Genomic DNA, 57,671 nt, shown 5'->3' on the forward strand with positions numbered 1-57,671 from the left:
AAATGCCCGGAGCATCTCCAACGTCAGGCAGGGTTCGATCAAGCCTGAGGCCGTATTTTGGGTAAACCTGACATCATTGCGTCCACTCAGGACCCGGTTGACGTACACATCCACCCGGTAGACGCCTGGCAAAACACTGTTGCCCCGCAAAAATTCCTTGAGGTCGGCGGGTTCATCGGTGCCCTGGATAAAGGCCGTATTGAATTCCACTGGGGAACCCTTTGCGGCGTCGCCGGATTGATCTGGCGCCGCCATGGCCTGCATCGACAACGCCATACCAACACCCATGGCGAGCGTACTGAGCCTGAACGATGCGCGCACATAAAACCTCGGGAGGCTTTTATTGGTGCGCAGGAGATCACCTGAAAAAAATCCCTGGGTACTTCGGTTGAGCCGTTCCATTTGCTGTTATCACTCAATCCTTGGAGTACAGTCGCACCGGAGAATCCTTTCGCGCAGGCGCAAAACTGCCGAGTCAACGCAGAGGCCGTCACTCGGATTGCTCGATGAATAAAAAATTCTGGAGGAGTCGTTACCTGACGCCGGTATCGGTCTTGGCGACCTTGACCGCGTTGATCGACTCGCGCGCGGTCAGCGTGGCCCTATAGGGCACCTGCCCACCGAAGTCATTGATGCTGATAAAACTCAGGCTCAAGGGACGACCGCTTGCCCGCCTGACAAGCGGCACGTTCAAGGATTGATTCGGCGCCAGCATCTGGCTGTCCTTTTTCATCACGTGAGTTGTACCGTCCCGAACCTCAATCCTGACCATGGACACGTAATAGGGTCCAGGATTGCTCACCTGCAACACGTCATCCTCCAGCAGACGCCATTGAAGTTTTTCCGGCGCCTGGGCTGGCTCCACCTCCAACCCCTGAGGCCGAAAAAACACCTTGATGCGCTGGCGGATCGCGATCTGCAAAGCATTCTTTGCCGCGGCCTGAGGAATTTCCTGCACGTTGAGCCAAAACACCGACTCGCGGTCCATCGGCATGTCCACGCCGGCATACATGATGCGCAGCAGTTGCTTGCCGTCGCCCGGCATGCGAGCCAGGGCCGGGATAATCACAAACGGCAAATCGACAGTGCCCCCGGCGTCAGACTCAAGCCAGGACTGCAGGAGAATTTCTCCGCCGCCGCTGTTGTGTACGCCGAAACTGACCTCTTTGTCTTTTGCCGGATAAATAACACGAGTGGTATTGAGCACGATGCCTGCCTGGGCACCTGCGCTCAGGATCATTACCAGCGAAAGGCAGGCATAACGAATGGCGATAGAAAACATGATGGCATTCACCTTGAGCTGAGGTGCGACGGGGCGACTGCAGCTCACCCCGTCAGCGGTTTTACTCGTAGTCCAGCACGAAAGGCATGAATCCATCGGCGTTGCCCGGGTTGGTCGGCGTGCCGTTAAGCACGTAGACCGCGCCAAAATTCAACTCGGCTGTCGCGCCACCCGCGCCATCCTTGATCAGCGGTTTGTCGATCGTCTCGGTGCCACTCAAGTCCATGATCTGGGATTGGGCGTTGAGCAGGCCGATACCGACACCGTCTGCGGCACCCGTAGTACGCAACAGCTTGGGGTCATTGTTATCCAGGCCGCTGCCGGAGCGTGCGACGAAGCGCATTTTCACGGTGTTGTATTGATCGACGCCAGCGCTGCAATTGACCAGCAGCTGGACAGGTGTAGCGGTTTCCAGCTTGCTCGCGCTCGATGAGCCTATATCAGAGAATGAAACGTTGCCCAAATCGACGTTGATATCTCCATTAGGGCCGGCACCGACCCCGGCGCCCGGCCCGACGTTACAAGAAATGTTGGTCAGCGTGCCGTTGAACACCAACTTCCCGTTATTTGCAGCATTGGCGGTACCGACCGCACCTAAACCCATTGCACCCAGTACAGCCAATGTGAGAGAGATTTTTTTCATGCTAACGACATTCCTTGCGTTCGTTCGTATATGCCCATCATTGGACGAAAAGAACTATAACGATACGAAGCATTGTTGAATGTCAGGATAAACATATTACGCATATGGATTTGGCAACAGGACAAGTAGGTACTTTCTGCGGGAATATTCCTTATTAGTGATCGGCACCCGGAAACAGGGGCTTTCATCGAAAACAGCAAAAGCAAAGTGTCAGCACAGTTAGGGTTTACACAGTATCGATACAGTGACTGTATTGACACTACTGATAGGTCAACGTAACCACCCCCGCCCTGGACTTCTTGTCCGGAGCCCCTCCTGTACCACTCGCCGCTTCCGAGGAAGAAAGTACCGTAAACACGGCACTGAAAGGAATGACATCAGCGCTGCAGGCATTCCGATACGTGTCCACGGCAAGGGTGATTTCCGATGAGACCTGAATCTGCTGCGAGGCTTTAAAATAGGAGCTGTCAGACCGTGTCTGAACGGCACATCCCGTATTGACCACCTGCCCGTTGAAATGAATAACGCCACCGTTGGCTGATGCCACGACGCTGAAGGTGAACACCACGATCGAAAACAATACACCACTGACCGAGTTGCCGTTCATTGCAGTACTCCGTGCGGCGTCTCACCTCAACAAACAACGCTGAAAAAAGGGGTTCACCCGAAAATTCAAAACGACAAGTAAGAACTTTCCCTGGCTATCTTTCACCAACCTTTCAGCCGATCATATCAAACATGCACCTGATGCCTTTTCTTTATTATCGTCAACCTTCGTTTTTTCTTTAATAGACCGCCCGCACGCGCCGAACTGAGAGGCTAAGCCGGCCTACGGCGCTAGCTGTCCATTCTGTCAGTTAGCCGTCATTTTGCTGACCGGGTTGGCAGGCTATAAAGAAGGGGCTGACACTGAAGATGACGAAAGCCCTCACGAGGTACCTCCTCTCATCCCTGTCCTTCCCTTTGACTTGCCCGGCGCCTTCCCTGCATGCGTAAACAGACCCGAACCGCAATCGCCGCCAGCGCCATCGTTGTGCTCATCGCGCTCACCAGTTGGAGCCTGACCCGTCCTGCCCCCGCAAAAGTGTCGGCGCCGACTGCGATTCCAGTCCGGGTCATCAGCGTGATCAAGGAGGATGTACCGCGCTATGTCACCGGCATCGGTTCCGTGCTTTCGCTGCACAGTGTCATCGTTCGTCCCCAAGTCGATGGCATCCTGACCAGGCTGCTGGTCAAGGAAGGCCAGCAAGTCAAAGCCGGCGACCTGCTGGCGACCATCGATGACCGTTCGATTCGTGCGACGCTGGCTCAGGCCCAGGCTCAGCTGGGACAAAGCCAGGCGCAACTGGACGTCGCCCAAATCGATCTGAAACGCTATCGCTTGCTGACGACGGACAACGGTATTTCCAAGCAGACGTTCGACCAGCAACAAGCACTGGTCCATCAGCTTCAGGCCACTGCGTTGGGCAATCAGGCGTCTATCGAGGCCGCCCAAGTGCAGTTGTCCTACACGCAGATACGCTCACCGGTGACCGGCCGCGTCGGTATCCGCAACGTCGATGAAGGCAACTTCCTGCGCGTCAGCGACGCTCAAGGTCTGTTCTCCGTGACCCAGATCGACCCGATTGCCGTCGAGTTTTCTTTGCCGCAACAGATGCTCTCAACCTTGCAGGCGCTGGTCCACGGGAGCACGCCAGCAGCCGTTCAAGCCTACATCGGCAATACCGATAACGGCACGTTGTTGGGCGAGGGTAAATTGACCCTGATCGATAATCAGGTGGCCGCCAACACCGGCACCATTCGCGCCAAAGCCGAATTCAGCAACCCCACGGAGAAACTCTGGCCCGGCCAGCTGGTGACCATAAAAATCCAGACGGCCATTGACCGGGATGCCTTGAAAGTGCCGCCACAAGTGGTCCAACGCGGCGTCGATCAGCACTTCGCCTACCGCGTCAAGGGCAATAAGGTGGAAGTGGTGCCGGTGCAAGTGGTGTATCAAGACAGCGATCTGACCCTGATCAAAGGCCCTGACGTCGGTGATGTACTGGTCAGCGACGGCCAGTCCCGGCTTAAACCCGGGGCGCACGTCGACGTAATCACCGCACCGTCCATCGTCGGACAGGACACTGCGATGGAGACCGCACGATGAAAGGCCGGGGGTCGGTATCGGCGTGGTGCATTGATCATCCGGTCGCCACCTTGCTGCTGACGTTTGCAGCGGTGTTGCTGGGCCTGATCGCCTTCCCACGCCTGCCTGTCGCGCCGTTGCCAGAGGCTGAGTTCCCGACTATCCAAGTCACCGCCTCCCTGCCAGGCGCCAGCCCGGAAACCATGGCCTCCTCGGTCGCGACCCCGCTGGAGGTGCAGTTCAGCGCAATCCCCGGCATGACACAAATGACCTCCAGCAGCGCATTGGGTTCGACCAATCTGACGCTGCAATTCACTCTCAGCAAAAGCATCGACACCGCCGCTCAGGAAGTCCAGGCGGCCATCAACACCGCTGCGGGCAGGCTGCCCGCTGACATGCCCAACTTGCCGACCTGGCGCAAGGTCAACCCGGCTGACAGCCCGGTGCTGATCCTCAGCGTCAGCTCAAACCTGATGCCCGGCACCGAACTCAGTGACATCACCGAATCCCTGCTCGCGCGCCAGCTCAGCCAGATCGACGGTGTCGGTCTGGTCAACATCACCGGGCAACAACGCCCAGCAATCCGGGTTCAGGCCGCACCGGAGAAACTCGCGGCCTTGAAGCTGACCCTGGCCGACGTGCGCGTGGCACTGCAACAAACCAGCTTGAACCTGGCCAAAGGCGCGCTGTATGGCAAGAACAATGTCTCGACACTCTCCGCTAACGATCAACTGTTCCAACCCGAGGATTACGCGCAGCTCATTGTGTCCTACAAAGACGGCGCGCCGGTTCATCTCAAAGATGTCGCAACGGTGATCAACGGTGCGGAGAACGCTTACGTCAAAGCCTGGTCCGGCGATCAACAAGGGGTCAACCTGGTGGTCTTCCGTCAGCCGGGGGCGAACATCGTCGAGACCGTGGATCGCATCCAGCGCGAGTTACCTCGCCTGCAGGAAATGCTGCCGGCGTCGGTGGAGGTGTCAGTGCTCAACGACCGGACCAAAACCATTCGTGCGTCATTACATGAAGTGGAAATGACTCTACTGATCGCCGTGCTGTTGGTCGTCGCGGTCATGGCCCTGTTCCTGCGCCAGTTATCGGCAACCCTGATCGTCAGCAGTGTGCTGGGCGTGTCGTTGGTCGCCAATTTCGCGATGATGTACCTGTTCGGTTTCAGCCTGAACAACCTGACACTGGTGGCGATTGTCGTGGCCGTGGGGTTCGTGGTCGACGATGCGATTGTGGTGGTCGAGAATATTCACCGCCACCTCGAAGCAGGCGACGGCATGCGCGAAGCCGCGATCAAGGGCGCCGGGGAAATCGGCTTCACCGTGGTTTCGATCAGTTTCTCGCTGGTGGCCGCGTTCATCCCGCTGCTGTTCATGGGCGGCGTGGTCGGGCGGCTGTTCAAGGAGTTCGCCCTCACCGCCACCGCGACCATTCTGATTTCGGTAGTGGTCTCCCTGACCCTGGCACCCACCCTCGCCGCCCTGTTCATGCGCGCACCCAAGCATGATCCCGACGCCAAGCCGGGCTTCGGCGAGCGCTTATTGGCGTTGTACGAACGAGGCCTGCGCAAGGCACTGGCTCACCAGCGCGTGATGATGGGGATTTTCGGCATGACCCTGGTTCTGGCAGTCGCCGGTTATATCGTCATCCCCAAAGGCTTTTTCCCGGTGCAGGACACCGCTTTCGTGCTGGGTACCAGCGAAGCCGCCGCCGACATTTCCTACCCTGACATGGTCGAGAAACACTTGGCGATGGCCAAAATCGTCAGTGAAGACCCGGCGGTCCAGGCGTTTTCCCATTCAGTGGGGGTGACCGGCAGCAACCAGACCATCGCCAACGGACGTTTCTGGATTGCCCTCAAAGACCGCAGTGATCGCGATGTATCGGTCAGCGAATTCATCGACCGCATACGACCAAAACTGGCAACAGTGCCGGGCATCGTCTTGTACCTGCGCGCCGGGCAAGACATCAACCTCAGCTCCGGCCCGAGTCGAAGCCAATACCAGTACGTGCTCAAGAGCAATGACGGCCAACTCCTCAATACCTGGACCCAGCGCCTGACCGAAAAGCTCCGGGAAAACCCAGCCTTCCGCGACCTGTCCAACGACCTGCAACTGGGTGGCAGCATCACCCACATCAGCATCGACCGCAGCGCTGCGGCGCGCTTTGGCCTGACCACCAGTGACGTCGATCAGGCACTTTACGATGCATTCGGCCAACGGCAGATCAGCGAATACCAGACCGACATCAACCAGTACAAGGTCATCCTGGAACTCGACACCGAGCAACGCGGCAAGGCCGAGAGCCTGAATTATTTCTATCTGCGCTCACCGCTCAGTGGCGAAATGGTCCCGCTGTCGGCCCTGGCCAAAGTCGATCCACCGAGCGTTGGCCCCCTGTCTATCAGCCATGACGGCATGTTCCCGGCCGCCAACCTGTCCTTCAACCTCGCGCCCGGCGTGGCGTTGGGCGATGCAGTGCTGATGCTCGACAAGGCCAAGAGCGACATCGCCATGCCGGCAGCAATCGTCGGCTCGTTCCAGGGGGCGGCGCAGGCGTTTCAGAGTTCGTTGGCCAACCAGCCGTGGCTAGTCCTGGCAGCGCTGGTGGCGGTGTACATCATCCTTGGTGTGCTGTATGAAAGCTTCGTCCATCCCCTGACCATCATCTCGACCCTGCCATCTGCGGGGATCGGCGCACTGCTGCTGCTCTGGCTGCTGGGCCAGGACTTCTCGATCATGGCGCTGATCGGCATCGTGCTGCTGATCGGTATCGTCAAGAAAAACGGTATCCTGTTGGTCGATTTCGCCCTGGATGCCCAGCGCAATCGAGGGCTCAGCCCACAAGATGCTATTTATGAAGCCTGCCTGACGCGCTTCCGACCGATTATCATGACCACGATCGCGGCCCTGCTCGGCGCTTTGCCGCTGATGCTCGGTTACGGGGTCGGCGCGGAGTTGCGCCAGCCTTTGGGGATTGCGGTGGTCGGTGGGTTAGTCGTCAGCCAAGCGTTGACCCTGTTCACCACGCCGGTGATCTACCTGCAGCTAGAACGGCTGTTCCATCGGCGCCCGCCACACTCTGCGCCTGACCCCGCAGCAGTTCTGGTCATAGACAAGTGAGTGTCGCCCCATGCGCGTGCTGATTATCGAAGATGAAGAGAAAACCGCCGACTACCTGCACCGGGGCTTGACCGAACAGGGCTACACCGTGGACCTGGCCCGCGATGGTATCGAAGGCCTGCACCTGGGGTTGGAAAGTGACTACGCGGTAATCATTCTCGACGTCATGCTGCCGGGCCTGGACGGCTTCGGGGTATTACGCGCCCTGCGTGCCAGAAAGCAGACACCGGTGATCATGCTCACCGCTCGCGAAAACGTCGACGACCGCATTCGCGGCTTACGCGAAGGCGCGGACGATTACCTGGGCAAACCCTTCTCTTTTCTCGAACTGGTCGCGCGCCTGCAAGCCTTGACCCGACGCAGTAGCGGCCATGAGCCGGTGCAGATCAGCATCGCCGACCTCTGGATCGACCTCATCAGCCGCAAGGCCACACGCGCCGGGATGCGCCTGGACCTGACCGCCAAGGAGTTTTCCCTGCTCAGCGTACTGGCTCGCCGCCAGGGTCAGATCCTCTCGAAAACCTCGATTGCCGAGATGGTCTGGGATATCAATTTCGACAGCGATACGAACGTCGTCGAAGTCGCGATCAAACGCCTGCGCGCCAAACTGGATGGGCCGTTCGAGCAGAAGCTGCTGCATACCATTCGCGGCATGGGTTATGTGCTGGAGAACCGCAGTGGCAACTAATTCCATCGCCCTGCGCCTGAGCAGCTTGTTTGCGCTGGTCGCGATGCTGGTGTTTCTACTGATCGGCTGGGCCCTTTACCTGCAAGTCGAAAAAGGCCTCGGCCAGTTGCCCGCCGCCGAGGTGGAAGCGCGCTACAGCGTGCTCGAATCCGCCGTTACCCGATTTGGCACACCCGAGCATTGGGCGAAGATCAGCGCCAAACTCAAACTACTCAGCGAAGAAGACAAGCGCATCCGATTCTGGGTCGTCAGCGACAACCCGGCCTACGAGTTTGGTAGCCCGGATGCGGCGATACGCCAGTTCGCCAAGGGCCCGCCGGGCATGCGCGACATGGCACTGGCCGGCCATGAGTTCCCGTTCAAAGTACTGGTCAGCCAGTTCCCGGCACAGGATCAACGCCCACCGCTACGGTTTTTGATTGCAATCGATACCGAAACCTTCTGGCAGACCCAGCACTCGCTGCTGATCGCCTTGATCGGTCTCGCGGCCGCCGGCATCGTGCTCGCGTCAGTGCTGGGTTACTGGGTCGCACGCATCGGTTTGAAACCCTTGGTCAGCCTATCGCTGGAAGCCCGGAAACTGGCGCCCCCACGTTTGTCTGGCCGCCTGCAACTGTCCTCCCTACCGCCTGAACTGGACCAATTCGTCAGCTCATTCAACTCGACGCTGGAGCGAGTCGAGCAAGCCTACTCAAGGCTCGAATCATTCAACGCCGATGTCGCCCATGAACTGCGCTCGCCGCTGACCAACCTGATCGGTCAAACTCAAGTGGCGCTGACCCGTGGACGCTCAGCCGAGCATTACTTCGAAGTGTTGCAATCCAACCTGGAAGAGCTTGAGCGATTGAGGTCGATCATCAACGACATGCTGTTTCTGGCCAGCGCCGACCAAGGCAGCAAGGCCACCGAATTGACGTCCACCTCGCTGGCCAAAGAAGTCGCCACAGCCCTGGATTACCTGGACTTCATCCTCGAAGACGCTCACGTGCGGGTCGAGGTTCAGGGTGACGCCAGCGTTCGTATCGAAAAAGCCCACCTGCGACGGGCGCTGATTAACCTGTTGCACAACGCTGTGCAGCATACCGAGCCAGGGCAAGTGATCCGGGTCGAGATCCGGGCCCAAGACGAGCATGTCAGCATCGGAGTGGCCAATCCCGGCGCCGAAATAGCCAGCGAACACTTGCCCATGCTCTTTGAGCGCTTCTATCGCGTCGACGCCTCACGCAGCAACAGCGGCGCCAACCACGGGCTGGGTCTGGCCATCGTCAAAGCCATCGCCCTGATGCATGGCGGGACCGTTTTCGTCCACAGCCAGCAAGGCGTCAACACTTTCGGCATCAACCTTCCGCGCTGAACCATTCCCCTCTTCATTGCAGGCGTGCCTGCCCCCGCAAACGTGCTATCCCCGCTGAGACGTTAAAATTCGTGCCGCACTTTGTTACCAGAATGACAAAAGTCCTTTGAGTACATGCCTCTTTTTCGAACTTGGTCCGACCTATATTTTTGTCGCACTTAATTAGCACTTGCCTAGCAAGAAGGTCTCAAAAATGTCCACCAGTATGGGTATTGCCAGCGTTTTCGTATTGTCTTCGTTCCTGTTATCCGGTCAGGCGTCTGCAGAAGAATCGCAGTCCTTTGTTGCACAGAAAGCCGCACGTCAGGCGTCTGTCGAACAAGCCCAAACCCGAGCAGAAATAACCGCAAAGACACCGAACAACGAGCAATCTCTGGAAAAGTCGGTAGATAGCGGTACTTCCGATAACGCTCAAAAGGGCTAATCGACTGTAATAACGTTTCCCTCGACAGTCGATCAAATGCCCCATTTGATCGACCGTTCTTTAAAAGCCACTGCTACTCAGTGGCTTTTTTTTTGCGTACAATTTTGCGCCGTAGCGGCTGTACGTCGGGCACCTTAGGGCCCACCGATTGCTTTTCCCCCGTTCGCTAACCCACCTGAATCCCGACCCGCCCCCTGCACAAGATGTGCGTTCAGCTTGAAGTCTGATCGTACCCGCTATCAAGACATGTCAGACGTGTAACAATTATTAGAGAGCACGCTGATACCGCCGCTAAGATATAAGGTGTTAAATACGTTCTACTCAGGTGTTAAAAAATCCTTACCTAACTAGTTATTGTCTTTTAAATCAGTACGTTAAATTATTCTCCGTATTTTATTTCCATAGAATTCCGGTCATGAACCCAACCTTTACATTGCACGCAACGCCAGGAAAGTGGTCCAGACCCGAAGTCATCCTGATTTTCGGCAGCAGCTTTGCGGTGGTCGCTATTCTTGTGATCGTCACGTCACTGCTGTTTCGCGAGCGCGACAGCGCGACAGAATTTGCCGCCCGCACGGCGTCCAACATCGTGCAGTTGATCGATGCCGACGTGCAGCGCAATGCCGAGCTGTACGACACATCTATCCAGGGCATGATTGCCGCATGGCAGCTTCCGGGGATCATGGCCATCCCGTCACAGATGCGTCATTTGATGCTGTTCGACCGTTCCACCGCTGCGCCCTATAAAGGTGATTTGCTGCTATTGGACAAGAATGGAAGCATTCTTGCTGACTCTACTTCGCTCGTCCCCAGAGCCGGCAACTTTGCTGACCGCACTCATTTCACGGCGCACCGGGATAACCCATCGCTGGGCCTGCTGGTCAGCGATCCGTTCAAGATGCGCCTGGGTGACCCGGACTGGTGCATCAGCTTCAGTCGCCGCGTGTCTTCACCTGAAGGCGAATTTCTTGGCATCGCCTCGGGGGCGATGCGGCTGCTGTATTTCAATGAGCTGTTCAAAGACCTGAGTATCGGCAAGGACAGCAACGTGAACCTGATCAATACCCACGGCATTCTGCTCGCTCGACAGCCAGTGCTGGATGGCAACGATATGACGGGCGCGGACTTCAGCCAGAAAGCTAACTTCCAACGCTTCCTGAAAGAAGGCAGTGGTCACTTCACCAGTGTGTCCTCGCTGGACAACAAAGAGCGTCTTTACACCTTTTCGCGAGTCGGCGATTTGCCGCTGATCGTGGTCGTTGGCCAATCAGTGGAAGAGGTGTATGCCGTCTGGAGGCGCACTACCTTATTGGTGGGCAGCGCTACCAGCATCTTATGTTTCGGCATTTTGTGGCTGACGTTTCTGTTGCGCCGCGAACTGCGTCTGCGCCAGCGTGCCGAAAATGGCTTGGCCCACCTGGCTGCGACCGACGGCTTGACCGGCCTGGCCAATCGTCGCAGGCTCGATCAGGTACTGAAAACCGAATGGGCGCGAGGGTTACGTTCAGGGCAGCCACTGTCGCTGCTGATGATTGATGTCGACAACTTCAAGACGTTCAACGACCGCCATGGTCATCATGGTGGAGACGAGGCCCTGCGCACTGTGGCGGCGACTATTCTTAGCCGTATTCGCCGCCCTGGAGACCTTGCGGCGCGTTATGGCGGCGAAGAGTTTTCCGTGGTGCTGGCCGACACACCGCTCGAAGGCGCTCAGGTCATCGCCGAAGCCATCAGGGCTGCAATCGAGGCCCTGCCGCGCTTTGCCAATGACGAACACGCCATCACCGTCAGCATCGGGGTCGTCTCTCATGTGATGCGCCCCGGCGACACGCTGAGCACCTTGACCCGCATTGCCGATCAGGCGCTGTATCAAGCCAAACGCAAAGGTCGCAATCGTGTGGAGTGCGGATCATGGACCTCCCACCGCGACCCTCTTATCACTTGAGTTGCAGGTTGCGCATGCAGAGAAAACGCCAGACGAGCTGGCGTTTTCTCTAAAGCGTTCAATCAGTTTTTTTGTACGTGAGCGGTATCACGCATGGCTTTGACCTGATCATGGTTACGTTGCGCTCCGTCAAGCTGCTTCTGAATCAATGCGATAACGTTCGTTGGCAGATTCTCTTCACGGGCTTTTTCAAGTGCTTTTCTGTAGGCCTTGAGTGCAGTGTCTTCACCTCGCTCTACCTCACTCAGAATCGCCTCATCGCTTTTACCAGTAACCACCGACTTCAGATCGATCCAGGCACGGTGCAGCGAACCAACGATGCTTGAAGACGTTTCAGGATCCCCGCCCAGAACACGAACTTCAGCCTGGAGCTCCCGAACGGCTGTGGCGCACTCTTGCGACCGGCTGATAAAAAAGCTCTTTACCGTCGGATTTTTGATGTCTTCAGCGCTGGTATGAAAGCCTTTTTCGCCATCCTTACTGGTTTCAATCAAATCATTGAGCAATGAAATGGCTTCTTTATTGATATCTGTCATTTTCAAACTCCTTATCGGTTAGTGGATGACAGTTGAAAAAGCAGCCTTCATGCCACGTTCTATTTTCTTTAAATACCTTACATTTCAATAAGTTGATTTACACAAGAGACAGATCAATCGTTCTTTCTGCAAGAACTGTCGTTTGGCCTGCATGCAGAATGCACGTATCTTGAGGGCTGTAGTTTCGTGCACATCCGACGTGCGCACCCCATTGAATGGCCTGGACATGAATCCCGAAAAACTTGAACTGCTGGTCACACGCGAAATGCCGTATGGCAAATACAAGGGCCGGCTCATCGCCGATTTACCGGGGCAGTACCTGAACTGGTTCGCTCGGGAAGGTTTCCCCTCGGGTGAGTTGGGCAGCCTGTTGGCGTTAATGCACGAGATCGACCATAACGGTTTGTCCGAACTGCTTGACCCGCTACGCAAGCGCCAACGCCCGTTCCGCCCCTAACGATTCATACGCCAAGCGAGTTCGTGATGCCGATTGATCAACATGCCGCCACCGCCCTGGACTGCGCCCGAGACGAAGCCTTCTGGCAGCGCATCGCTTCACGCTATGAGGTCGAGCCAGGCCCGATCAACCTGGAAAACGGTTATTTTGGCCGCATGACCCGGACGGTGGTCGAGGACTATCAACACCAGATCGCCGCCATCAACCGCAGCAACTCAGTGTATGTGCGCCATCAGTTCGATCAGGTCGACAGCGTGCTGATTCGCGATCAACTGGCGGCAATGGTCCAAGTGCCAGCCCACGAGATCGCCATCACGCGCTGTGCCTCCGAATCCCTGCAATCATTGATTCGCAACTACAACGCCCTGCAACCCGGCGATCAGGTGTTGATCAGCGATCTGGATTACATCAGCGTGCAAAGCGCCATGCGCTGGCTGGCAAAGAGCCGTGATGTGGAGGTGATCGAAATCCAGCACCCGCACCCTGCCACCTATGAGAGCCTGCTGGACAGTTACCGCTCAGCCTTCGAGAGCCACCCCCGTTTGAAGTTGATGGCGTTGACCCACGTCACCCACCGCACCGGTCTGGTGATGCCGGTGCAAGCGATTGCCGCGTGGGCCAAGACCCATCGCATTGACGTGATCCTCGACGGCGCGCACGCCCTTGGCCAACTCGACTTCAAACTGGACGAGTTGGGCGTGGCGTTTGCCGGATTCAATCTGCAGAAATGGATCGGAGCGCCGCTGAGCCTGGGCTTTATCTACATTGCCCAGGAGCGCCTGACAGACATCGACCCGGACATGGGCGACAGTCGATTTGCAATCGACGATATCCGGTCGCGCGCGCCCTATGGCACGCCCAATATCCCGGCCCTGATGACCCTGCCGCGAGTGTTCGAAGAGCATCTGGCGATGGGCGGTGCCGCCGTGAAGGGCGCACGCCTGAACTACCTGCGCGACCTGTGGGTCAAGCCTGCAAGGGAATTGTCGGGAATTGAGATTTTGACCCCGGACGACGCGCGCCTGTATTGCGGGATCACGGCATTGCGCTTTACCCGCCAAGTGGATCAGCAGCGGATGGTCGAGCGTTTACTGGAGGAGTACAACCTGTTCACGGTGGCGCGCGACGGCGCTGCGTGCGGGCCGTGCATCCGTATCACTCCGGGCTTTACCACGTCGGTGGCGGAGATCGAAACACTGGTACGAGCACTGCGTGAACTGAGCCGGTAACCGCCCTAAAAAACACGGTGCACCCGACCAAGGCGCACCGTGAAAAGCCAAGCAACAACAACCAACAACCTATCCGTTAGTCAAACAACGCCAGCGCTTCAACGCTGGCAGCTTCAATCCGTGCCCACTCGCCATTCTTGATCCAGGCGTTGTCGAGCATCCACGAGCCGCCCACACACATCACGTTCGGCTGCGCCATGTAGCTCTTCAGGTTGTCTGGATTAACGCCACCGGTAGGACAGAAACGAACTTCGCCGAACGGGCCGCCAAGGGCTTTGATTGCCGCAACGCCGCCGCTGATCTCAGCCGGGAACAATTTGAAACGACGGTAACCCAAGGCGTAGCCCATCATGATCTCCGAGGCGCTACTGATCCCCGGCAGCATCGGCAGCGGACTGTCGACGCCAGCTTGAAGCAGCTCGGGCGTGCAACCGGGGGTAACGATGAATTGCGCCCCAGCCGCTTCAGCGTCCGCCAGCATCTGTCGGTCAAGGATGGTGCCGGCACCGACGCACAGTTCGGGGCGTTGCTCACGCAAGACCCGAATCGCGGTCAGGCCGAATGCCGAGCGCAGGGTCACTTCCAGCGTGGTCAATCCGCCAGCGGCCAGCGCATCGGCCAGTGGCAGAATGTCTTGTTCGCGGGCAATGGTTATCACCGGCAAAATCTTCGCCTTGGCGCAGAGTTCGTCGATTTGGACAATCTTGTTCGCCATGCTGTTCAGCGGCAGGTTTTTTTCGATTGTTTTCATGGCGGCTGATCCTTTGCTCATGGGCACCAGTAAATCTCTAAGGAGGAGTTCAGAAAGGCACGGATGGGCATTTGGGCGAGATCATCACCCGCCACTGCCGTGCGTAATGTATCGAGTTTGGCCTGCCCGGAAATGGACAGGATCTGCAGACGTGCAGACGCGAGCAACTGACGCGTCAGGGTCAAGCGCTGGCGTGGCACCGTCGGCGCCAGCATAGGCAAGCAACGACGCGGTCCATCGAGGCGCAATGCTTCGCTGAGGTTCGGACTCTTGGGAAACAGCGACGCAGTGTGGCCGTCATCCCCCATGCCCAGCACCAATACATCGATTGGTGGCAATTCAGCCAAGGCTTGATCGGCCTCTTGTGCCGCCTCATCCAGGGTTGGCGTTGCGCGGTACAGCCCAATGAAACGGGCTTTAGCCGCTGGTCCCTGAAGCAAGTAGCGCTTCAACAGGCCGGCATTGCTGTCGGCATGTTCCACCGGCACCCAGCGTTCGTCCGCCAGGCTGACCACCACCCTGGACCAGTCCAGCGACTGCTGCGCCAGGCTTTGGAAAAATGCCACCGGACTGCGCCCGCCGGACACCACCAGAGTCGCCACGCCATGCGCACTGATTGCGCTGCGCAGTTGCTCAGCCACCGCCGTCGCCAGCTCACTGGCCAACAGCGCCGGATTGGCAAACGTGTGAGCGACTATGCCCGCAGGCAGTTCAACTTTAGATATCCCCATACCAGGACCTCCCGTCACGAGTAATCAGTGCAATGGAGCTCATCGGCCCCCACGACCCAGCCGCGTAAGGCTTGGGTGCATCGCCGGCCTTCTTCCAGCCCGCGATCAGTTGGTCGCACCATTGCCATGCGTACTCAATTTCATCTTTACGGACAAACAGGTTCTGATTGCCACGCATGACTTCCAGCAACAACCGCTCGTAGGCATCGGGGATCCGCGCGCTTTGATAGGTGTCTGAAAAATTCAACTGCAAAGGGCCGCTGCGCAGCTGCATGCCTTTATCCAGGCCTTGATCCTTGGTCATCACCTGCAAGGAAATGCCTTCATCGGGCTGCAGGCGAATGATCAACCGGTTGCTGATCTGCAAGCGCTGCTCGGGGGCGAAAATGTAGTGCGGCGGCTCTTTGAAATGGATCACGATCTGCGACAGTTTTTGCGGCATGCGCTTGCCGGTACGCAGGTAGAACGGCACGCCCGACCAGCGCCAGTTGCGAATGTCAGCACGCAACGCAACAAAGGTTTCGGTATCGCTCTGAGTATTGGAGTTTTCTTCCTCCAGATAGCCCGGCACCGGTTTGCCTTCGCTGTAACCGGCAATGTACTGGCCCCGCACCACCTGAGTGGCAAGGCGTTCAGGGGTGAACGGCGCCAGGGCTTTAAGCACCTTGACCTTCTCGTCGCGAATGCTGTCGGCGGACAGGTCGCTCGGCGGGTCCATGGCGATCAGGCAAAGCAGTTGCAGCAAGTGATTCTGGATCATGTCGCGCAGTTGCCCGGCCTGATCGAAGTAACCCCAACGGCCTTCGATGCCGACCTGTTCGGCGACCGTGATTTCAACGTGGGAAATGTGGTTCTGATTCCACTGGGTCTCGAACAGGCTGTTGGCAAACCGCAGGGCGATCAAGTTCTGTACGGTTTCCTTGCCCAGATAGTGGTCGATTCGATAGACGCGGTTTTCCGGAAAGAACTGCGCGACCGCATCGTTGACCCGACGCGAGGAGGCCAGGTCGTGGCCGATGGGTTTTTCCAGTACGGCACGGGTGCGCTCGGTCAGATTGACCGACGCGAGGTTCTCGCAGATCGCGCCATACACCGAAGCCGGGGTAGCAAAATAGGCGATCAAACGCTCGGCGTCGCCCACCCGATCAGCCAGTGCGACATAATCCTCGGCCTTGAGAAAGTCCACATGCAGGTAACTCAGGCGCGCCTGAAAACGCTGCACATGTTCATCTTCAAGCTCGGCCTCGGGTACGAATCGGCGCAAACTGCTGTCTATGTAAGCCAAATGCTGCTGTTCACTGCCGGACTCACGCGCCAAGGCAAAAATACGGGTATCGGCATGCAACAACCCAGCGCGGTCAAGCTGGTACAAGGCCGGAAACAGCTTGCGCACTGCCAGGTCGCCTAACGCGCCAAACAAGGCAAAGGTGCACGATTCAACCGTTATCAGGGGCATAATGTTTGTTCTTTTATCAAGTTAGGCTACAAATACCTTTTTTAAAGGCAGTATTCAAGATCAAATGTAGTAATAACCACAACATTTCGTCTAAAACCAGATTCCGATGGTGATCGACGAGGGCCATCAGTACGATAGGCCACCTTTACCAGCGTCTGTAAGACTCTCGATGACAGGCATTGCCAGGGTGTGTACAAATCAGTCTGTTGCCTGCTCGACAAGGATATAAAATGGACCGCATGCGCAACCTCCTGGAGCATATCCAGGGCCGTCTCGATGAATTGAACAAGGCTGAGCGCAAGGTCGCCGAGGTGATCCTGCTCAACCCACAGCAAGCGACGCGCTTGAGTATCGCCGCGCTCGCTCAGGCCGCCAAGGTCAGCGAGCCCACGGTCAACCGCTTTTGCCGCTCGTTCGGTGTCAGCGGTTATCCCGAGCTCAAGTTGCAGCTGGCGCAAAGTCTGGCCAGTGGCGCGGCGTATGTAAGCCGCGCAGTGGAGGCCGACGACAACCCCGAGGACTACACCCGGAAAATTTTCGGCAGCGCCATTGCCTCGCTGGACAGCGCCCTTCAGCAACTCGATTCGAACCTGATCAGCAAAGCCGTGGATCTATTGATTCAGGCGCGGCAGATCCATTTTTTTGGCCTCGGCGCTTCGGCCCCGGTGGCGATGGATGCGCAGCATAAATTCTTTCGTTTCAACCTTGCGGTGACCGCGCACGTTGATGTGCTGATGCAGCGCATGATCGCTTCCGTCGCACATACCGGCGAGTTATTTGTGATCATTTCCTACACCGGCCGCACCCGCGAACTGGTGGAAGTGGCCCGCATTGCCCGCGAAAACGGCGCCTCGGTTCTGGGCCTGACCGCCGAGGGGTCGCCACTGGCCAAGGCCAGCACCCTGAGCTTGAATATCCCGCTCCCAGAAGACACCGACATCTATATGCCGATGACCTCACGGATCATCCAGCTCACCGTGCTCGACGTATTGGCCACCGGCATGACCCTGCGCCGGGGCGTGGATTTCCAGCCGCATTTGCGCAAAATCAAGGAAAGCCTCAACGCCAGCCGGTATCCGATTGACGATGAGTTGATTTAAGGCCCGGTCACCATCGGACACACCGCATCGAGCCAGCGCTTCTGCGCCAAACGACTCAAAAAAAACGGGCAGCCAGGCTGCCCGCAAAGCACACACATACCTTGATCACTGACAGCGCGTCTTCAAACCTTGATTAGCGCTAAAACCCGCTTAGAACTTCGACTGAATCTTCAAACCTGCAACCAGCGCATCGTCAACCTGATCGACGCCACCTGGCTGTTTGATGAATTGCAGGTTGGGACGCACGGTCAGCCAATTGGTGACGTGGAAACCGTAGTAAATCTCGGCGTTGTATTCAGTACTCTGCACCGGCAGATAGTTAGGGTTGTCGTAATCGTCGATCCCGCTGATTTGGTTGACCAGACGTGCACGGTCTTGCGCATCATCATTGACGTGAATCCGAGCGATACCCACGCCCATGTCATCTTTTGGACGCGCATTGAACGGACCTTTGTAGGTCAGGCCGATCTGCTGGTAGTTATCGATGTAGTTGGTAGCCTTGTCATGCACGGTTGCGTTGGCGAACGCACTCAAGCCACGGGCAGCATCGCCGTTGTGGGTGGTGAGTTGCTGCTGTGCCACGACCCACCAGCCATGCTTGCTGCTGTGCGACTGGTATTCCCCGCCCGGGGTGAGTGGCTGCGCCTGACCGTCGGCGCCTTTGTAAACGTCGTCGGCTTTGGCGGTGCTGTAGTAGTAACCGAGACGGTATTCGCCCGGCAGGTCGTTGACCTTCGGCGACCAGACCAACTCGGTGGGGATGATCATGCCTTTGGTACCGCTGCCACTGAGCTTGAAGCCGTTACCGGTTTCCAGGTTGGATGGGTTCTGCTCGAACGCGCCGACCTGTGCATAGAACTCGGGGGTGATGTTGTATTTAACACGTAACGCCCACTGGCTGACCGGCCAGTTGTACCAGATGCTGCCGACCCAGTTACCCACTTGCGAGCCGCAGAACGCAAGGTTCTGGAAGTCGCACGGGAAGCTGTTGAAGTCTTCGCCTGGCCCAAAACGACCAGCTTTAACATCCAGTGCGCCGTCAAAATATTTCTGCTTGGCCCACATTTGCGTCAGGCGCCAGGTCTGACCACGGCCCCAGACTTCCTGTGACGAACTAAAGGTGCCAGCACGCGGATCGCCTATGCGGTCATTGGAGATGTTGCGGCCACTGCGCTCAGTGATCGCCAGTTTGAATTCAGCGTCATGCCAGCCGAGGATTTTTTGCAGATCCAGGTCCACGCCCAGAGCGAACTGATCCGCATAGCGCGCAGTCTTGTCGTTGTTGTAGCCGCCGTGCAAGTTGCTGCCGACTTCCCCTACGTACTCAAGTGAAAAGTCATATCCCTTGTTCAGCAGTTCGGTACGCGTGCCGCCCCAGTCACCCGACATCCACTGCGAGTTCGGATCAAAAGCATCAGCCGCGTGCACGCTTCCAGCCAAGCTTAATGCACCCAAAACAGACAGCGTGCTAATCAGCTTGAATTGGGTAAGCGATTTGGCTTCTTTATGATTCATCCCTTAAATCCTCTTATTGTTATTAGCGCTAGTAGGTGACTTGCATTGACTAACATCGTGTCGCTGGCTGACCGACTGTTAAGGCCTGATCGATCAAACCCGCGATGCTCGGCGCACCCCGTCATTGGTTGCGACTAATTTGCGTGACATTGCCCACACGTTCAGCGGGCTGGGACTTTCCCAAAACCCCGAGCCGCTCACCGCTCTTGGCGTCGAACAGCAACACTTTTGAAGGATCGAACTGCAGGTTCAGTGATTCCCCTACCTGCGGCGCAACGTCCGGCGCCAGGCGGCAGCAGACCTTGCTCTGGTTAAGCGTGACGAACACCAAGGTGTCCGGCCCGGTCGGCTCGGTGACTTGAACTTCGGCGCGAATAGTCGGCAAGCCGTTGGGTTCGACGGGTGCCAGAACGATCTGTTCAGGACGCATGCCGAGAATCACTTCACGGTCTTCCAGGCCCGCATCAAGCATGCCCAGCGGCAGCTCGCAACGCGCCTGACCACTGTCGAGCAGGGCCAGCAGCCGCCCGTCCTTACGTTGCAGGCGCAAGGGGATGAAGTTCATCGGCGGCGAACCGATGAAGCTGGCGACGAACAGGTTGGCCGGATCGTTGTAAATCTGCTTCGGCGTGCCGAACTGCTGAATGATCCCGTCCTTCATCACCGCCACTTTGTCGCCCAGAGTCATGGCTTCGATCTGGTCGTGGGTCACGTAAACCGTGGTGGTTTTCAGGCGCTGGTGCATCAGTTTCATTTCAGTCCGCATCTCGACCCGCAGCTTGGCGTCGAGGTTGGAAAGCGGCTCATCGAACAGGTAGATTTTCGGCCGCCGCGCCAACGCACGACCCATGGCCACACGCTGTTGCTGCCCACCGGAAAGCTGGCCGGGCTTCCGATTGAGCAGGTGTTCGATCTGCAACAGCTTGGCGACCCGCGCGACCTCCTCTTCGATGGCGGCGGGCGCCATCTTGCGGATTTTCAAACCAAACGAGATGTTTTCGCGCACGCTCATGGTTGGGTACAACGCGTAAGACTGGAACACCATGGCGATGTCACGATCCTTGGGGCTCATGCCACTGATGTCCGCGTCATCGATCAGGATCGAGCCGCCGCTGATGTTTTCCAGCCCGGCAATGCAGTTCATCAACGTCGATTTACCGCAGCCCGAAGGACCGACCAGAATCAGAAACTCGCCGTCATCGATCTTCAGTTCGATGTTTTTCAAGGTGTCCGGCAAACCGCTGCCGTAGGTCTTGTTGACGTTGCGCAATTCGAGAGTTGCCATGATTACCCCTTGACCGCGCCGGCCGTCAGCCCACGCAGGAAATACTTACCAGCCAGCACATAGACCAGCAGTGTCGGCAGCCCGGCGATCATCGCCGCTGCCATATCAACGTTGTATTCCTTGGCACCGGTGCTGGTGTTGACCAGGTTGTTCAGTGCCACGGTGATGGGCTGCGAGTCGCCACTGGAGAAGACCACACCGAACAGGAAGTCGTTCCAGATCTGGGTAAACTGCCAGATCAGGCAGACCATGATGATCGGCGTCGACATCGGCAGAATGATCCGGCCGAAGATGGTGAAAAATCCGGCACCGTCCAGCCGCGCAGCCTTGACCAACGCATCCGGAATGCTCACGTAGTAGTTGCGGAAGAACAGCGTGGTGAATGCCAGGCCGTAGACCACATGCACGAACACCAGGCCGGTGGTGGAGGCTGCCAGCCCCATCTTGCCGACCGTGAACGACGCCGGCAGCAGCACGGTCTGGAACGGCAGGAAACAGCCGAACAACAACAGACCGAAAAACAATTGCGAACCCCGAAAGCGCCACATCGCCAGCACGTAACCGTTGATGGCGCCGATGGCGGTGGAGATCAGAACCGCTGGCACGGTGATTTTCACCGAGTTCCAGAAGTAGCCATCGACCGTGGCCCAGGCCTTGACCCACCCCATGCCGGTGACCACTGTCGGCCAGCTCAACAAGTTACCAGTGCTGATGTCTTCCGGAGATTTGAAGCTGGTCAGCAGCATCACGATCAGCGGCACCAGATACACCACGACCGCCAACAGCAAGACCGCATAGATCGCGACCCGGCTGATGCTGATGGAAGGTTTACCCACCTGACTATTCATGGCGTTTGGTCCTCAGCTCGGAGTACAGATATGGCACGAGGATGGCGAGAATCGCGCCGAGCATCAGGATTGCACTCGCCGAGCCCATGCCCATCTGGCCACGGCTGAAGGTGAACGAGTACATGAACATCGCGGGCAAGTCCGAGGAGTAGCCGGGGCCACCTGCGGTCATCGACGCCACCAAGTCGAAGCTCTTGATGGCGATGTGCGCCAGAATCATCACCGCGCTGAAAAACACCGGGCGCAGGCTTGGCAGCACGACGCGCAGATAGATGGTTGGCAGGCTCGCGCCGTCGATCTGCGCGGCACGAATGATCGACTGATCGACCCCGCGCAACCCGGCGAGAAACAGCGCCATAACGAACCCGGAAGACTGCCAGACCGCTGCGATCACCAGGCAGTACACGACGCGGCTCGGGTCGACCAGCCAATCCAGGCGGAAGCCTTCCCAGCCCCAGTCACGGAGCATTTTGTCCAGACCAAGACCGGGGTTGAGCAGCCATTTCCAGGCCGTACCGGTGACGATCATCGACAGCGCCATCGGGTACAAATAGACCGTGCGGATAAAACCTTCACGACGGATGCGCTGGTCCAGCAGGACCGCGAGCACGACACCCAGCACCAGACTGATGCCTATGAACATGCCGCCGAATACCGCCAGGTTCTTGCTCGCCACCCACCAACGATCGTTGTCGAGCAGACGTGTGTATTGCTGCAAACCCGCCCACTTGTAGCTGGGCATAAACGTTGAATTGGTGAACGAAAGTACAAACGTCCACAGGATATAACCATAGAAACCGACCAGCACGATCAGCATGCTTGGCGCCAACACCAACTTGGGCAGCCAGCGTTGCAGCACATCGAACGGTGAGGCCTTGCTGAACACAGCGACAGAGCTCATCTGAAAAATCCAGTTCGAGAACAAGGAATCCAGGCCGAACGCCAGCGTGAAACCCGTTAAGGTTTCAGCAGCATGCGCTACGGCTGGGGTGTACCGCTGGCGAACCAGCGGTGATTCAATAGTCGATTACTTGGCTGACTGGATGCCCGAGTACAGCTTTTTGACGACGGCTTGCGGGTCGGCTTTCGGGTCGCTCATGAAATTAGTGACCGTGTCGAAGATCGCGCCCTGCACAGCGAGCGAGGTGGCCATGTTGTGCGCCATGCTTGGCTCAAGTTTGCCGTTCTTGTCGGCGTCCTTGAAGTCCTTTGCCGAGGCCTGACCACAACTGTCGAACTTGCTCATGTCCAGATCGTTACGAACCGGGATCGAGCCTTTGTTCTGGTTGAACACGTATTGGAACTCAGGCTCGAGGGCGATTTTTGCCACATCGTTCTGAGCCGCGAGGTTGCCAGGAGTATTGTTTTTGGCAGACAACTTGAACATCGCCAGCGAATCGATGTTGTAGGTGTAGCTGCCTTGGGTGCCAGGGAAAGGAACGCATTGGTAGTCTTTACCGGCAACCTTACCGGCTGCACTCCACTCGCTCTTGGCCCAGTCGCCCATCATCTGCATACCGGCCTTGCCCTGAATGACGTCAGCCGCTGCAAGGTTCCAGTCACGCCCGGCACGGTTGTTGTCCATGTAGCCAATGAGTTTTTTCAGCGTGGCGAACACCTCGACCATCTTGTCGCCCGTCAGGGTTTTCTCGTCGAGATCAAGGAAGGCTTTTTTGTAGCCATCCGGCCCCATGATGCTCAGCACCAGGTCTTCGAATACCGTGCTGTCCTGCCAAGGTTGGCCACCATGGGCCAAGGGGATGAAGCCGGCTGCCTTGAGCTTGTCACCTGCCGCGAAGAACTCATCAAGGGTGACAGGCGCTTTGTCGATACCGGCTTTCTTGAACACTTCCGGGTTGATCCACAACCAGTTCACCCGGTGAATGTTCACCGGCACCGCCACGTAGTGACCTTCGTACTTCATGGTGTCGGAGACGGTTTTGGACAGCAGCTTGTCCCAGTTATTGGCTTTCGAAACGTCGTCGAGGTTGGTCAGCAGGCCCAAGGCGCCCCACTCTTGCAGGTCCGGACCTTTGATCTGTGCAGCAGAAGGTGGATTGCCAGACACCGCACGGGTCTTCAGTACGGTCATGGCCGCTGCACCACCGCCACCGGCGACGGCGCTGTCCTGCCAGCTATAGCCGTCTTTTTCGACCAGCTTTTTCAGGACATCGACAGCCTTTGCTTCGCCGCCCGACGTCCACCAGTGGACCACTTCCACGGTGCCTTTTGAACCGGCAGGCGCATCCGCAGCAAGAACGCTCAGAGGGAACAACGAGGCGAGGGAAATGACAGCAGCGAGGCGGGAGATCGAATTCATCTGATTACCTTTTCTTGTTGTTATGCATGAGCAAGTCTGGTGCTTGCGCTGCATAGATTTTAACCAAGGGTTTCGGCGCCATGGTAACGAAGGGACGCGCAAAGGTCACAGCCTGGTTACATAAAGGAAACAGTCGTAGAAAGGCCTGTCAGTCGTGGGTTCGCGGCAGGCGCAAGGTCACACGCAATCCGCCTTCGCGGAGGTTTTGCAGGCTCACTTCTCCGCCATGGCTGTGGGCAATATTGCGCGCAATACCCAAGCCCAGGCCGTAACCCTGTTGTTGCTTGCCTGCCAGGCGAAAATGCGGCTCGAATACTTGTTCCTGGCGCTGCTCGGGCACACCGGGACCCTCGTCATCGACGTGCAGGACGAACGCTTCGGCGTCGTCATCGACATGCAGGTGGGCCTTCTGCCCGTATTTGAGCGCGTTGTCGATCAGGTTGCCGATGCAGCGTTTGAGCGCCAGTGGCTTGCCCGGATAAAACGCGGCGGCCTTCCCCTGCTGAGTGACACGGCCATTGCCGGTTGGCGAAAGGTAGGGTTCGACCAGACAATGCAGCACCTGATTGAGGTCCACCGGTTCAATGTTTTCGTGGATATCCGTATCTTTCACGCATTGCAGCGCGCCTTTGACCAATAACTCCAACTCGTCGAGGTCGCGACTGAATTTTGCTTGCACCGCCTCATCGTCCAACAGCTCGACCCTCAGCCGCAGACGCGTGATGGGCGTACGCAAATCGTGGGAAATCGCGCTGAACAGCTGGCTGCGTTCCGAGAGGTAGCGACTGATACGCTCGCGCATGGCGTTGAACGCCCGGCTGACTTCCACCACCTCGCTGCCCCCACCTTCGACGACCGGTTCGACCACCGTACCCAGCGACATTTCCCGCGCCGCGCGGGCCAGACGCTTGAGCGGGCGACTTTGCCAATGCACCAACAGGCCGATAAACAACAACAGAAAGCTGCTGGTCAGCACGATGAACCAGACCTGCTGCGCCGGCAGATCCTGCTCTTCGAGCGTGGTGTAGGGTTCGGGCAGCAACGAAGCGATGTACAACCATTCGCCGGCCGCCAGTTCGATCTGGGTGACCAGAACGGGCGGATTGATCGGTTCCAGACTCAAGGCGTAATGCGCCCAGGAGCGCGGCAGCTCATCCAGCTTGATGCCACCGTTAAAAATCCGCAGGTCTTCAGGTCGCACGAAACTCACCGAAATATTCGGCTCACTGCCGAGACGCTGACGCAGCACTTCATCGACCGCGTTCAGCACTGCGGTCTTGCGCGGAGTCGGCCCCAGCACTTCCATTTCCAACGGTTTGTCATTCAGGGTCACGACGAAGCGTGTACCGCCCATGCTGCGCAATTGATCGAGCACCAGCGGACGATAAGCCACCGGCAGTGATCGGAAGTAACTGACGCTGGCGGCCATGGAGTGCGCGAGGCTGCGGGCGCTGGTGACCAAGCCTTCCATTTTCGTGGCGCGCAATTGCGACAACCAGATCGCGCTGGACAATCCCTGCGCCAGCAGCACGACCAACAACGTCAGCAACAGCATGCGACCCAGCAACGAGTGCGGCACCAGCAGACGCCAACCTTTTTCAGTAGCCATGGTTGACCAACGACGTGACATTCGCAGCCAACAGGTAGCCACTGCCACGCACGGTACGAATCAGCCGCGGCGCCTTGCCGGTATCTCGCAATCGTTGACGCAGACGGCTGACAGCCATGTCGACAATGCGCTCCAGAGGCATCAGTTCACGACCCCGAGTGGCATTGCCAATAGTGTCGCGATCGAGGATTTGCTGCGGGCGATCCAGAAACAATTTGAGCAAGGCAAAATCGGCACCGGAGAGGATCACTTCCTCGCCATCATTGTGAAAGAGTCGGTGACTGACCATGTCCAGCCGCCATTCATCGAACATCAGTACCTCACCGGCGCCACGCTCATGGCCGAATTGCGCACGTCGCAACAGGGCCTTGATTCGAGCCTGCAGTTCGCGGGGACTGAAAGGCTTGCCCAGATAATCATCAGCGCCCAATTCCAGGCCAATCACCCGATCGGCTTCGTCGGAACTGGCCGTGAGCATGATGATCGGGACCTGGGACTGACGCGGATGCTGACGCACCCAGCGGCACAGACTGAAACCATCTTCGTCGGGCAGCATGACATCGAGGATCACCAGATCGCTGGGTTCTTCGTTGAGCGCCTGGCGAAAACCGGCACCATCGCCCACCGTGCGCACGACGAAGCCACAACGACTCAGGTAGGTTTGCAGCAATTCACGAATTTCCTGATCATCATCGACCAGCAAAATCGACTTACTGACTGAACTCACATCCATCGTCCTTGTTCTGAATAAAACATGCGCCTCATGAACGAGGCCTGGCACAGGTTACACGGTCCCAGACTGCGCCGAGCGCAACAGGTTCAATACAGCCCTCAGCCAAATGCCTGCTGCAACGCCACACCCGCCCCCATCAAACCGGGGTATTCGGCGGTCACCAGCCATACTGGAATGCCCTTGAAATAATCTTTCATCAAGCCTTTTTCGGCAAAGGACCGGGCAAAACCGCTGGCGATGAAAAAGTCGGTGAAGCGCGGCACGACCCCGCCCACGATATAGACACCGCCACGACCGCCGACGGTCAGCACGTTATTACCCGCCACCCGTCCCAGCCAGCAACAGAACTGCTCCAGCACCGCCGCAGCCACCGGATCGCCTGCCAGCGCCGCCGAGGTGATGGCGGCCGGTGATTTAAGCGTGGGCTCAATGTTATCCAGCGAACAGCTAACCTTGTACAAGAGCAACAACCCACTGCCGCTGAGCACGGTTTCGGCACTGACATGCTCGTGCTCGGTCATCAGGCGCGCCCATATCTGCGCTTCACGTGGAGTGCCGAGCGGCAGATCCACATGCCCGCCCTCCCCCGGCAACGCCATCCAGTGGTTGTCGGCGAGAGGCAACAAGGTGCCCACGCCAAGCCCGGTCCCCGGACCGATCACCACCCGTGGACGAGCTTCCTCGGGGATGCCGTGGCAGACCGTCAGGTACTCATCATCACGCAGACGCGTCATGCCCAGCGCCATCGCAGAGAAGTCATTGATCAGCAGCAGGTTATCCAGCTTCAGGCGCGCACAGAACGCCGCGCGGCTAATGCGCCAGTGGCTGTTGGTGAAGTGAAATTCGTCGCCGCCCACCGGCCCGGCAACCGCCAGACAGATGGAGCCGACTTCGCCCGGATGCAGGTCCAGGTCTTCGAGATAGACCTCAAGGGCTTTTTCCGGGCTGGCGTAATCGATGGTCGGGAAGACCCGGATCGAATGCAACTGACCGTCTTCCCAGATGGCAAAACGCGCATTGGTGCCGCCAATATCACCGACCAAAGCCAATTTCACTTAAGCGTCTCCAGACCCGAAGTAAAGGCACTCGCGCCCTGCTCTGCCGAGCTGAAGGCCATACGCATGAAGCCAAACAGCTCGCGTCCACAACCGACACCGTTGTCGAGCAGACCAATCGCTGGCTCTCTGGCGGCCAATTCTGCGGGCTCGACCAGAACCTGCAATGTACCTTTAACGCCGTCGACGCGAATGATATCTCCGTCACGAACCAGCGCTAAAGGTCCGCCGTCGAAGGCTTCAGGGCAGACATGGATCGCTGCCGGAATCTTCCCGGACGCACCGGACATGCGCCCATCGGTGACTAGCGCGACTTTAAAACCACGGTCCTGCAGCACGCCAAGGAACGGCGTCATCTTGTGCAGCTCGGGCATGCCATTGGAACGCGGCCCCTGGAAGCGCATCACCGCAACGAAGTCGCGCTCCAGTTTGCCAGCCTTGAATGCGTCGGCCAGGTCCTGCTGATCCTGGAACACCAGCGCCGGGGCTTGTATCACTTGATGTTCAGGCGCCACAGCGGAGACTTTCATCACCCCGCGACCGAGGTTGCCTTCCATCACGCGCAAACCGCCTTCAGGCGAAAATGGCCGCGCAACAGGGCGCAGGATGTCTTCATCCAGGCTTTCGATAGGCCCTTCGCGCCAGACCAGCTTGCCGTCTTCGAGGAACGGTTCGCGGGTGTAACGGCTCAGGCCGAAACCGGCGATGGTGTTGACGTTTTCGTGCAGCAGCCCGGCTTCCAGCAGTTCACGGATCAGGAACGACATGCCGCCCGCCGCCTGGAAGTGGTTGATGTCGGCCTTGCCGTTTGGATAAACGTGGGTCAGGGTCGGCACCACTTCCGACAGATCCGCCATGTCCTGCCAGGTCAGCTTGATACCGGCAGCCATGGCAATCGCTGGCATGTGCAACGTGTGGTTGGTCGAGCCGCCAGTGGCGTGCAGGGCAACGATGGAGTTGACCAGCGAACGCTCGTCGACGATCTCGCCCAGTGGCATGAAGTCGCCACTTTGCTTGGTCAGACGCGTGACCTGGTGCGCCGCTTCGCGGGTCAGGGCATCGCGCAACGGCGTGTACGGGTTGACGAACGAGGCACCCGGCAAGTGCAGACCCATGACTTCCATCAGTAACTGATTGGTGTTGGCAGTGCCATAGAACGTACAGGTGCCGGGGCTGTGGTAGGACTTCATCTCCGATTCCAGCAGTTCTTCCCGGCTGGCCTTGCCTTCGGCGTAGCGTTGACGGACGTCGGCTTTTTCCTTGTTCGAGATACCCGATGGCATCGGCCCGCCCGGCACGAACAGCGTTGGCAAGTGACCAAAACGCAATGCACCCATCAGCAGGCCCGGCACGATCTTGTCGCAGATACCCAAGCACAACGTAGCGTCGAACATGTTGTGCGACAGCGCGATGGCGGTGGCCATGGCGATCACTTCACGGCTGGCGATGCCCAGCTCCATGCCCGGCTCGCCTTGGGTCACGCCGTCACACATTGCCGGCACACCACCGGCGAACTGGCCGACCGAGCCGATATCGCGCAAGGCCTGTTTGAGCTGGTCCGGGAAATGCTCGTATGGCTGATGCGCCGACAGCATGTCGTTATAAGACGAAACAATGGCCACGTTGGCGGCGTTCATCATTTTCAGGCTTTGCTTGTCTTCGGTGCCGCAGCCCGCGACACCATGAGCAAAGTTGGCGCATTGCAGCTTGCCGCGCATAGGGCCGTCACTGGCGGCGCCGTGGATCATTTGCAGATAGCGCTCGCGCGTCGCACGACTACGGGCGATTAGCCGCTCAGTTACCTCAAGAACGCGGGGATGCATGTGATGAACTCCAGGCTTACGGATAGGTGACCCGTTCAGGTGATTCCAATTATCGACTGTGCGGCCTAGGCTGAGCAAAGGCTTGATGTCGAACATCTGAACCGGACTTACGGGCTACTCGTTGTAGATAAAACAAAATATTGCCATTAAAAAGGCTTGTTTTCTATTTTTATGCGAATAATCTTGTAATTCCAACAACAAATTTAAAAGAGGACGGCTGCATGACGCTTCGTATCGCTATCAATGGCTTTGGCCGCATTGGCCGCAATGTCCTACGCGCACTCTATACCCAAGGCTATCGAGAGGACCTGCAGGTCGTCGCCATTAACGACCTAGGTGACAGCGCGATCAACGCGCACCTGCTGCAATTCGACACCACCCATGGCCATTTTGGCGGCACAGTAAAATTCGACCATGAAAGCCTGACCGTCAACGGTGACCGAATCGCGGTCAGCGCCATCCGCAATCCGGCAGAGCTGCCGTGGAAGGCAGAAAACATTGATGTGGTGTTCGAATGCACCGGCCTGTTCACCGACCGCAACAAAGCCGCTGCGCATATTACTGCCGGCGCGCGCAAAGTAATCGTCTCGGCCCCGTCCAAAGGCGCGGACGCCACCGTGGTTTACGGCGTCAACCACGACATCCTGCGTCAATCGCATCAGATTATTTCCAACGCATCCTGCACCACCAACTGCCTGGCGCCCATCGCACAGATTCTGCACCGTGAATGGGGGATTGAAAGCGGTTTGATGACCACCATCCACGCCTACACCAATGACCAGAATCTGACCGACGTGTACCACACCGACCTGTACCGTGCGCGTTCGGCCACCCAGTCGATGATCCCGACCAAGACGGGTGCAGCAGAAGCCGTCGGCCTGGTGCTACCGGAACTGGCAGGCAAACTCAACGGCATGGCGGTTCGCGTCCCGGTGATCAACGTATCGCTAGTGGACCTGACCGTGCAGCTCAAGCGCGAAGCCACGGCTGAAGAAGTCAACGCGATCTTCAAAGAAGCCAGTCAGCACTCGAAAATCCTCGGCTACAATACCCTGCCGCTGGTGTCCCACGACTTCAACCACAACCCGCTGTCGTCGATCTTCGATGCCAACCACACCAAGGCTAACGGCAAGCTGATGAAAGTGCTGGCCTGGTATGACAACGAATGGGCATTCTCCAACCGCATGCTGGACAACTGCCTGGCGCTACATAACGCCCAGTAAAACCATCTTGCATGAGGGCTTCAAGCACGGCCAGCCCTGTTAAGCTGGCCGGGTTGTCAAATGGACAGACGCCTCATGCCCCTCGAGACCAAGACCGGAACACCGCACCGGTCAATCCTTTCACGCCGTTTGTTTGCCATCCTTGCTTACGTCAGTGTAGGGATCGGGCTGATCGGCATCGTCGTGCCCGGCTTGCCCACCACCGAATTTGTCCTGCTGGCCGCGTGGGCTGCGACCAAAAGTTCGCCACGCCTGAGCGCGTGGCTGGAAAACCATCGCCTGTTTGGACCCATCCTGAATAACTGGCGCAACGGGCGTTTGATCACCCGTCGCGCGAAAATCAGCGCCACCCTGAGCATGGTGCTGTGTGCCAGCATCATGCTAATCCTGCTTGAACACCACTGGCCGGTGTACCTCGCCATCGCGGGCATGAGCCTGGGAAACCTGTGGATCTGGTCGCGACCCGAGCCCGTGAATGCATAACCCTCCTAAACGCCTGCCATGGGCTGTTGCTGCAATGCGACATTTTCAATCGGAATGCCTACGGCATCATTAGCAATCACGTTGCATAAGAGGCTCTGTTGACCTACGTCATATTTAGCGGCAGTCATGGCACCTACCCTGAGGCACTACTTCTCCTGGATGGAGCTGCGCAATGTCTCAAGCTACCGGCAAACTTAGGCTCGGCGCACTTGTCGCGCTTGTCGTAGGATCAATGATCGGGGGAGGCATCTTTTCGCTCCCGCAGAACATGGCAGTCAGTGCCGACGTAGGCGCGATTTTAATCGGTTGGGCCATTTCAGCGGTGGGTATGTTGACCTTGGGTTTCGTGTTCCAGACCCTGGCCAACCGCAAGCCCGATCTTGATGGTGGGGTCTACGCCTACGCCAAGGCAGGTTTCGGCGACTACATGGGGTTCTCGTCCGCGTGGGGTTACTGGATCAGTGCGTGGTTGGGCAACATTGGCTACTTCGTTCTGCTGTTCAGCACCCTCGGTTACTTCTTCCCGATTTTTGGCCAGGGCAACACGCTAGCGTCGATCATCGGCGCTTCAGTGCTGCTGTGGGCGGTGCACTTTCTGGTGTTGCGCGGGATCAAGGAGGCGGCGTTCATCAATCTGGTGACCACCGTCGCCAAAGTCGTACCGTTGCTGCTGTTCGTGTTGATCGCCCTCTTCGCGTTCAAGCTGGACATCTTCACTGCTGACATTTGGGGCTTTAAAAACCCGGATCTGGGCAGTGTGCTGAATCAGGTCCGCAACATGATGTTGGTCACCGTTTGGGTGTTCATCGGCATCGAAGGCGCAAGCATCTTCTCCGCCCGCGCCGAGAAACGTTCGGACGTGGGCAAGGCCACCATCATCGGTTTCATCACCGTGCTGCTGTTTCTGGTACTGGTGAACGTATTGTCGCTGGGCATCATGACCCAGCCCGAGTTGGCCAAACTGCAAAACCCTTCCATGGCTGCCGTGCTTGAACACGTCGTAGGGCATTGGGGTGCAGTGCTGATCAGCGTTGGTCTGGTTATTTCCCTGCTCGGTGCGCTGTTGTCGTGGGTGCTGCTGTGCGCAGAGATAATGTTCGCCGCAGCCAAAGACAGCACCATGCCAGCGTTCCTCAAAAAGGAAAATGCCAACCACGTGCCGGCCAATGCCTTGTGGCTGACCAACGGTCTGGTTCAGGTTTTCCTGATCATCACCCTGTTCTCGGCCAGCACCTACCTGTCACTGATCTACCTCGCCACCTCGATGATTTTGATTCCATACCTGTGGTCGGCGGCGTATGCCCTGTTGCTGGCGGTGCGCGGCGAGACCTATGAGCAAGCCTTGACCGAACGCAAGAAGGACCTCGCTATCAGCGCCGTCGCGCTGACCTACGCGATCTGGTTGATCTACGCCGGCGGCATGAAGTACCTGCTGCTGTCGGCGCTGCTTTATGCCCCGGGGGTGATCCTGTTTGCCAAGGCGAAACATGAAGCAGGCCAACCCGTTTTCACCAACGTTGAGAAGCTGATCTTTGTCGCAGTGGTCATCGGCGCGCTGGTTGCCGCCTATGGTCTCTACGACGGCTTCCTGACCCTGTAACACCCATGCGTACATCATTGGAGGAATACAGATATGTCCACCGATAAAGTCAAACTTGGCGTTCACTCTGAAGTTGGCAAACTTCGAAAAGTCATGGTGTGCTCACCAGGCTTGGCGCATCAACGCCTGACTCCGACTAACTGCGACGAGTTGCTGTTCGATGACGTGCTGTGGGTCGGTCAGGCCAAGCGCGATCACTTCGACTTCGTCACTAAAATGCGTGAGCGCGGCACTGAAGTGCTGGAAATGCACAACCTGCTGACCGACATCGTCGCGTTTCCAGACGCACTGGACTGGATTCTCGAACGCAAGATTTCCCCCAACCTGGTGGGTGTTGCCCTGGTCGATGAAGTCGACGCCTGGGTGCGCAGCCTGGAGCCACGCCAGATCGCCGAATTCCTGATTGGCGGGGTATCGGCCGATGATCTGCCGACCAGCTTCGGCGGCAAGACCATCGAAATGTTCCGCGATTTCCTCGGTCACTCCAGCTTCATCCTGCCTCCACTGCCCAACGCTATATTCACCCGCGACACCACCTGCTGGATTTATGGCGGTGTGACCCTGAATCCGATGTATTGGCCTGCCCGTCGTCAGGAAACCCTGCTGGCCAGCGCCATCTATAAATTCCACCCGGAGTTCACCAACGCCGACTTCCAAGTCTGGTACGGCGACCCCGATCTGGATCATGGCAACGCCACCCTTGAAGGCGGCGATGTCATGCCTATCGGCAACGGTGTGGTACTGATCGGCATGGGCGAGCGCACCTCGCATCAGGCCATTGGTCAACTGGCGCAGAACTTGTTCAAAAACAATGCGGTCGAACGGGTCATTGTCGCGGGTCTGCCAAAGTCCCGCTCTGCGATGCACCTGGATACCGTGTTCAGTTTCTGCGACCGCGATCTGGTGACGATTTTCCCGGAAGTGGTCAGCCAGATCGTCGCGTTCAGCCTGCGCCCCGATGACAGCAAGCCGGGCGGCATTGACGTGCGTCGCGAAAAAACCAACTTCCTTGATACCGTGGCCGCTGCGCTCAATCTCAAAACCCTGCGCGTGGTCGAAACCGGTGGTAACAGCTTCGCCGCCGAACGCGAGCAATGGGATGACGGCAACAACGTGGTCGCGCTGGAACCGGGCGTGGTCATCGGCTACGACCGTAATACGTACACCAATACTCTGCTGCGCAAGGCCGGGGTCGAAGTCATTACCATCAGCGCCAGCGAACTCGGCCGGGGTCGCGGCGGTGGTCACTGCATGACCTGCCCGATCCTGCGCGACCCGATCGATTACTGATACATCGATCACCCACATGTGCCCTGGCTTGGCCCTATCCCGTGCCAGCCAGGGAGATAACCGAAACCCAAGGAGATCTGAAACATGGCCTTTAACATGCGTAACCGCAGCCTGCTGAGCTTGATGCACCACACAAATCGCGAGTTGCATTTCCTGCTCGACCTGTCCCGCGACCTCAAGCGCGCCAAGTACACAGGCACCGAACAGCAGCATCTCAAAGGCAAAAACATCGCGTTGATCTTCGAAAAAACCTCGACCCGCACCCGCTGCGCCTTCGAAGTTGCAGCCCACGATCAAGGTGCCCACGTCACCTACATTGACCCGGTATCGTCGCAAATCGGCCACAAAGAAAGCATGAAGGACACCGCCCGCGTACTCGGCCGGATGTTCGACGCCATCGAATACCGTGGCTTTGAACAGGAAATCGTCGAGGAGCTGGCCAAATTCGCCGGTGTGCCGGTCTTCAACGGCCTGACCGCCGAGTTCCACCCAACGCAAATGATTGCCGACACCCTGACCATGCGCGAACACAGCGACAAGCCGCTGCATGACATCAGCTACGCCTACTTGGGTGACGCGCGCTACAACATGGGTAATTCACTGCTGATGATCGGCGCCAAACTGGGCATGGACGTACGCATCGGCGCACCCAAGGCCCTGTGGCCGCACGCTGACTTCATTGCCCAGTGCAAAACGTTCGCCGAGGAAAGTGGTGGCCGCATCACCATCACTGAAGACCCGCTGGAAGCAGTCAAGGGCGTGGACTTCATCCATACCGATATCTGGGTCTCCATGGGCGAACCGGTTGAAGCGTGGGACGAGCGCATCGAACAACTGCTGCCGTATCAGGTCAACGCCACAATGATGAAAGCGTCGGGCAACCCACGGGTGAAGTTCATGCATTGCCTGCCAGCGTTTCACAACAGTGAGACCAAGGTCGGCAAAGACATCGCCAGCCGTTACCCGAATCTGGCCAATGGCGTGGAAGTCACCGAAGAGGTCTTCGAGTCGCCGGCCAACATCGCTTTTGAGCAGGCAGAAAACCGCATGCACACCATCAAGGCAATCCTGGTATCGGCGCTGGCTGACATCTGACTTTGGGGAAAAACACCATGCGTATCGTCGTTGCATTGGGTGGTAACGCCCTGCTCCGCCGTGGCGAACCGTTGACCGCGGAGAATCAGCGGATGAATATCCGCGTCGCCACCCAACAGATCGCCAAAATCGTCCCCGGCAATGAGCTGGTGGTGGCCCACGGCAATGGCCCGCAAGTGGGCCTGCTGTCCTTGCAGGCATCGGCCTACACCGCCGTGGCGCCTTATCCGCTGGACGTCCTCGGCGCTGAAACCGAAGGCATGATCGGCTATATCATCGAACAGGAGTTGGGCAATCTTCTGCCCATCGAGGTCCCTTTCGCCACCCTGCTGACCCAAGTCGAGGTAGACGGCAACGACCCCGCCTTCCAGCATCCGACCAAGCCCATCGGCCCGGTCTATTCGAAAGAAGAAGCAGAACGCCTGGCCAAGGAAAAGGGCTGGAGCATCGCCCCGGATGGCGATAAGTTTCGCCGAGTGGTCGCAAGCCCGAAACCCAAACGTATCTTCGAGATCCGCCCGATCAAGTGGCTGCTGGAAAAAGGCAGCATCGTGATCTGTGCCGGTGGCGGCGGCATCCCGACGATGTATGACAAGGACGGTCAGCTACAAGGTGTCGAAGCCGTGATCGACAAAGACCTGTGCTCGGCCTTGCTCGCGGAACAACTGGAGAGTGATCTGTTGGTGATTGCCACCGACGTGAACGCCGCGTTTATCGACTGGGGCAAGCCCACCCAGAAGGCTATCGCCCAGGCCCACCCTGACGAGATGGAAAAACTGGGCTTTGCCGCAGGCTCGATGGGCCCTAAAGTGCAGGCAGCCTGCACCTTCGCCCGCAATACCGGCAAGGTCGCGGTGATTGGATCACTGGAAGATATCGAAGACATCGTCAACGGTAACGCCGGCACGCGAATCAGCAGTGCCACACCTGGCATTATCTATAAATGAACCTTGGGATAGGCCGCGAGGTCTATCCCGACACTTATCGTTTCGTCCAGCGAAGGAGCAATGCACATGTTCGAACCCGGTCATCTGCACATCACTCGCGTTGCACTGCAACCCACCGATTTCAGCTATGACATCCACATCCGCTACGAAGTGCGACAGGCCCCCACGCAAGGCACGGCCATGCATTTCTTCATGGAGGGCGAGATCAATGGCGCTGCGTTCAAGGACGAATTCGAACTGCCAAAGGACATGGCCTACAACTTTGCCAGCGAAGCCTTTCATATCGCGGTCAAACACGGCATGCCCAAGGCTGCGGACCTGCGCTCGATGCATGGACAATACGACGCCATGTTCGAACACATTCGGCAACTGCTCGACGCCAAGCCTGGTGATCCGGTGATGCCAGAACATCTGGAATGACCTCCATGGCCAGGAACGCCTCTCGCGAATATGCCTGGCAATGCCAGTGACACGGACGACCTGACACGCCGCTGACCCATTTGCTGGCATAATTGCGGCCCCCGCGGTCCAGAACCTTTAGTAGCCCATGCGTATTCACGTCTGTTTTATCGACCGCGTTGGTATCACCCAGGAAGTGCTGGCTATTCTGGGCGGGCGAAATCTGAACCTGGACGCCGTGGAGATGGTGCCGCCGAACGTTTACATCGATGCCCCGACACTCAGCCCGCAAGTGCTCGAAGAGCTGAAGGATGCGTTGTTCCGGGTGCGCGGTGTCGAAGCGATCACCGTGGTGGACATCCTTCCCGGCCAGCGTCGCCACCTGCAACTTGATGCCTTGCTCGCCGCCATGACCGACCCGGTCCTGGCCCTGGACAGCGCTGGTCATGTGCTGCTGGCCAATCCGGCGCTGATTGCGCTGTGCGGACGCGAACCTGAAGGTGAATCCGTCGCCGAGCTGTTCGCCGACCCCGGCCTGCAAACCGCATTACTGGAAAACGGCTTTCGTTTACCGTTGCGCGAAGTCACGCTCAACGGCGAAGTTTTACTGCTCGACGCCACCCCGATCACCGACGCAGGCGCGCTGTTGACGCTGTACCAACCGAGCCGGATTGGCGAACGCTTGGCGGCGCTGCACCATGACCATGCCGAAGGTTTCGATGCATTACTGGGCGAGTCACCACCGATTCGTACCCTCAAGGCCCGCGCCCTGCGCGTGGCAGCCCTCGATGCGCCGCTGCTGATTCAAGGCGAAACAGGAACCGGCAAGGAGTTGGTCGCGCGTGCCTGCCATGCCATCAGTACCCGCAATAGCGCCCCTTTCCTTGCGCTCAACTGCGCGGCGCTGCCGGAAAACCTCGCCGAAAGCGAACTCTTCGGTTACGCCCCAGGTGCCTTCACCGGGGCACAACGTGGCGGCAAACCAGGGCTGATGGAACTGGCCAACCACGGCACGGTGTTTCTCGACGAAATCGGCGAAATGTCACCGTACCTGCAGGCCAAGCTGCTGCGCTTCCTGAATGACGGCAGTTTCCGCCGCGTCGGAGGGGATCGTGAAGTGAAGGTCAACGTGCGGATTCTCAGCGCGACCCATCGCGACTTGGAAAAAATGGTCAACGAAGGCACCTTCCGCGAAGACCTGTTCTATCGCCTGAACGTACTCAACCTGGAAGTGCCGCCGCTGCGCGATCGCGGGCAGGATATCCTGCTGCTGGCGCGCTATTTCATGGAGCAGGCCTGCGCTCAGATCCAACGACCGATTTGCCGCCTGACGCCGGGCACTTACCCCGCACTGCTGGGTAACCGCTGGCCGGGTAACGTGCGCCAGTTGCAGAACGTGATCTTCCGCGCAGCAGCTATTTGCGAAAGCACGCTGGTGGATATCGGCGATCTGGACATTGCCGGCACGTCCGTCGCCCGACAAAGCGACGGCGAAATCGACAGCCTCGAACAGGCGGTCGAGGACTTCGAGAAAACCTTGCTGGAAAAGCTCTACATCAGCTACCCCTCCACCCGCCAACTCGCCGCCCGCCTGCAAACCTCCCACACCGCCATCGCCCATCGGTTGCGCAAGTACGGGATTCCGGGAAAGGGCTAAGCCCCGACGCGTGTGGTCAAGGGGCGTTTCCGCAGCCCCCTTCGCTATATTCGGAAGCGTCCTACAGCCGGCCTATCCCCCTTGGCAATAGACTGTCCAGTCGACGAAAAAAAGGACTGGCACGTATGGCTAATCACGGTTACATGCCCCTGACAGGTAAGACTCAAGGACTGATTTCAGCGAGCTGCTCAACTCAGGATTCCATGGGCAACAAATATCAGCCAGACCATACCGACGAAATAATGGTGCTGTCTTACAACCACACCATGGCCAATATTGGAAATATCGACAGGCCAACCCACCACCCAATCATCATCACCAAAAACGTTGATAAATCGTCACCGTTACTCGCTCAAGCGCTCTCAAACAGAGAAGAAATAAACGGTACGATCAGTTTCTACCGCGTATCTCCCGTTGGCACCCAGGAAAAATTCTATTCAGTGTCGATCAGTGGCGGGATTATCGCTGACCTGACGCTTGATATGCCGCATGTCATTTTACAATCGGACGCAGAACCTCAAGAACACGTCGCTATTCGCTACCGTGAAATCACCTGGAGGCACCACTTGGCCGGGACCAGCGGTTATAGCTTTTGGGGTGAAGAGGGATGAACCCCAACCGTTATGACCTCTGGGATGTCCATCAAGCTGCGGGCCAAGTGCTGGCGCAAGCCCATAGCCTCAGCGCTCGCCACCTTAGCCACGGCATGCCGCGTGTGCACTTCAATAGAGAAGTGGCCTATTACGCAAAGCGCATTGTCGATGATGTCGAGCTCGGCCATAAAACCCCCGAACAAGGCATACAGGCACTGCTGCAAGAACGGAACGACCTGTCAAACCAGGCGCAGGCCGTGGCGCGCAACGGCCAGGTTGCAATAAGCGATGCGGTCAAGCGCATCCCGGTATATCGACTCACCCAACCCGTATTACAACCTGACCCCGAGCGCTTATTGCGCTTTGTCCATGCTCAACACCTCAACACCTCAACACGCCTGATGAGAAGGCTCAGCGCACAACACAAGCGGCAGCCCCGCCACCTCCCGTCGAAACGTATAAGTTTTTCCCCCGAGAACAATGGCCAGAGCCCATCGAGCTACACGACCCAGGGTTCTACATCGTCCCCAAGAGCACAACGGCGGAACAGCTGGAAGCGCAGCTGTTCACCTCACGCAACCCGGCCGTGATTGCCAAATTCAGGGCCCTTAACCCTGGGTTGGATCAGGTAAAAGCGGGGCAGATGATCGTGCTAAGCGATCCCGAAAATCCACGATGCACCCGCGAAGAAGCGCTGCTGATGGAAACGGCACGCAGGGTGAATCAGGCGTTGGCGGACCTTAGCCCGGAAGAGGCCGATTTCATGGCCCGCCACCGTGACGAAATCGAATCCTTCCTCACGCACGGCGCCACCGCGATCGGCATTGGCGAGTCGATTTTCGCCAAGCACCTGGCCGATGTGAAATTTCTGCTGCAGGAGATAGAGGCCTTGCATACGCGCACCTTTGAGCAACATGGACACCTGCGCTCAGCGGAGTTCTTTGCCGACCGCAAGCGCCTGTTTACCCAACTCGATACCCAACTTACCTCGCTGACCAAAAAAAGCATCGGCTTACCCGACCACCCGAAGCTGAAAAGCGCCTTGGGTATCTCCAGTCGCAGCCTGGTGCATCGTGCGGGGCGAGCGGGCGGATTCGGCCAGAATCCCGGCTACGCCACCCGCATAGGCGCCGTGGCCAAGGCTTCCCAGTACGTCAAAACGGTGGCTGGATCGGCACCGCCGTCGGCGGTGGCGCCTCGTACATGAAAGTTCAAGACGTGTGCACAGCTGGCAATGCCGAGGCTTGCGAAAAAGTGAAATACACCGAAGGCGGAGGTTTTATCGGCGGGGTTACAGGGGGTGCTGCCGTTGGTGCGTATTTAGGCGCTGCTGGGACTGGCGCTATCTGTGTTGCTCTCGGGGTGCCCACTGCTTGGGTAGGAACGCTTGTATGCGGCATTGTGGTAGTCGGAGGTGGTTCTTTGGCAGCTGGGCTTGCCCTCGGCAAGATTGGTGAAAAGACAGGTGAAATTATTTACGAGGTCACTCAATGAGCGTGAGTACCGCTGACAAAGTTTTCCTCTGTGTCAGCTTAAGTGGCTTTGCAGGTGTGTTCGTTTTCCTTGGTATTGCGCTACATCTCGCCTACACCAAAATGGATATGATGCTGGACCACTTGAAGAACTGTCCCGCCGTTATGATCAGAGCCCCATTTAAGAATGGCGGCCCTGCGGGAAGGTTGTTTGTACTGGGTGCAATAATGGGACTAATGACCGTCCCTCGTCTCTATCTCCGCGATGGAGGGGCTAGCGCTGAGGATTTAAAGAGCTTCCCTGCCGACCTTAAACGTAAATTGATTGTATTGCACTGGGGCGGCTGCGTGCCTCTATTGGTATTGTTTGGAATGGTTGCAGTAGTCGAATTTGGTCTTGTGTAACCTATCGGGTACACGGCGTACCAGACAGGCCACCTTCGCAGACAAGTCAGTTCCTTGAGCTGCGAACGGCCATCAACCTGTACCGAAAACGCTACAACGGAACGGTTTCGCTACAGCTTCCGGACACCCCCCGTGTGCAAGGCTTTGATCCTGTAAGCCTTTTTTATCGCGCTCCAACCGTAACGATTTCGCTACAGCACCTATCCCCTCGCCATCAAAATATATATATAAGTCATTGATATATATCGACTAAATAATATTGGCCGCAAACTTGCTATGGTCTTTCCTCATTACGCTCATGCGCGCCGTGAGCTTTTGCCCCTTGAGGAGTTTTTATGAGCGAGTTGCGATTCACCGTCGACCACGAATGGCTGCGTACCGAAGCGGATGGCAGCGTCACCGTCGGCATTACGCCCTACGCGCAAGAGTCGCTGGGTGATGTGGTGTACGTGCAACTTCCTGAATTGCAGACTTACACACAACACGCTGAAGCCTCGGTGGTTGAGTCTGTGAAGGCTGCCAGCAGTATCAACATGCCGCTCACCGGCGAAGTGGTCGAAGTCAACGCAGCGCTCGAAGCGACGCCTGAACTGGTCAACGAAGACGCACTGGGCGCCGGCTGGTTCTTCCGCTTCATCCCTGAAGACGCCAGCGCCATCGACAGTTTGCTCGATCAGGACGCTTACGACCGCCTGATCAAAGCCAGCGCTGAAGCCTGAGGAGCCAACATGACTGACCGTATCGAATTGAGCACCGCCAACGAGTTTATTGCGCGCCACATCGGCCCACGTCAGGCGGATGAAAAAGCCATGCTCGCGACCCTGGGTTTCGACTCCCTGGAAGCGCTGAGCGCCAGCGTCATCCCGGACAGCATCAAGAACACCAGTGTTCTGGACCTGTCCGCCGGGCAAAGCGAAGCTGATGCCCTGGCGTCGATCAAAGCCATCGCCAGCAAAAACCAACTGTTCAAAACCTACATCGGCCAGGGCTATTACAACTGCCACACCCCGGCACCGATTTTGCGCAACCTGTTGGAAAACCCGGCTTGGTACACCGCTTACACCCCCTATCAGCCGGAGATTTCCCAAGGTCGACTGGAATCGCTGCTGAATTTCCAGACTTTGATCAGCGACCTTACCGGCCTGCCCATCGCCAACGCCTCGTTGCTCGATGAAGCCACCGCCGCCGCCGAGGCCATGACGTTCTGCAAACGCTTGAGCAAGAACAAAAGCAGCCACCTGTTCTTCGCCTCCAGCCATTGCCACCCGCAGACCCTTGATGTACTGCGCACCCGTGCCGAACCGCTGGGCATCACTGTCGTCGTTGCAGACGAAAACGAGCTGAGCGATGTCAGCGAGTATTTCGGTGCCCTGCTGCAGTACCCGGCGAGCAACGGTGACCTGTTCGATTACCGCGAACTGGTCGAACGTTTCCACGCCGTTCATGCCCTGGTCGCCGTGGCTGCCGACTTGCTGGCCCTGACCTTGCTGACCCCTCCGGGTGAGTTCGGCGCAGACGTGGCCATCGGCAGTGCGCAACGCTTTGGCGTGCCATTGGGCTTTGGTGGGCCACACGCGGCCTACTTCTCGACACGCGATGCGTTCAAACGCGATATGCCAGGCCGTCTGGTCGGTGTTTCCATCGACCGTCATGGCAAGCCAGCCTACCGCTTGGCGATGCAGACCCGCGAACAACATATCCGTCGCGAAAAGGCCACCAGCAACATCTGCACCGCGCAGGTTCTGTTGGCCAACATTGCCAGCATGTATGCGGTCTATCACGGGCCACGCGGCCTGACACAAATCGCCAAGCGTACGCACCAGCTGACCGCGATCTTCGCCGAGGGCTTGAAGCAGTTGGGCTTGAACGTTGATCAGGCGTTCTTTTTTGACAGCCTGACCCTGAACACCGGGGCCGACACCGCTGCGCTGCACGTCAAAGCCCGCGCCCAACAGATTAACCTGCGTGAAATCGATGCTCAGCGCCTTGGTCTGTCGTTCGACGAAACTATCCAACAGGCCGACGTCGAAACCCTGTGGCAGCTGTTCGCCACTAACGGGCAAAGCCTGCCGGACTTCAATGCGTTGGCCAGCAGCGTAGAATCACGCCTGCCTGCCGCGTTGCTACGCCAGTCAGCGATCCTCAGCCATCCAGTGTTTAACCGTTACCACTCCGAAACCGAGCTGATGCGTTACCTGCGTCGTTTGGCCGACAAGGACCTGGCACTGGACCGCACCATGATTCCGCTGGGCTCATGCACCATGAAGCTCAATGCCGCCAGCGAAATGATCCCGATCACCTGGGCCGAGTTTGGCAATCTGCACCCCTTCGCACCCGCCGAGCAAAGCCTGGGCTACCAGCAACTGACCGACGAACTGGAAGCGATGCTCTGCGCCGCGACCGGTTACGATGCCATCTCGCTGCAACCTAACGCCGGTTCCCAGGGCGAATACGCTGGCCTGCTGGCGATCCGTGCTTACCACCAGAGCCGCGGCGATGATCGTCGCGACATCTGCCTGATCCCGTCGTCGGCCCACGGCACCAACCCCGCGACCGCCAACATGGCCGGTATGCGCGTGATCGTGACTGCCTGTGATGCACGCGGCAACGTCGACATCGAAGACCTGCGCGCCAAGGCCATTGAGCACCGCGAACACCTCGCCGCACTGATGATTACCTACCCATCGACGCATGGTGTGTTCGAAGAAGGCATCCGCGAGATCTGCGGGATCGTCCATGATAACGGCGGCCAGGTGTACATCGACGGCGCCAACATGAACGCCATGGTCGGCCTCTGTGCACCGGGCAAGTTCGGCGGCGATGTCTCGCACCTGAACCTGCACAAAACCTTCTGCATTCCCCACGGCGGTGGCGGCCCAGGCGTTGGCCCGATCGGCGTCAAATCGCACCTGACCCCGTTCTTGCCGGGCCACGGGACGATGGAGCGCAAAACAGGCGCTGTCAGCGCAGCGCCGTTTGGCAGCGCGAGCATTCTGCCGATCACTTGGATGTACATCCGCATGATGGGTGGCGAAGGCCTTAAACGCGCCTCGCAACTAGCGATCCTCAATGCCAACTACATTTCCCGTCGTCTGGAAGAGCACTACCCCGTGCTGTACACCGGCAGCAACGGTCTTGTCGCCCACGAATGCATCCTCGATCTGCGTCCGCTTAAAGACAGCAGCGGTATCAGCGTCGATGACGTTGCCAAGCGGTTGATCGATTTCGGCTTCCACGCGCCGACCATGTCGTTCCCGGTTGCTGGCACCCTGATGATTGAGCCGACTGAAAGCGAATCCAGGGAAGAACTGGACCGCTTCTGCGAAGCCATGATCCGCATCCGCGAAGAAATCCGCGCAGTGGAAAGCGGTGCACTGGACAAGGACGACAACCCGTTGAAGAACGCGCCGCACACCGCCGCTGAAATCGTCGGTGAATGGAGCCATCCGTACAGCCGAGAACAAGCGGTGTACCCGGTAGCCTCGTTGATCGAGAACAAATACTGGCCACCTGTGGGTCGCGTCGACAACGTGTTTGGTGACCGTAATCTGGTCTGCGCATGCCCGTCCATCGAGAGCTATCAAGACGCCTGATCGAGATGGGGCTACTGTGCAAAGTAGCCCCACCCTTGATACGACGCATGACCCTGTAGGTGCGGGCTTGCCCGCGATTACGGCGTATCGGAGACACCACGCCAGTCCGATCGCGAGCAAGCTCGCTCCTACAATTAAACGCGACCTCCCTGTCTATAATAAAAAACCGGAGTGCAACCATGTCGCTGAGCGTGTTCGACCTGTTCAAGATTGGTATCGGCCCCTCCAGTTCGCATACCGTGGGCCCGATGCGGGCGGCTGCCCGGTTCGCCGAAGGTCTGCGCCGCGACGATTTGCTGACGACAACGGCCTGCGTGAAGGTCGAGCTGTATGGCTCACTGGGCGCTACCGGCAAGGGCCATGGCAGCGACAAGGCCGTGCTGCTGGGCCTGGAAGGCGAACACCCTGACACCGTCGATACCGAAACCATCTCTGCGCGTCTGCAACAGATTCGCAGCAGTCAGCGCCTGAACCTGCTCGGTGAACACAGCATCGAGTTCGTCGAAAAACAACACTTGGCGATGATCCGAAAACCCTTGGCGTTCCATCCAAACGGCATGATTTTCCGTGCGTTTGATGCCGCCGGTTTGCAGACTCGTAGCCGCGAATATTATTCCGTCGGTGGCGGCTTTGTTGTCGATGAAGACGCCGCCGGCGCTGACAGGATCGTAGAAGACAGCACTCCTCTGACCTATCCGTTCAAAAGCGCCAAGGATTTGCTGGGCCATTGCACGGCGCATGGCCTGTCTATCAGCCAGGTGATGTTGGCCAACGAAGCCGCCTGGCGCCCGGAAGCGGAAACCCGCAAAGGCCTGCTGAACATCTGGCAGGTCATGCAGGATTGCGTGAAAGCGGGGTGCCGCAATGAAGGGATTTTGCCGGGCGGGTTGAAGGTCAAACGCCGGGCTGCAGCGCTACACCGTCAGCTGTGCAACAACCCGGAGGCGGCGCTGCGTGATGCACTGTCAGTGCTCGATTGGGTCAACCTGTACGCCCTGGCGGTCAACGAAGAGAACGCCAACGGTGGCCGGGTCGTCACCGCCCCCACTAACGGTGCAGCGGGGATTGTCCCGGCGGTGCTGCATTACTACATGCGCTTTATCTCCGGCGCCAATGAAGACGGGGTTGTGCGCTTTCTGCTCACGGCGGCGGCGATTGGCATTCTTTACAAAGAAAACGCCTCGATCTCTGGCGCCGAAGTGGGCTGTCAGGGCGAAGTCGGCGTGGCCTGCTCAATGGCGGCCGGAGCGTTGTGCGAAGTGTTGGGCGGCAATGTTCAGCAGGTAGAAAATGCCGCCGAAATCGGCATGGAACACAACCTGGGCCTGACGTGCGACCCGATTGGCGGCTTGGTGCAGGTGCCCTGCATCGAGCGCAACGCGATGGGTTCGGTGAAAGCGATCAATGCCGTGCGCATGGCGTTGCGCGGCGATGGTCAGCACTTCGTCTCCCTCGACAAAGTGATCCGCACCATGCGCCAGACCGGTGCCGACATGAAAAGTAAATACAAGGAAACCGCCCGAGGCGGGTTGGCCGTGAACATTATCGAGTGCTGAAACAGCCTCATGAAATCGACTGCTTTCGCCCTCCCTACAAAGCGAAAGCCGGAAAACTCCAAGGAGCCATGAATGTCCACCGAACAGCTGTTAACTACCCCGCTGCACGCTTTACACCGCGAACTGGGGGCCAGAATGGTGCCGTTTGCCGGCTACGACATGCCCGTTCAATACCCCGCTGGCGTGCTTAAGGAACACCAGCACACCCGCGCGCATGCCGGCTTGTTCGATGTATCGCACATGGGCCAGATTCGCCTGACCGGCGCCAACGCCGCCAAAGCGCTGGAAACCCTGGTGCCGGTCGACATCATCGACCTGCCCGTGGGCATGCAGCGCTACGCGATGTTCACCAATGAAAGCGGTGGCATTCTCGATGACCTGATGGTCGCCAACATCGGCAACGACGAGCTGATTCTGGTGGTCAACGCCGCCTGTAAAAACCAGGACCTTGCGCACTTGCAACAGCACCTGACCGGTCAGTGCGACATCCAGCCCCTGTTCGAAGAACGCGCCCTGCTGGCCCTGCAAGGTCCGGAAGCAGTGACCGTCCTTGCACGTCTGGCTCCGGAAGTGGCGAACATGACGTTCATGCAGTTTGCCAAGGTGACGTTGCTCGGCGCCGACTGCTACGTCAGCCGCTCCGGCTACACCGGTGAAGACGGTTTTGAAATCTCGGTCCCCGCCGATCAAGCCGACGCATTGGCCCGCCGTTTGTTGGCCGAACCAGAGGTCGCCCCCATCGGGCTCGGTGCCCGCGACTCTCTGCGTCTCGAAGCAGGCCTGTGCCTGTATGGCCACGACATGAACACCGAGACCACACCGGTTGAGGCCAACCTGTTATGGGCGATCTCCAAGGTTCGACGCGCCGACGGCGCACGTGCCGGTGGCTTCCCCGGCGCGGAGCAGATCTTTGCTCAGCAGCAAGCCGGTGTGAGCCGCAAACGTGTCGGCTTGCTGCCGCAGGAACGTACGCCGGTCCGTGAAGGCGCAGAAATCGTCGATGCCAACGACAAACCCATTGGTACAGTCAGCAGCGGTGGGTTCGGTCCAACTCTGGGTGGACCGCTGGTCATGGCTTACCTCGACAGCGCTTACACCGCGCTGGACAGTGAAGTCTGGGCCATCGTGCGGGGTAAGAAAGTGCTGATGCGGGTCAGCAAAATGCCATTCGTGGCGCAGCGTTACTACCGTGGTTAACAGGCGAGGTTAAAGGCGGCCGCCCGTAAACTGGACACCCAAAAACAGGGCAACTGGCCGTCATGCAATCGCAATGTATACCGCTGTAAAGTGCGCTGTTAGTCCACGGCGCACTTTGCATATAGCCAGGCACACGGGTAAAAAACCATCGATCTTGCCTGACGGGCACACCGTTCAAAAAAGCTGGAGAGTGCCGGAAACCTGCGCCTGAGCAGGGCTTGTTTTTTCTGCCATGGTTGGCGTAGAGTTTCTTAACTGTGTTTGCATGGGTCGCTTGAACCGTGACCTGGGCAGTAGCTCTAAGTATTGCTACATCCCGCTCGACGTTTCTTACTACCTGCAGCCAGTCCAGTACTCTTTCAGGCGAAAGAGACTGTCATCAATTCAAGTTCCAGGGAAATAAGAAAATGTCGAATCGTCAGAGCGGTACCGTCAAGTGGTTTAACGACGAAAAGGGTTTTGGTTTTATCACGCCAGAGAGCGGTCCGGATCTGTTCGTCCATTTCCGCGCTATTCAGGGCAGCGGCTTCAAGAGCCTGAAAGAAGGTCAGAAGGTGACCTTCATTGCGGTGCAGGGCCAAAAAGGCTTGCAGGCGGATGAAGTTCAAGCCGAAGCTTAAATAGCGATCAGTAAAAAAGCCTCTGATGCTGACATCAGGGGCTTTTTTATGGCTGGGATTCCGTAAAATGGGTTCTTTTTGCAAACGAGAGCCCGCCATGTCGAAACACCTGCTCCACCCACAAGGCGACTTTCCCGTTGCAGGCTTGGGCCGCCGCCTTGCGGCGATGTTCTATGACGCCCTGCTGTGCATCGCACTGCTGATGGTCACCACCTTCGTTTATAAGCTGATCCTGATGGCCTTTATCGGTGAGGCTCAATTACGCGCGATGTCCGAGTCCGGGGCGCTGGACAGCGACCCGCTGCTTTCAACGATTCTGGTGTTTGTGCTGTTCGGTTTCTTCGCCAAGTTCTGGACCCATTCAGGCCAGACCCTCGGGATGCAGGTGTGGGGCATTCGTGTGCAGAACGCCGACGGCACTGCCATCAGCCTGTGGCAGGCACTGTTGCGTTTCGTGGTCGCTATCGGTTCGTGGCTATGCGTGGGACTGGGCTTTTTCTGGGTATTGTTCGATAAGCAGAAACGCAGCTGGCATGACATATATTCCGACAGCCAGCTGGTGCAGGTACCCAAGCAGAAAAAATAGTGGCTCTGGATGAACTGCTTACGCGCAACGCGCATGCCTGGCGCACCCTGTAAAAAAGCCGACTCGACGTCGGCTTTTTTGTCTGTCTTTTTTCTAGCCCGCCCGGCGTAGCAGCCAGACCCCAGCCACGGCACAGATCCCGGAAGGCACCAGCACCGCGAACAGCGGCGAAAATCCGAACACCAGACTAGACGGCCCAAGCAGGTCCTGGGCAATGCGGAAGGTGAAGCCGACCAGCACCCCGGTGAACACCCGTTGACCCAGGGTCACCGAGCGCAACGGGCCGAAGATGAACGAGATAGCCATCAACACCAGCGCCATTGTGACCAGCGGCTGCAGGACTTTGGTCCAGAACGCCAACCAGTAACGGCCATTGTTCAAGCCCTGATCCGCAAGATAATGTGCGTAACTCCACAAGCCAGTGATCGACAGCGAGTCCGGCGGCAAGACCAGCGTGCTGAGCAATAGTGGGCTGAGGGACGCGTCCCAACGATCATTCGGGCTTTTGACGACTTCGGTGCTGTCAGCATGGAAAAGCGTCGTGGTCACGTCTTCCAGCATCCATGAATCATTCTCGAACTTCGCCTTCTTCGAGAAGCTTGCGGACTGCATGTGCCGTTGATCGTCGAAACGATAGCGAGTCACGCCGTACAGCACCCCATCGGGTTGTACGGTATTGATATGAATGAACTCTTCGCCCTGACGGTGCCACACCCCGTACCTGCCGCTTTGCGATTCGTCGCTGCCTTGGGCCAGGGCTCGGTTGGACTGAGCCAGGTCCTCAGCGGGCGGTGCGACATATTCGCCCACCAGCAAGCCAGCGACCATCAGTACCAGCATCGGCTTCATTACCGCCCAGACGATACGCCCGATGGACACACCCGCTGCGCGCATGATGGTCAGTTCACTGCTGCTGGCCAGACTGCCAAGGCCAACCAGACAACCGATCAGTGCAGCCATCGGCAACATGTCGTAGACACGTCGCGGCGCAGTCAGCAATACGAAGGAAGTAATATCGGCCAAGGTGTAGGTGTTGCTGATGTCTTTTATTTCATCAATGAAAGCAAACAGCGAAGCCAGCCCCAAAATGACCCCGAGCACGCCAAGGATCGCGACTAGAACACTCTTGCCAATATAGCGGTCGATTTTAACCACGGGCCACCTCCTGCGCCGTGCGGCGGCTCGCCATCTTCAACCGCAGAGGTTCCCAGTACAGCAATAACAGGCCAATGCCCAGAAACAGCGCATGCACCCACCACAGGCCCAGAACCATTGGGATTTTGCCCCGCTCCAGCGCACCGCGAGCGGCAATCAAAATGGTCAGGTACGCCATGTACAGAAGGATCGCCGGAAGCAGCTTGAGGAAACGCCCTTGACGCGGGTTGGCCTTGGCCAGCGGCACCGCCATCAATGTCACGATAAACACAAGGACCGGCAGGGCGAGCCGCCACTGCAACTCAGCCTTGTAGCGAGGGTTGTCGCTGCCGAACAAATCACGGGTCGGAATCGACTCGCGGTCGGTAATTTCCTCGCTGATCGCGGGTTTTGGCAACAGGGCGCCATAGGTATCGTATTTGATGGCGCGGTAGTTGGCCTCACCGGGGTTGCCGTCATAACGGTAACCATTCTCCAGAATCAGGTAGCGACTACCATCAGCCCTGACCTCCTGATGCCCCTTCTCGGCGACCAGAACGGAGATCCCTTGATCCTTGGCCCCATTCTGGGTCGGGCGTTTCTCGGAGATGAATACCCCACCCAGACGAGCGCGGTCGTCTGAAAGCGTTTCTGTGTAAGTAATCCGCGAACCGTCGCGCAGCTCCTGGAAGCGGCCAGGTACCAGCGTATCGAACTCAGTCAATGCGTCTTGTTGATTGACGATCATAGAAACCTGCGCTGCGCCTTGCGGCGCCAACCCCAGGCTCAGCCAGGTGACCAGCAGCGCAACCACGGTCGCTGGCGCCATGGTGATCCACAGCAAACGCTGCTGGCTCATGCCGGTGGCGGCCAGGACAGTCATCTCGCTTTCCAGATAAAGCCGACCGTATGCCAGCAGAATGCCCAGAAACAAGGCCAGCGGCAGGATCAGTTGCAAGAAGCCAGGCAGACGAAAGCCGATGATCAAGAACAGCACACCGGGGTCAAGGGCTCCCGATGCGGCTTGAGCCAGGTATTTGATGAAGCGTCCGCTCATGATGATTACCAACAACACGGCGCTGACCGCGCTCAAGGTAACCAGCACTTCTCGGGACAGATAACGAAAGACAATCAAACCAGACACTCCAGGGTTGTCAGGCGCAGGCGGCCAAACAAAGAAAGCGAATCAGCCACAGTGGTAACCGGCTCGCAGAAGCGACCCGCCTAAAAAATATGCGGCATTATCCTGTGATTGAGGGTCCCTGTCACTGCGCCTTCTCTATAGAAGGTTGATACGCTCGATACGACAACGTCAGGACTGCATGTAAACGTATCGCGCGAAGGGTTGTCAGGGTCCGTGCGTCAGGGTCAAACTGCGGGCCTTGTAGCAGGCGCCACAGATTCGAGATACCTCTCTGTGGCCGCGCATGTCACTTATTCTACGAAAACTCACAGTTTATTCGGGGACCCCGACATGGAATTTGTTGTAAAGAGCGTTAGTCCAGAAACTTTGAAAACCGCTACGCTGGTGGTCGCCGTCACTGAAGACCGCACCCTCAGCGACGCAGCAACAAAGCTCGATACCCTCAGCGGCGGCGCGATTACTGCGGCGCTCAAACGTGGCGACCTGCCTGGTAAAGTCGGCCAAAGCCTGTTGCTGCACACTCTGCCCAACCTCAAAGCCGAACGCGTGCTGTTGGTCGGCGTGGGCAAAGAAACTGAATTGTCTGATCGTCAGTTCCGCAAAGTCGTCACCGGCGCGCTAAACGTGCTTAAAGGCCTGGGCGGCAGCGATGCGGTCATTGCCCTCGGCGATCTTGCGGTCAAGAGTCGCGACACCTACGGCAAAGTGCGCCTGCTGGTAGAGACCCTGGCTGATGGCGAATATGTGTTCGACCGTTTCAAAAGCCAGAAAGCCGAGCCCCGCGCCCTGAAAAAAATCACCTTGCTGACCAGCAAGGCAGCACTGGCTGACACCGAGCGTGCCGCAACTCACGCCGCCGCCATCGCCACAGGCATGGCCTTTACCCGCGACCTGGGCAATCTGCCGCCCAACGTCTGCCACCCAAGCTACCTGGCCGAAGAAGCGAAAGCGTTGGGCAAGGAACACAAGCATCTCAAAGTCGACATCCTCGACGAGAAGAAGCTCAAGGAACTGGGCATGGGCGCTTTCCTGGCCGTGGCTCAGGGCAGCGAACAACCGCCCCGCCTGATCGTGATGAATTATCAGGGCGGCAAGAAGAGCGACCAGCCGCATGTTCTGGTCGGCAAGGGCGTCACCTTCGACACCGGCGGCATCAGCATCAAGCCTGCCGCAGGCATGGACGAAATGAAGTACGACATGTGCGGTGCCGCCAGTGTGTTCGGCACCCTGCGCGCCGTGCTTGAGCTGAAACTGCCAATCAATCTGGTGTGCCTGCTGGCTTGCGCCGAGAACATGCCAGGCGGCAACGCCACTCGTCCGGGCGATATTGTCAGCACCATGAGCGGTCAGACCGTCGAGATCCTCAACACCGACGCCGAAGGCCGTCTGGTGCTGTGCGACACCCTGACCTACGCCGAACGCTTCAACCCACAAGCTGTGATCGATATCGCCACCCTGACCGGCGCCTGCATCGTCGCATTGGGCGGCCACACCTCCGGGCTGATGGGCAACAACGATGCGCTGATCGGACAACTGCTCGACGCTGGCAAGAAGGCCGACGACCGCGCATGGCAATTGCCATTGTTCGAGGAGTACCAAGAGCAACTTGACAGCCCGTTCGCCGACATTGCTAACATTGGCGGCCCTAAAGGCGGCTCGATCACCGCAGGCTGTTTCCTGTCACGCTTTGCCAAAGCCTATAACTGGGCCCACTTGGACATCGCGGGCACTGCATGGCTGAGCGGCGGTAAAGAAAAAGGCGCCACTGGCCGCCCGGTTCCGCTGCTGACTCAATACCTGCTCGACCGCGCTGGCGTATAAAACGCTTAAGGGCGTATCGGCCGTTTGGCTGATACGCCCTGCGCTCTGGAGCTGACATGACTCAAGTCGACTTTTATATCCTGCCCAGCGCTGACCCGCTGGCACGCCTGGACTTCGCCTGCAAACTCAGCGAAAAAGCCTGGCGTCTGGGCCACCGGGTGTACATCCATTGCAGCGATGCCGCCCAGCGCGACGACCTCGACGCCCGGCTGTGGCGCTTCAAGGGCGAAAGCTTCGTGCCCCATGGCGCTGCGGAAGACGATCAGGACGCACCCGTCGTTTTAGGCCTGGGCGATGACTCTGGGCACCATCAGGATCTGCTGGTCAATCTGGACCTGCGCATCCCCGATTTTTTCAAGCGTTTTGCCCGCGTGGCGGAAGTCGTGGTAGAAGACCCTGCGATTCGTCAGGCCGCACGAGAGAGCTTCCGCTTCTATCGTGAACAGGGCTATCCTCTGCAAGATCACCGATTACAGCGTCTCTGAGCACACGATGGATACTCAAAAACCCCTGAAAGACTCCGCACATCTACTGGATGACCTTGAGTCGATCCGCCAATTACTCGGCGATGACTCCTTGCAACCGCCGTTGCTGACCGACTCGGTCGCCAGCGACGTACAGATTCCGTTACTGTTCAACGTGGTGGGCGCTCAGGCGACTGCACACACCGACACGGATGACACCGACTCCGATGCCGACGAGGCGGACATTCCAACCCTGACGCCAGAACCTCCGGCGACACAACCCGAACCCGTCAGCGCCAATCCAGATCGCCTGCTGCACCTGGAAAGCGAATTGCGCGCCGCTGCGCAATTGATCATGCAAGATGTTATCGACGACTTCGCCCCGCACATAGAAACCGAAATCAAACGCCGCCTTGATGCGCGGATGGAACGGTTGTTGAGTCAATATCAGGGTTGAGCAACGGCTTACCCCTGCAGGAGCGGGCTTGCCCGCGCCTGCACATTCCATGATCCGGCATTTTTATCCCGCTGGTGATCGCCTCGCTCTACGCCCCGCTGTTCATCCCCGTTATACTTGTCGGCTTTCCTGAATTAATGCCTATTAGGGTCCCGCCGCGCATGGATAAGACCTACCAGCCGCACGCTATTGAAACTTCCTGGTACCAAACCTGGGAGTCCGAGAACTATTTCGCTCCGCAAGGCACGGGTGACGCATACACCATCATGATCCCGCCGCCGAACGTCACCGGCAGCCTGCACATGGGTCACGGCTTCAATAACGCGATCATGGACGCCCTGATCCGTTTCCGCCGCATGCAGGGTCGCAACACCCTGTGGCAGCCGGGTACCGACCACGCCGGTATCGCCACGCAGATGCTGGTAGAGCGCCAGATCGAAGCTCAAGGTCTGAGCCGTCACGACCTCGGCCGTGAAAAATTCCTCGAAAAAATCTGGGAATGGAAGGATCAGTCAGGTGGCAACATCAGCCGGCAGATCCGCCGTCTGGGTTCATCCGTGGACTGGAACCGCGAGCGTTTCACCATGGACGACGGCCTGTCCGATGCCGTCAAAGAAGCCTTCGTGCGCCTGCATGAAGACGGCTTGATCTATCGCGGCAAGCGTCTGGTCAACTGGGACACCAAGCTGCACACGGCGATCTCCGATCTGGAAGTGGAAAACCACGACGAGAAAGGTCACCTGTGGAACCTGCGTTATCCACTGGCTGACGGCGCTCAAACCGCTGACGGCCTGGATTATCTGGTCGTAGCCACCACGCGTCCGGAAACCATGCTGGGCGACGCCGCTGTAGCGGTTAACCCGGAAGACGAGCGCTATAGAGCCCTGATCGGCAAATTCGTCGAACTGCCACTAGTGGGCCGTCGTATCCCGATCATCGCTGATGATTACTGCGATCCTGAATTCGGCACCGGCTGCGTGAAGATCACGCCAGCCCACGACTTCAACGACTATGAAGTCGGCAAGCGCCATAATCTGCCGCTGCTGAACATCTTCGACAAGAACGCCGCCGTGCTACCTGTCGCGCAGGTGTTCAACATCGACGGCACACTCAACGATCAAGTGGATGGCACTCTGCCCGCAGCCTACGCCGGTCTCGACCGTTTCGAAGCGCGCAAGCAGATCGTCGCCGCCCTCGATGAAATGGGTTTGCTGGTCAGTGTCGATGACCACGCGCTGAAAGTGCCCAAGGGCGACCGCTCCGGGACCATTATCGAACCGTGGCTGACCGATCAGTGGTACGTCTCCACCAAGCCGTTGGCCGAACCGGCCATCGCCGCCGTGGAAGATGGCCGCATCGCCTTCGTGCCCAAGCAGTACGAAAACATGTACTTCTCGTGGATGCGTGACATCCAGGACTGGTGCATCAGCCGTCAACTCTGGTGGGGCCACCGCATCCCGGCCTGGTACGACGAGTCCGGCAAAGTCTATGTCGGCCGCGACGAAGCCGAAGTGCGCGCCAAGCACAACCTGGGCCCGGACATCGCCCTGCAACAGGACAACGACGTTCTCGACACATGGTTCAGCTCCGGGCTTTGGACCTTTTCGACCTTGGGTTGGCCGGAAAAAACCGAAGCACTCAAGACCTTCCACTCCACCGACGTGCTGGTTACCGGCTTCGACATCATTTTCTTCTGGGTCGCCCGGATGATCATGCTGACCATGCATTTGGTGAAGAACGAAGACGGCACGCCGCAGGTTCCGTTCAAGACCGTGTACGTGCATGGTCTGGTACGCGACGGCCAGGGTCAAAAGATGTCCAAGTCCAAGGGCAACGTCCTTGACCCACTGGACATCATCGACGGCATCGAACTCGAAGACCTGGTCGCCAAGCGCACCACCGGGCTGATGCAGCCGAAACTGCTGAAGAAAATCGAAAAGCAGACCCGTGAGGAGTTCGCCGACGGTATCGCCAGCTATGGCACCGACGCCCTGCGCTTTACGTTCTGCTCGCTGGCCTCCACCGGCCGCGACATCAAGTTCGACATGGGCCGCGTCGAAGGCTATCGCAACTTCTGCAACAAGATCTGGAACGCCGCACGCTACGTTCTGGACAAGGGTGAAGACTGCGGCCAGAACGGCGAAGCGGTAGAGCTGTCGCTGGCGGATCGCTGGATCATCTCCCAGCTGCAACGCACTGAAAGCGAAGTGACCCGACACCTCGACCAGTTCCGCTTCGACCTCGCGGCACAGGCATTGTATGAGTTCATCTGGAACCAGTATTGCGACTGGTACCTGGAACTGTCCAAGCCGGTATTGTGGGACGAAACCGCACCGGTCGAGCGTCAGCGCGGCACCCGCCGTACGCTGGTACGGGTACTGGAAGTCGCTTTGCGTCTGGCTCACCCGTTCATGCCCTTCATCACCGAAGAGATCTGGCAGCGCCTGGCGCCACTGGCTGGCGTGAGCGGCAAGACGATCATGCTGCAACCGTGGCCAGTGGCCAACGAAGCACGCATCGATCAGGCCGCCGAAGACGATATCGAGTGGCTCAAGGGCCTGATGCTCGGCACCCGCAACATTCGCGGGGAAATGAACATCGGCCCAGGCAAGCCGCTGCAATTGTTCCTCAAGAACGTCAGCGCCGAAGATCAGCGTCGCCTGACCGAAAACGACTACCTGTTGAAAAAACTGGCCAAGCTCGAATCCATCACCGTGTTGGCTGAGGGCGTTGAAGCGCCGCTGTCTGCCACAGCGCTGGTGGGCGAGATGGAAGTGCTGGTGCCGATGGCCGGCTTGATCGACAAAGCCGCCGAGCTGGCGCGCCTGGACAAGGAAATCCTGCGCCTGCAAGGTGAAGTGCAACGCGTCGGAGGCAAGCTGTCCAACGCCGCCTTCGTCGACAAGGCTCCACCTGAAGTCATCGCCAAAGAACGCGCCAAAATGGCCGAAGCCGAACAGGCTTTGGGCAAGCTGGCTGAGCAACACGCACGGATCGCCAGTTTGTAAGGGCGACAAGTAAGACTGGCTCGCAAGCGAGCCAGTGGCACCCTGTAGGAGCTGCCGAAGGCTGCGATCGACTGCGAAGCGGTCGTGACCTTAAATAAGCGAAGGTTGTTTCAACCTTATCGCAGCCTTCGGCAGCTCCTACAGGGCTACGCCTACACTCCACAGAATTGACTCCTCATGACAGCTCCACGCACACCTAAAGCACCCAGCAAACCCGCCGAGCCCCGTGAAAAAGCGACCCTGCATCCCCGTAACCGCCATCAAGGCCGTTACGACTTTGCGCAGTTGATCAAAAGCAGCCCGGAACTGGCCGAATTCGTGGTCATCAATCCCTATGGCAAGGAAAGCATCGACTTCGCCAACCCGACTGCCGTGCGGGTGTTCAACCGGGCCTTGCTCAAGTCCTATTATGGCGTTGCCCACTGGGATATCCCGGCGGACTATCTTTGCCCGCCGATTCCAGGGCGTGCCGATTACTTGCACTTCATCGCTGACCTGTTGGCCAGCAGCAACGATGGCGTTATCCCGCGCGGGGCGTCGATTCGTGCACTGGATATCGGCATGGGCGCCAACTGCGTCTATCCGTTGATCGGTCACAGCGACTATGGCTGGCAGTTCCTCGGCTCGGAAATCGATCCGACTGCTGTTGCGGCCGCTACTGCCATCGTCAAGTCCAATGGCCTGAGCAAAGCCATCAGCCTGCGCCTGCAAAGCAATCGCTCGCATATCCTTCTGGATCTGCTGCGCAGCGACGAACGTTTCGACCTGAGCGTGTGCAACCCGCCGTTCCACGCCTCAATCGACGAAGCGCAACGCGGCAGTCAACGCAAATGGCGCGCCCTCGGCAAGGCTGACCCCAAGCGCAAATTGCCGGTCTTGAACTTTGGTGGGCAGTCGCAGGAATTGTGGTGCGAAGGCGGCGAAATTGGCTTCGTGACGCAACTGATCAATGAGAGCAAGCAAGTACCGCGGCAAGTATTCTGGTTCAGTACGCTGGTGTCGAAAGCCTCCAATCTGGCCTCGATTCAAAGCACGCTGAAAAAAGCCGGAGTTGTGGAAAGCCACGTGGTGGAAATGTCCCAAGGCCAGAAGCAGAGCCGCTTCGTTGCCTGGACTTTCCTCGATAAAGCACAGCAGCAAGCATGGCGCCTAGAGCGCTGGGCATCGGCCAAAAGCTGAGTTCATGCTGGATGGGTTTACCGCAGGCCTGAAAAAGCCGTGCCCGGAGTGATCCGGAGCACGGCTTTTTTACAGCAAGTAAAACGGCCCTTAAGGCCGCGTCAGCTTACTTGTTAACCGAATCGGTCAACCCTTTAGCAGGTACGAACTTGATCACTTTTTTGGCAGCGATTTCAATGGCAGCGCCCGTCGACGGGTTACGGCCAGTGCGAGCTGGACGCTCGGTCACTTTCAATTTACCAATGCCAGGCAAAGTGATTTCAGCGCCATTTTCCAGTTGGTCAGCAACAATTTGGCCCAATTGCTCAAGAGCATTACGCGCGGTGGTTTTTGGCGCGTCGATAGCTTCAGCGATATCGGCGATCAATTGGTCTTTAGTCAGAGCCATGGTGGTGTTCCTTCCCTATCAAATTCATGTGGATTGCAGAATGCGGCATCGGCCCGGGGCCAGACAATGAATCCGGCCCTCCAGTAGCAGCCACGATTAATCGCGAAATGTAGATACTGAAACCGGGCTTTGGTTCGACCTGACGCTTACAAACTGCATGCTTAGCGCCCTTCAAGTGCGCAAGACCGGGCAAAACTAGCACAGAGACGCTCAAATATCCGCACCTACCTACCCATTTGGTCAGCTTTAGAGCGTTAGAGCATGAAAAATACAGGGCAAACGTCTGATTCAGGCCAAAACCCGTGTCTTGCGAGGCG

At 58.0% G+C, this 57,671-nt stretch carries 53 protein-coding genes (1 of these 53 only partly in view); 33 read left to right on the top strand and 20 right to left on the bottom strand.

Translation table 11 applies throughout. The features are described from left to right. The 4 genes from RGU44_RS00260 to RGU44_RS00275 form a co-directional block, all read right to left on the bottom strand. A protein-coding gene (locus RGU44_RS00260; protein ID WP_322215186.1) for a fimbria/pilus outer membrane usher protein crosses the window boundary here: on the bottom strand, positions 1-264 show its beginning. The gene continues 2,196 nt to the left of window position 1, outside the view; only the first 264 of its 2,460 coding nucleotides appear in the window; it begins with the start codon at positions 262-264; its stop codon lies beyond the left edge, outside the window. Positions 265-532: 268 nt separating this feature from the next. Continuing rightward, on the bottom strand, positions 533-1,282 hold the full coding sequence (locus tag RGU44_RS00265; protein WP_416194611.1) for a molecular chaperone: 750 nt from the start codon (positions 1,280-1,282) through the stop codon (positions 533-535). Between the two features lie 61 nt (positions 1,283-1,343). Beyond that, positions 1,344-1,925 carry a fimbrial protein gene (locus RGU44_RS00270; protein WP_322178077.1) on the bottom strand — a complete coding sequence of 194 codons (582 nt, stop codon included), beginning with the start codon at positions 1,923-1,925 and terminating at the stop codon, positions 1,344-1,346. Between the two features lie 259 nt (positions 1,926-2,184). After that, a complete protein-coding gene (locus RGU44_RS00275; protein ID WP_322215151.1) occupies positions 2,185-2,532 on the bottom strand; it encodes a hypothetical protein in 348 nt (115 codons plus the stop codon). 381 nt (positions 2,533-2,913) lie between these two features. Here RGU44_RS00275 and RGU44_RS00280 point away from each other — a divergent pair, with 381 nt between their 5' ends. From RGU44_RS00280 to RGU44_RS00305, 6 genes are all read left to right on the top strand, one after another. Beyond that, positions 2,914-4,074, top strand: a complete 1,161-nt coding sequence (locus tag RGU44_RS00280) for an efflux RND transporter periplasmic adaptor subunit (RefSeq protein WP_322178075.1) — start codon at positions 2,914-2,916, stop codon at positions 4,072-4,074. Continuing rightward, the gene (locus tag RGU44_RS00285) at positions 4,071-7,184 is read left to right on the top strand and encodes a multidrug efflux RND transporter permease subunit (protein ID WP_322215152.1); all 3,114 of its coding nucleotides are present in this window, start codon (positions 4,071-4,073) and stop codon (positions 7,182-7,184) included. The genes RGU44_RS00280 and RGU44_RS00285 overlap by 4 nt, the downstream gene beginning before the upstream one ends. Positions 7,185-7,194: 10 nt before the next feature. Next, positions 7,195-7,872 (top strand): heavy metal response regulator transcription factor, encoded by a 678-nt coding sequence (locus RGU44_RS00290; RefSeq protein WP_322178073.1) that lies wholly within the window; start codon positions 7,195-7,197, stop codon positions 7,870-7,872. Then, entirely contained in the window at positions 7,862-9,226 is a 1,365-nt protein-coding gene (locus RGU44_RS00295; RefSeq protein WP_322178072.1) for a heavy metal sensor histidine kinase, read from the top strand. The genes RGU44_RS00290 and RGU44_RS00295 overlap by 11 nt, the downstream gene beginning before the upstream one ends. A 193-nt stretch (positions 9,227-9,419) precedes the next feature. Continuing rightward, a complete protein-coding gene (locus RGU44_RS00300; protein ID WP_322215153.1) occupies positions 9,420-9,650 on the top strand; it encodes a hypothetical protein in 231 nt (76 codons plus the stop codon). Between the two features lie 415 nt (positions 9,651-10,065). After that, positions 10,066-11,595, top strand: a complete 1,530-nt coding sequence (locus RGU44_RS00305; RefSeq protein WP_322215154.1) for a sensor domain-containing diguanylate cyclase — start codon at positions 10,066-10,068, stop codon at positions 11,593-11,595. A 62-nt stretch (positions 11,596-11,657) separates the two neighbouring features. Here RGU44_RS00305 and RGU44_RS00310 read toward each other — a convergent pair whose 3' ends face one another. Beyond that, complete coding sequence (locus tag RGU44_RS00310) at positions 11,658-12,131, bottom strand: PA2169 family four-helix-bundle protein (RefSeq protein WP_322178069.1); 474 nt, start codon at positions 12,129-12,131, stop codon at positions 11,658-11,660. 226 nt (positions 12,132-12,357) lie between these two features. On the opposite strand from RGU44_RS00310, the gene RGU44_RS00315 reads away from it, so the two are divergent. Then, a complete protein-coding gene (locus RGU44_RS00315) occupies positions 12,358-12,588 on the top strand; it encodes a DUF3820 family protein (protein ID WP_219060970.1) in 231 nt (76 codons plus the stop codon). Between the two features lie 26 nt (positions 12,589-12,614). Next, complete coding sequence (locus tag RGU44_RS00320; RefSeq protein WP_322178068.1) at positions 12,615-13,817, top strand: aminotransferase class V-fold PLP-dependent enzyme; 1,203 nt, start codon at positions 12,615-12,617, stop codon at positions 13,815-13,817. 76 nt (positions 13,818-13,893) lie between these two features. On the opposite strand, the gene RGU44_RS00325 is transcribed toward RGU44_RS00320, so the two are convergent. The 3 genes from RGU44_RS00325 to zwf are packed head-to-tail and all read right to left on the bottom strand — an operon-like array spanning position 13,894 to position 16,755. Then, a complete protein-coding gene (locus RGU44_RS00325) occupies positions 13,894-14,568 on the bottom strand; it encodes a bifunctional 4-hydroxy-2-oxoglutarate aldolase/2-dehydro-3-deoxy-phosphogluconate aldolase (protein ID WP_322178067.1) in 675 nt (224 codons plus the stop codon). 17 nt (positions 14,569-14,585) lie between these two features. Beyond that, on the bottom strand, positions 14,586-15,299 hold the full coding sequence (gene pgl, locus RGU44_RS00330; RefSeq protein ID WP_322215155.1) for a 6-phosphogluconolactonase: 714 nt from the start codon (positions 15,297-15,299) through the stop codon (positions 14,586-14,588). Next, complete coding sequence (gene zwf, locus RGU44_RS00335; protein ID WP_219060966.1) at positions 15,286-16,755, bottom strand: glucose-6-phosphate dehydrogenase; 1,470 nt, start codon at positions 16,753-16,755, stop codon at positions 15,286-15,288. Before zwf ends, pgl begins: the two co-directional genes overlap by 14 nt. A 239-nt stretch (positions 16,756-16,994) precedes the next feature. On the opposite strand from zwf, the gene RGU44_RS00340 reads away from it, so the two are divergent. Beyond that, positions 16,995-17,855, top strand: coding sequence for a MurR/RpiR family transcriptional regulator (locus RGU44_RS00340; RefSeq protein ID WP_322183037.1), 861 nt, complete (start codon positions 16,995-16,997; stop codon positions 17,853-17,855). Positions 17,856-18,005: 150 nt separating this feature from the next. Here the strand turns inward: RGU44_RS00340 and RGU44_RS00345 are convergent, their stop codons facing one another. From RGU44_RS00345 to edd, 9 genes are all read right to left on the bottom strand, one after another. Next, a complete protein-coding gene (locus tag RGU44_RS00345) occupies positions 18,006-19,370 on the bottom strand; it encodes a carbohydrate porin (RefSeq protein ID WP_322215156.1) in 1,365 nt (454 codons plus the stop codon). 121 nt (positions 19,371-19,491) lie between these two features. Next, complete coding sequence (locus RGU44_RS00350) at positions 19,492-20,655, bottom strand: ABC transporter ATP-binding protein (RefSeq protein WP_322178064.1); 1,164 nt, start codon at positions 20,653-20,655, stop codon at positions 19,492-19,494. A 2-nt stretch (positions 20,656-20,657) separates the two neighbouring features. Further along, positions 20,658-21,503, bottom strand: coding sequence for a carbohydrate ABC transporter permease (locus tag RGU44_RS00355; protein WP_322215157.1), 846 nt, complete (start codon positions 21,501-21,503; stop codon positions 20,658-20,660). After that, positions 21,496-22,404: a sugar ABC transporter permease gene (locus RGU44_RS00360; RefSeq protein WP_322178063.1), complete on the bottom strand. Its 909-nt coding sequence runs from the start codon at positions 22,402-22,404 to the stop codon at positions 21,496-21,498. Before RGU44_RS00360 ends, RGU44_RS00355 begins: the two co-directional genes overlap by 8 nt. Positions 22,405-22,530: 126 nt before the next feature. After that, complete coding sequence (locus tag RGU44_RS00365; protein ID WP_322178062.1) at positions 22,531-23,823, bottom strand: ABC transporter substrate-binding protein; 1,293 nt, start codon at positions 23,821-23,823, stop codon at positions 22,531-22,533. Positions 23,824-23,971: 148 nt separating this feature from the next. Next, a complete protein-coding gene (locus tag RGU44_RS00370; protein WP_322178061.1) occupies positions 23,972-25,432 on the bottom strand; it encodes an ATP-binding protein in 1,461 nt (486 codons plus the stop codon). Next, the gene (locus RGU44_RS00375; protein ID WP_322178060.1) at positions 25,422-26,159 is read right to left on the bottom strand and encodes a response regulator transcription factor; all 738 of its coding nucleotides are present in this window, start codon (positions 26,157-26,159) and stop codon (positions 25,422-25,424) included. Before RGU44_RS00375 ends, RGU44_RS00370 begins: the two co-directional genes overlap by 11 nt. A gap of 104 nt (positions 26,160-26,263) precedes the next feature. Further along, a complete protein-coding gene (locus RGU44_RS00380) occupies positions 26,264-27,220 on the bottom strand; it encodes a glucokinase (protein WP_322215158.1) in 957 nt (318 codons plus the stop codon). Then, a complete protein-coding gene (gene edd / locus RGU44_RS00385) occupies positions 27,217-29,043 on the bottom strand; it encodes a phosphogluconate dehydratase (RefSeq protein WP_322215160.1) in 1,827 nt (608 codons plus the stop codon). The genes RGU44_RS00380 and edd overlap by 4 nt, the downstream gene beginning before the upstream one ends. Positions 29,044-29,264: 221 nt before the next feature. Here edd and gap point away from each other — a divergent pair, with 221 nt between their 5' ends. The 19 genes from gap (at position 29,265) to RGU44_RS00480 (ending at position 47,759) form a co-directional block, all read left to right on the top strand. Continuing rightward, on the top strand, positions 29,265-30,266 hold the full coding sequence (gap, locus tag RGU44_RS00390) for a type I glyceraldehyde-3-phosphate dehydrogenase (protein ID WP_322178057.1): 1,002 nt from the start codon (positions 29,265-29,267) through the stop codon (positions 30,264-30,266). A 75-nt stretch (positions 30,267-30,341) separates the two neighbouring features. Continuing rightward, positions 30,342-30,749 carry a YbaN family protein gene (locus RGU44_RS00395; RefSeq protein WP_322178056.1) on the top strand — a complete coding sequence of 136 codons (408 nt, stop codon included), beginning with the start codon at positions 30,342-30,344 and terminating at the stop codon, positions 30,747-30,749. A 172-nt stretch (positions 30,750-30,921) separates the two neighbouring features. After that, on the top strand, positions 30,922-32,349 hold the full coding sequence (gene arcD, locus RGU44_RS00400) for an arginine-ornithine antiporter (RefSeq protein ID WP_322178055.1): 1,428 nt from the start codon (positions 30,922-30,924) through the stop codon (positions 32,347-32,349). A gap of 33 nt (positions 32,350-32,382) precedes the next feature. Further along, positions 32,383-33,639, top strand: coding sequence for an arginine deiminase (gene arcA, locus RGU44_RS00405; RefSeq protein WP_322178054.1), 1,257 nt, complete (start codon positions 32,383-32,385; stop codon positions 33,637-33,639). 84 nt (positions 33,640-33,723) lie between these two features. Next, the gene (locus tag RGU44_RS00410; RefSeq protein ID WP_322178053.1) at positions 33,724-34,734 is read left to right on the top strand and encodes an ornithine carbamoyltransferase; all 1,011 of its coding nucleotides are present in this window, start codon (positions 33,724-33,726) and stop codon (positions 34,732-34,734) included. 17 nt (positions 34,735-34,751) lie between these two features. Continuing rightward, the gene (gene arcC, locus RGU44_RS00415; RefSeq protein ID WP_322178052.1) at positions 34,752-35,681 is read left to right on the top strand and encodes a carbamate kinase; all 930 of its coding nucleotides are present in this window, start codon (positions 34,752-34,754) and stop codon (positions 35,679-35,681) included. A 66-nt stretch (positions 35,682-35,747) separates the two neighbouring features. Beyond that, complete coding sequence (locus RGU44_RS00420) at positions 35,748-36,101, top strand: DUF5064 family protein (RefSeq protein WP_322178051.1); 354 nt, start codon at positions 35,748-35,750, stop codon at positions 36,099-36,101. 127 nt (positions 36,102-36,228) lie between these two features. Continuing rightward, on the top strand, positions 36,229-37,737 hold the full coding sequence (locus RGU44_RS00425) for a sigma-54-dependent transcriptional regulator (RefSeq protein WP_322178050.1): 1,509 nt from the start codon (positions 36,229-36,231) through the stop codon (positions 37,735-37,737). A gap of 125 nt (positions 37,738-37,862) precedes the next feature. Continuing rightward, positions 37,863-38,348 carry an Hcp family type VI secretion system effector gene (locus tag RGU44_RS00430; RefSeq protein WP_322178049.1) on the top strand — a complete coding sequence of 162 codons (486 nt, stop codon included), beginning with the start codon at positions 37,863-37,865 and terminating at the stop codon, positions 38,346-38,348. Next, a complete protein-coding gene (locus RGU44_RS00435; protein ID WP_322215162.1) occupies positions 38,345-38,920 on the top strand; it encodes a hypothetical protein in 576 nt (191 codons plus the stop codon). The genes RGU44_RS00430 and RGU44_RS00435 overlap by 4 nt, the downstream gene beginning before the upstream one ends. A 53-nt stretch (positions 38,921-38,973) precedes the next feature. Beyond that, positions 38,974-39,537: a hypothetical protein gene (locus RGU44_RS00440; protein WP_322215163.1), complete on the top strand. Its 564-nt coding sequence runs from the start codon at positions 38,974-38,976 to the stop codon at positions 39,535-39,537. Further along, complete coding sequence (locus tag RGU44_RS00445) at positions 39,534-39,824, top strand: hypothetical protein (protein ID WP_322178047.1); 291 nt, start codon at positions 39,534-39,536, stop codon at positions 39,822-39,824. Before RGU44_RS00440 ends, RGU44_RS00445 begins: the two co-directional genes overlap by 4 nt. Further along, complete coding sequence (locus tag RGU44_RS00450; protein WP_322215164.1) at positions 39,821-40,207, top strand: hypothetical protein; 387 nt, start codon at positions 39,821-39,823, stop codon at positions 40,205-40,207. The genes RGU44_RS00445 and RGU44_RS00450 overlap by 4 nt, the downstream gene beginning before the upstream one ends. A gap of 335 nt (positions 40,208-40,542) precedes the next feature. After that, on the top strand, positions 40,543-40,926 hold the full coding sequence (gcvH, locus tag RGU44_RS00455) for a glycine cleavage system protein GcvH (RefSeq protein ID WP_322178045.1): 384 nt from the start codon (positions 40,543-40,545) through the stop codon (positions 40,924-40,926). A gap of 9 nt (positions 40,927-40,935) precedes the next feature. Beyond that, positions 40,936-43,800 carry an aminomethyl-transferring glycine dehydrogenase gene (gcvP, locus tag RGU44_RS00460; RefSeq protein WP_322215165.1) on the top strand — a complete coding sequence of 955 codons (2,865 nt, stop codon included), beginning with the start codon at positions 40,936-40,938 and terminating at the stop codon, positions 43,798-43,800. 179 nt (positions 43,801-43,979) lie between these two features. Next, the gene (locus RGU44_RS00465; protein ID WP_322215166.1) at positions 43,980-45,356 is read left to right on the top strand and encodes an L-serine ammonia-lyase; all 1,377 of its coding nucleotides are present in this window, start codon (positions 43,980-43,982) and stop codon (positions 45,354-45,356) included. A 72-nt stretch (positions 45,357-45,428) separates the two neighbouring features. After that, positions 45,429-46,553, top strand: a complete 1,125-nt coding sequence (gcvT, locus tag RGU44_RS00470) for a glycine cleavage system aminomethyltransferase GcvT (RefSeq protein WP_322215167.1) — start codon at positions 45,429-45,431, stop codon at positions 46,551-46,553. A 407-nt stretch (positions 46,554-46,960) separates the two neighbouring features. After that, complete coding sequence (locus RGU44_RS00475) at positions 46,961-47,173, top strand: cold-shock protein (RefSeq protein ID WP_322178041.1); 213 nt, start codon at positions 46,961-46,963, stop codon at positions 47,171-47,173. 97 nt (positions 47,174-47,270) lie between these two features. After that, on the top strand, positions 47,271-47,759 hold the full coding sequence (locus RGU44_RS00480; protein WP_322215168.1) for an RDD family protein: 489 nt from the start codon (positions 47,271-47,273) through the stop codon (positions 47,757-47,759). A 93-nt stretch (positions 47,760-47,852) separates the two neighbouring features. Here RGU44_RS00480 and lptG read toward each other — a convergent pair whose 3' ends face one another. Both lptG and lptF read right to left on the bottom strand, forming a co-directional pair. Further along, positions 47,853-48,914, bottom strand: coding sequence for an LPS export ABC transporter permease LptG (gene lptG, locus RGU44_RS00485; RefSeq protein ID WP_322178039.1), 1,062 nt, complete (start codon positions 48,912-48,914; stop codon positions 47,853-47,855). Beyond that, a complete protein-coding gene (lptF, locus tag RGU44_RS00490) occupies positions 48,907-50,028 on the bottom strand; it encodes an LPS export ABC transporter permease LptF (protein WP_322178038.1) in 1,122 nt (373 codons plus the stop codon). Before lptF ends, lptG begins: the two co-directional genes overlap by 8 nt. Positions 50,029-50,367: 339 nt before the next feature. On the opposite strand from lptF, the gene RGU44_RS00495 reads away from it, so the two are divergent. From RGU44_RS00495 to rlmF, 5 genes are all read left to right on the top strand, one after another. After that, a complete protein-coding gene (locus RGU44_RS00495) occupies positions 50,368-51,858 on the top strand; it encodes a leucyl aminopeptidase (protein WP_322178037.1) in 1,491 nt (496 codons plus the stop codon). 56 nt (positions 51,859-51,914) lie between these two features. Next, a complete protein-coding gene (locus RGU44_RS00500; protein ID WP_322178036.1) occupies positions 51,915-52,343 on the top strand; it encodes a DNA polymerase III subunit chi in 429 nt (142 codons plus the stop codon). A gap of 7 nt (positions 52,344-52,350) precedes the next feature. Next, the gene (locus RGU44_RS00505) at positions 52,351-52,779 is read left to right on the top strand and encodes a DNA polymerase III subunit chi (RefSeq protein ID WP_322178035.1); all 429 of its coding nucleotides are present in this window, start codon (positions 52,351-52,353) and stop codon (positions 52,777-52,779) included. Positions 52,780-52,940: 161 nt separating this feature from the next. Further along, the gene (locus RGU44_RS00510) at positions 52,941-55,787 is read left to right on the top strand and encodes a valine--tRNA ligase (RefSeq protein ID WP_322215170.1); all 2,847 of its coding nucleotides are present in this window, start codon (positions 52,941-52,943) and stop codon (positions 55,785-55,787) included. A 177-nt stretch (positions 55,788-55,964) separates the two neighbouring features. After that, entirely contained in the window at positions 55,965-56,966 is a 1,002-nt protein-coding gene (gene rlmF, locus RGU44_RS00515; protein ID WP_322178034.1) for a 23S rRNA (adenine(1618)-N(6))-methyltransferase RlmF, read from the top strand. A 106-nt stretch (positions 56,967-57,072) separates the two neighbouring features. On the opposite strand, the gene RGU44_RS00520 is transcribed toward rlmF, so the two are convergent. Next, positions 57,073-57,354, bottom strand: a complete 282-nt coding sequence (locus RGU44_RS00520) for an HU family DNA-binding protein (RefSeq protein ID WP_219060935.1) — start codon at positions 57,352-57,354, stop codon at positions 57,073-57,075. Between the last annotated feature and the right edge of the window lie 317 nt (positions 57,355-57,671).

Source organism: Pseudomonas sp. 5C2 (genome assembly GCF_034314155.1).
In the GTDB taxonomy this organism is placed as follows: Bacteria; Pseudomonadota; Gammaproteobacteria; order Pseudomonadales; family Pseudomonadaceae; genus Aquipseudomonas.

Coding starts and splice junctions, on each gene's coding strand:
- RGU44_RS00355 (WP_322215157.1), bottom strand. CDS start 21,503: ATGAATAGTCAGGTGGGTAAACCTTCCATCAGCATCAGCCGGGTCGCG.
- RGU44_RS00435 (WP_322215162.1), top strand. CDS start 38,345: ATGAACCCCAACCGTTATGACCTCTGGGATGTCCATCAAGCTGCGGGC.
- RGU44_RS00365 (WP_322178062.1), bottom strand. CDS start 23,823: ATGAATTCGATCTCCCGCCTCGCTGCTGTCATTTCCCTCGCCTCGTTG.
- pgl (WP_322215155.1), bottom strand. CDS start 15,299: ATGGGGATATCTAAAGTTGAACTGCCTGCGGGCATAGTCGCTCACACG.
- RGU44_RS00290 (WP_322178073.1), top strand. CDS start 7,195: ATGCGCGTGCTGATTATCGAAGATGAAGAGAAAACCGCCGACTACCTG.
- RGU44_RS00480 (WP_322215168.1), top strand. CDS start 47,271: ATGTCGAAACACCTGCTCCACCCACAAGGCGACTTTCCCGTTGCAGGC.
- RGU44_RS00475 (WP_322178041.1), top strand. CDS start 46,961: ATGTCGAATCGTCAGAGCGGTACCGTCAAGTGGTTTAACGACGAAAAG.
- RGU44_RS00345 (WP_322215156.1), bottom strand. CDS start 19,370: ATGAATCATAAAGAAGCCAAATCGCTTACCCAATTCAAGCTGATTAGC.
- RGU44_RS00425 (WP_322178050.1), top strand. CDS start 36,229: ATGCGTATTCACGTCTGTTTTATCGACCGCGTTGGTATCACCCAGGAA.
- RGU44_RS00340 (WP_322183037.1), top strand. CDS start 16,995: ATGCGCAACCTCCTGGAGCATATCCAGGGCCGTCTCGATGAATTGAAC.
- RGU44_RS00305 (WP_322215154.1), top strand. CDS start 10,066: ATGAACCCAACCTTTACATTGCACGCAACGCCAGGAAAGTGGTCCAGA.
- RGU44_RS00510 (WP_322215170.1), top strand. CDS start 52,941: ATGGATAAGACCTACCAGCCGCACGCTATTGAAACTTCCTGGTACCAA.
- gap (WP_322178057.1), top strand. CDS start 29,265: ATGACGCTTCGTATCGCTATCAATGGCTTTGGCCGCATTGGCCGCAAT.
- RGU44_RS00265 (WP_416194611.1), bottom strand. CDS start 1,282: ATGTTTTCTATCGCCATTCGTTATGCCTGCCTTTCGCTGGTAATGATC.
- RGU44_RS00465 (WP_322215166.1), top strand. CDS start 43,980: ATGTCGCTGAGCGTGTTCGACCTGTTCAAGATTGGTATCGGCCCCTCC.
- RGU44_RS00450 (WP_322215164.1), top strand. CDS start 39,821: ATGAGCGTGAGTACCGCTGACAAAGTTTTCCTCTGTGTCAGCTTAAGT.
- edd (WP_322215160.1), bottom strand. CDS start 29,043: ATGCATCCCCGCGTTCTTGAGGTAACTGAGCGGCTAATCGCCCGTAGT.
- gcvP (WP_322215165.1), top strand. CDS start 40,936: ATGACTGACCGTATCGAATTGAGCACCGCCAACGAGTTTATTGCGCGC.
- RGU44_RS00430 (WP_322178049.1), top strand. CDS start 37,863: ATGGCTAATCACGGTTACATGCCCCTGACAGGTAAGACTCAAGGACTG.
- RGU44_RS00325 (WP_322178067.1), bottom strand. CDS start 14,568: ATGAAAACAATCGAAAAAAACCTGCCGCTGAACAGCATGGCGAACAAG.
- RGU44_RS00520 (WP_219060935.1), bottom strand. CDS start 57,354: ATGGCTCTGACTAAAGACCAATTGATCGCCGATATCGCTGAAGCTATC.
- RGU44_RS00495 (WP_322178037.1), top strand. CDS start 50,368: ATGGAATTTGTTGTAAAGAGCGTTAGTCCAGAAACTTTGAAAACCGCT.
- gcvH (WP_322178045.1), top strand. CDS start 40,543: ATGAGCGAGTTGCGATTCACCGTCGACCACGAATGGCTGCGTACCGAA.
- RGU44_RS00285 (WP_322215152.1), top strand. CDS start 4,071: ATGAAAGGCCGGGGGTCGGTATCGGCGTGGTGCATTGATCATCCGGTC.
- RGU44_RS00360 (WP_322178063.1), bottom strand. CDS start 22,404: ATGAGCTCTGTCGCTGTGTTCAGCAAGGCCTCACCGTTCGATGTGCTG.
- RGU44_RS00395 (WP_322178056.1), top strand. CDS start 30,342: ATGCCCCTCGAGACCAAGACCGGAACACCGCACCGGTCAATCCTTTCA.
- RGU44_RS00420 (WP_322178051.1), top strand. CDS start 35,748: ATGTTCGAACCCGGTCATCTGCACATCACTCGCGTTGCACTGCAACCC.
- RGU44_RS00370 (WP_322178061.1), bottom strand. CDS start 25,432: ATGGCTACTGAAAAAGGTTGGCGTCTGCTGGTGCCGCACTCGTTGCTG.
- RGU44_RS00445 (WP_322178047.1), top strand. CDS start 39,534: ATGAAAGTTCAAGACGTGTGCACAGCTGGCAATGCCGAGGCTTGCGAA.
- gcvT (WP_322215167.1), top strand. CDS start 45,429: ATGTCCACCGAACAGCTGTTAACTACCCCGCTGCACGCTTTACACCGC.
- RGU44_RS00410 (WP_322178053.1), top strand. CDS start 33,724: ATGGCCTTTAACATGCGTAACCGCAGCCTGCTGAGCTTGATGCACCAC.
- RGU44_RS00350 (WP_322178064.1), bottom strand. CDS start 20,655: ATGGCAACTCTCGAATTGCGCAACGTCAACAAGACCTACGGCAGCGGT.
- rlmF (WP_322178034.1), top strand. CDS start 55,965: ATGACAGCTCCACGCACACCTAAAGCACCCAGCAAACCCGCCGAGCCC.
- zwf (WP_219060966.1), bottom strand. CDS start 16,755: ATGCCCCTGATAACGGTTGAATCGTGCACCTTTGCCTTGTTTGGCGCG.
- RGU44_RS00440 (WP_322215163.1), top strand. CDS start 38,974: ATGATCGTGCTAAGCGATCCCGAAAATCCACGATGCACCCGCGAAGAA.
- RGU44_RS00320 (WP_322178068.1), top strand. CDS start 12,615: ATGCCGATTGATCAACATGCCGCCACCGCCCTGGACTGCGCCCGAGAC.
- RGU44_RS00505 (WP_322178035.1), top strand. CDS start 52,351: ATGGATACTCAAAAACCCCTGAAAGACTCCGCACATCTACTGGATGAC.
- RGU44_RS00310 (WP_322178069.1), bottom strand. CDS start 12,131: ATGACAGATATCAATAAAGAAGCCATTTCATTGCTCAATGATTTGATT.
- arcC (WP_322178052.1), top strand. CDS start 34,752: ATGCGTATCGTCGTTGCATTGGGTGGTAACGCCCTGCTCCGCCGTGGC.
- arcA (WP_322178054.1), top strand. CDS start 32,383: ATGTCCACCGATAAAGTCAAACTTGGCGTTCACTCTGAAGTTGGCAAA.
- RGU44_RS00300 (WP_322215153.1), top strand. CDS start 9,420: ATGTCCACCAGTATGGGTATTGCCAGCGTTTTCGTATTGTCTTCGTTC.
- RGU44_RS00275 (WP_322215151.1), bottom strand. CDS start 2,532: ATGAACGGCAACTCGGTCAGTGGTGTATTGTTTTCGATCGTGGTGTTC.
- RGU44_RS00270 (WP_322178077.1), bottom strand. CDS start 1,925: ATGAAAAAAATCTCTCTCACATTGGCTGTACTGGGTGCAATGGGTTTA.
- arcD (WP_322178055.1), top strand. CDS start 30,922: ATGTCTCAAGCTACCGGCAAACTTAGGCTCGGCGCACTTGTCGCGCTT.
- RGU44_RS00280 (WP_322178075.1), top strand. CDS start 2,914: ATGCGTAAACAGACCCGAACCGCAATCGCCGCCAGCGCCATCGTTGTG.
- RGU44_RS00315 (WP_219060970.1), top strand. CDS start 12,358: ATGAATCCCGAAAAACTTGAACTGCTGGTCACACGCGAAATGCCGTAT.
- RGU44_RS00500 (WP_322178036.1), top strand. CDS start 51,915: ATGACTCAAGTCGACTTTTATATCCTGCCCAGCGCTGACCCGCTGGCA.